This is a genomic window from Pseudomonas sp. 22515 (genome assembly GCF_052044625.1).
GTDB lineage: Bacteria > Pseudomonadota > Gammaproteobacteria > Pseudomonadales > Pseudomonadaceae > Aquipseudomonas > Aquipseudomonas alloputida.
In genome coordinates this window covers 79,756-122,012 of the sequence record NZ_JBQENN010000006.1, presented here as the reverse complement: position 1 = coordinate 122,012, position 42,257 = coordinate 79,756, and the positions used below count along the sequence as shown (strand labels likewise).

Here is a 42,257-nt window from a genome sequence, read left to right as displayed (position 1 = left end):
CCCGCGAAGGGCTGCGCAGCAGCCCCGGCAATTCTGAAGGGAGCTGGATATGAGCGCCAACGTAGACCTCAACGACCGCCCGGATTACGACCGGGTGCTACAAACCCTGGCCGATTACGCCCTCGGCTACCGGGTCGAATCCCGCGAGGCCCTGGACACCGCGCGCAACTGCCTGATGGACACCCTCGGTTGCGGCCTTCTCGCCTTGCGCTTCCCTGAGTGCACCAAGCTCCTTGGCCCCCAGGTGGAAGGCACGCTGGTCCCGAATGGTGCTCGCGTCCCCGGTACCTCCTATCGCCTCGACCCGGTCAAGGCCGCCTGGGACATTGGCTGCACGGTGCGCTGGCTGGACTACAACGACACCTGGCTGGCCGCCGAATGGGCTCATCCCTCGGACAACCTTGGCGGCATCCTTGCAGTGGCTGACCACCTGTCACAGAAACGGGTTGCCGCGGGTGAAGAGCCACTGCTGATGCGTGATGTGCTGGAGGCCATGGTCATGGCGCATGAGATCCAGGGCGTGCTGGCGCTGGAAAACGCCTTCAACCGTGTCGGCCTCGATCACGTGATTCTGGTGAAGGTCGCCTCGACCGCCGTGTGCGCCAGGCTGATGGGGGCCAATCGTGAGCAGATGCTCTCGGCCTTGTCCCACGCCTTCGTCGACGGCCAGGCCCTTCGCACCTATCGCCATGCGCCCAACGCCGGTTCGCGCAAGTCCTGGGCTGCGGGTGACGCCTCCAGCCGAGGTGTGCGCCTGGCCGACATCGCCTTGCGTGGGGAAATGGGCGTGCCGGGCGTGCTCACGGCGTCGCAGTGGGGGTTCTACGATGTTTCGTTCAGCCATACCAACAAAGACCTGGCGCTCAAGCCCGCCGGGCAGTACGAACTGCGCCTGCCCCAGGCGTTGGGCAGCTATGTGATGGAAAATGTGCTGTTCAAGGTCAGTTTCCCTGCCGAGTTCCACGCCCAGACCGCCTGTGAGGCAGCAGTGATTCTGCATCCACTTGTGCGTAACCGCCTGCATGAAGTCGACCGCATCGTCATCACCACCCAGGAGTCGGCGATCCGCATCATCTCCAAGAGCGGCCCGCTGGCCAATGCCGCCGACCGTGACCACTGTCTGCAGTACATGGTGGCCGTGCCGCTGATCTTTGGCCATTTGGTGGCCGAGCATTATGAGGACGCCTTCCATGCCAACCACCCCAGTATCGACCGCCTGCGCGAGAAGATGGAGGTGGTGGAAGACCCGCGCTTCAGTCGCGAGTACCTGGAGCCGGACAAGCGTTCGATCGCCAACGCGCTGCAGGTGTTCTTCAAGGATGGCAGCAGCACCGAGCAAGTGGTGGTGGAGTACCCGATCGGGCATCGTCGGCGGCGCGGGGAGGGGATACCGTTGCTGGAGGCCAAGTTCAGGGCCAACCTGGCAACCCGCTTTGCCCGGCAGCGGTGTCAGCAGGTTTTCGAACTGTGCAAGGACCAGCAGAAGCTGGAAGGCACGGCTGTGCACAGGTTTGTGGACTTGTTTGTGATATGAAGCGGCCGGCACAGGTCAAAACAACAAAGCCCCGGCATCGCTGCCGGGGCTTTGTTTACAGCGTGTAACTCAGCTTACGCCTGAACCACCGGGATCTTGGCGTTGGCTGCCGCTTCGCGGAACTCGGCGATCTGGTCGAAGCTCAGGTAGCGGTAAACGTCGGCAGCCATGCTGTCGATGTCTTTCGCGTACTGCATGTACTCTTCGACGGTCGGCAGTTTGCCGATGATCGAAGCGACAGCGGCCAGCTCGGCCGATGCCAGGTACACGTTGGTCGCGTCGCCCAGACGGTTTGGGAAGTTACGGGTCGAGGTGGAGACCACGGTCGAACCGGTCTGCACACGTGCCTGGTTGCCCATGCACAGCGAGCAGCCTGGCATTTCCATGCGTGCACCGGCCTTGCCGTAGATGCCGTAGTAGCCTTCTTCGGTCAGCTGGTGAGCGTCCATCTTGGTTGGCGGAGCCAGCCACAGACGGGTCGGAATGCCACCCTTGACCTTCTCCAGCAGCTTGCCGGCAGCGCGGAAGTGACCGATGTTGGTCATGCACGAACCGATGAACACTTCGTCGATCTTCTCGCCTTGTACCGAGGACAGCAGGCGGGCATCGTCCGGGTCGTTCGGCGCGCAGAGCACAGGCTCCTTGACGTCGGCCAGGTCGATTTCGATGATTTCGGCGTATTCGGCATCGGCGTCGGCCGACAGCAGCTCAGGCTTGGCCAGCCAGGCTTCCATGGCCTGGGCACGGCGCTCCAGGGTGCGGGCATCGCCGTAGCCTTCGCCGATCATCCAGCGCAGCAGGGTGATGTTGGACTGCAGGTACTCGGCGATGGCCTTTTCCGGCAGCTTGATGGTGCAACCGGCAGCGGAACGCTCGGCCGAGGCGTCGGACAGCTCGAAGGCTTGCTCGACGGTCAGTTCGTCCAGGCCTTCGATTTCCAGGATGCGGCCGGAGAAGGCGTTTTTCTTGCCTTTCTTCTCGACGGTCAGCAGGCCCTTCTGGATGGCGTAGTAAGGGATGGCATGAACCAGGTCACGCAGGGTGATGCCTGGCTGCAGTTTGCCCTTGAAGCGCACCAGGATCGATTCTGGCATGTCCAGCGGCATGACGCCGGTGGCGGCAGCGAAGGCCACCAGGCCGGAACCGGCCGGGAACGAGATGCCGATCGGGAAGCGGGTGTGCGAGTCGCCACCGGTACCTACGGTGTCAGGCATCAGCATGCGGTTCAGCCAGCTGTGGATGATGCCGTCGCCCGGGCGCAGCGACACGCCGCCACGGGTGCGGATGAAGTCTGGCAGGGTGTGGTGGGTGGTGACGTCGATCGGCTTCGGATAGGCCGCGGTGTGGCAGAACGACTGCATGACCAGGTCAGCAGAGAAGCCCAGGCATGCCAGGTCTTTCAGCTCGTCGCGCGTCATCGGGCCCGTGGTGTCCTGGGAGCCGACGGTGGTCATTTTTGGCTCGCAGTAGGCGCCTGGGCGCACGCCCTGGCCTTCTGGCAGGCCACAGGCACGGCCGACCATTTTCTGCGCCAGGGTGAAGCCCTTGCCGGAATCGGCAGGCTGCTCTGGTTTCTTGAACAGGTCGGAAGCACCCAGGCCCAGCTCGGCGCGGGCTTTTTCGGTCAGGCCACGGCCGACGATCAGCGGGATACGGCCGCCAGCGCGGACTTCATCCAGCAGCACTTCGGTTTTCAGCTCGAAGGTGGTGACCAGCTCGTCGCTGTCGTGACGGCGTACTTCACCTTTGTATGGGTAAACGTCGATGACGTCGCCCATGCCCAGGTTGGTGCAGTCGAATTCGATCGGCAGGGCGCCGGCGTCTTCCATGGTGTTGTAGAAGATCGGGGCGATCTTGGTGCCGAAGCAGAAGCCACCGGCACGCTTGTTCGGCACGTAAGGGATGTCGTCGCCGAAGAACCACAGTACCGAGTTGGTAGCGGATTTACGCGAGGAACCGGTACCGACCACGTCGCCGACATAGGCGACCGGGAAGCCCTTGGCCTTGACGGCTTCGATCTGGGCCAGCGGGCCGACCGAACCAGGCTGCTGCGGTTCGATGCCGTCGCGGGCCATTTTCAGCATGGCCAGGGCGTGCAGCGGAATGTCAGGGCGCGACCAGGCGTCCGGGGCAGGCGACAGGTCGTCGGTGTTGGTTTCGCCAGGCACCTTGAACACGGTCAGGGTGTACTTGTCGGCGATGGCCGGGCGCGAGGTGAACCACTCGCCGGCAGCCCAGGATTCCAGGACGGCCTTGGCGTGCGTGTTGCCGGCCTTGGCTTTTTCGGCCACGTCGTGGAAGGCATCGAACATCAGCAGGGTGTGCTTGAGCTGTTCGGCCGCGACGGCGCCCAGTTCGGCGTCATCCAGCAGTGCGACCAGCGTTTCGATGTTGTAGCCGCCCTGCATAGTGCCCAGCAGTTCGGTGGCGTGCTTGCGGTCGATCAGTGGCGACTTGGCTTCGCCCTTGGCGACGGCGGAGAGGAAAGCGGCCTTGACGTAGGCAGCTTCGTCGACCCCTGGCGGTACGCGGTTGGTGATCAGGTCTACGAGGAAGGCTTCTTCGCCGGCCGGCGGGTTTTTCAGCAGCTCGACCAGGCCTGCAGTTTGTTCGGCGTTCAGCGGCTGGGGAACGATACCCAGGGCGGCGCGCTCTTCGATGTGTTTGCGGTAGGCTTCAAGCACAGTTATTTCCCTCATCAGTGGTCCCTAAAGGGGGTCCGGGACGCTTATCCAGCATTCAGTGCACCCATGCGCTGCTGCGGCTTTGTGGGCCGCCCAACCAGGGTCGCAAGGAATCCTTACAGAAGCTGCTTTCAAAGTTTTACGCCTGCAGAACGGGACTGATGAGGGCTGGCGCGGGCATGCGAGGGATGCATGGCCCGGGCCAACGCCGTTCTACCGGATCAACTGTGCTCGTGACGCTTTGAAAACAGCTTCCAACGGACATTGTTGCCTTTGAAAAGGCCGGGTGATTCTACGGTAAAAAAAGCCTGAAGGTAAGGCGGTGTTCATGACTTTAACGAGTGACCCTGGTTAGACAAAGGGCTAACATGGGCCTGTGTTCCATCGCCAAGCTGTTGTTTTTCCATGTCCAACCAATCCATCAAAACCCCATGTGTCGGCCTTTGCTCCACGGTGTATGGAGACACGGTATGCCGTGGCTGCAAGCGTTTCCACCATGAAGTGATCCACTGGAATGGCTATGACGAGGCGCAGAAACGCGCCGTGTGGCTGCGTCTGGAGCAGCTTCTGGCGCAGGTGATGATGGCCAAGCTGGAAGTGTTCGACAAAGGCTTGCTGCGCCAGCAACTGCAGCAGCGTTCGATCCGTTTTGTCGAGCAGCAATCGGAATACTGCTGGGCGTATCAGCTGATTGCCCGCGGGGCGCGGATGATCCGCGACCTGGAGGCCTATGGGATGGCCTTGATGCCTGAATTCCGCGACTGGGATCTGCCGCAGTTGCGCGACGCCATCGACCGCGAATTCTTCCTGTTGTCCGAGGCGCATTACCAGCGCTACATAGCCCCTGCCTTCCTGCGTGCCGAACTGAGGTAAGCCTTCTTTCTGCTCCATGCTTTGAAAAGGCGCCATTGTGCTTTTTTATCGAGCGTATGGAGTACCGATGATGGCGGATCTGTATTTTGAACGGCTGCTGAGTTTTACCGCGACATGCCGCTGGCAATTGCTGGATGCACCGTTGCGTGCTGCCCAGTTTCACGATGATGAAATCACCCGGCCGTTCTGGGTCGAATTCGATGATTGGAACGGTGACGATGGTTGGCTGATGACCAGCCTGGACTACGGCGAAGTAATGTTGCAATCCTTCCTGATTGACTCGCTGTGGGCGGGCGAGGGTCGTCAGCGTGTGTTTTGTGACAGTTTCTGGTTTGGTGTCTATCGACTTGCAACAGGCTTCGTTTACGAGATCCGCCCTGCATATGAGGGCAATAACGTGAACCGCTGGCCTTCACTGGAATACTGGCTCGACGTCAGTCGCAACGGGTACCTGGGCTTTTACCCTGCGGGTTCGGATGCCGGTGTGCTCAAGGACGACTCGGCCAGTCTGGCGTTGCGCGACCCCTTCGGGGCATCCGTGGTGCTACCCGTCGACCCGCCTATCGATCTGGATACGGTACTGTACAAGCTGACCGCCGCGCGACGAACGCCACTGTGGCACATCCCTGGCCTGAATCCGCAGCGGTTGCAAGAAGGGCAATTGTTCTTGAACATGAAGCTTTATAGCCCGGACGGTCGGCAAGTGAGGCGAAGGGTCGAGCGGGTTGCATACCTTAACAACCGTCGAGGCGAGCGTGGCCAGTTCAGCCTGCAGGTGTTGAACCCTTGCGTGCCTCCTCACCCTCGCCCGCTCTTTGCCAATCCTTGACCCATGCTCGGTTGGCGCAGCGCCAATCAATCGCCGCTGTATTCGCAGCCGCTGGTGCAGGTTTCATGAATACGCACCTTCGACAGCTCCGGCATCAGCGGCTTGACCTGGTCCCAGATCCACTTGGCGATCACTTCGCTGGTGGGGTTCTCCAGGCCGGGGATGTCGTTCAGGTAATTGTGGTCCAGCTGATCATAGATCGGCTTGAAGATCGCCTTGACTTCGGCGAAGTCGCGGATCCAGCCCGTGTGCGGGTCGAGCGGGCCGGTCAGGTGCAGGCCGACCTTGAACGAGTGGCCATGCAAACGGCCGCATTTGTGCCCTTCAGGGACGTGGGGCAGGCGGTGGGCCGATTCGAATGTGAATTCCTTGAAAATTTCCACGCTGTCATAACTCTGTGTGAATCAATAATGCGCGCAGTCTACCAGCATGGCCGCTACAAGGCTTGCAGGCGTTCATGCAGCCGCCCGGTGGCGGTCAGTTCCAGCAGTTCATCACCCAGGCGCTGGCTTTCGGCAATGGCCTTGTACCAATAGCGCTTGCGCCCTGGCGCATCGCCCATGAAGCGCTTGAAGTCGTTGCGGTCGGGCAGTTTGCCGTAGGGCAGGGCGGCCAGGTATTGCGGCGAAGGCGTCATCAGCAGCACGTTTTGCAGGCGGGTGGCATCGCCCTTGCGCCAGGGCAGGGCCTTGTCGAACCAGCCGGGTACGACCTTGTCGGTGAAGTGCGGGTACAGCACCAGGTCGTCGCCGCGGTAGGGCAGGTCGAGGTGATAGTCGAGCAGGCCGCCGTCGCGGTAGGTGCCGGCGCCGGCACCGGGGATGTCTTTCACGCCCTGCATGACCATCGGTATCGACCCGGAAGCAAGCAGGGCGTGGCGCAGGTTGGTCAAGTCCAGCGGCAGGTAGCGTGAGGGGAAGTCGGTCAGCGTGTCGAGCGGCGGCGCGGCGCGCCCATCGTGCAGAATGATGCGCTCGAAGTGGCGGGCCAGGCGCGAACGGCCCAGGAGGTTACTGGCAACCACCGAGCCCAGGCCCAGGCCCAGGCGGCCGCGATGGTCGTGAGCGAGCTGGCCATGGCTTTTCACCACCAGAATGTTCAGGCGGTAGTGTGGGTTGGCCAGCAGCTGGCCGTCGCGGCCCTCCAGCAGGTCATCGAGCATGCGTTGGCAGCTGCGGCTGATTTCGGCCGGGGTGACGCCCTTGGCGAAATCCTGCTCGGTGTATAGCTCGCCCAGGCGACGGATGCCGGCGACCGGGTCGTCGAGGCAGGCGCTGGCAAAGCGCCAGGCACCGATCGAAGCACCGATCAGGGCACGCTGACGGGGTGCCGAGGGTAGCCACTCGCCGAACAGCGCCAGGTCAAGGCCCTGGATGCCCAGCGGCTTCGGCCCACCCGCCGCGCCCGGCAATACCCCGACATCGGCCGCCTGCAGGCCGCGCTCGCGGATGTGTCGCAAGGCACGCTGGCCGGCCTTGAAGGTGAGGGCGGGGTATTTGATGTGGATGGCGCTCATGGCGGGTCTCTTGGGCGAAAAGCAGCCGTTACAGATAACACACCTGTAGGTGCCTGTATTGGCCCTTTCGCAGCACAAGGCCGCACCTTGCACGGGGCCGAGTCGGGTTGGCGGCGTAACTGCGCTATCATGCCGCCAGCTGTTTTCAGGTTGAATTAAGGACCGCTGGTTAATCTTAACCCCGTAGACAACTTGCACAGTTCTCAGGAGAGAAGAACGATGAAAACCATGACTGCCCTGATCACCGCCGCTGCCCTCGCCCTGGGCGCCAATGCCGCCTTCGCCAAGGACGTTCAGCCTGACGAAGTGGTCAAACTGGTCAACGCCAAGACCATCAAGTCGCTGGACGAACTCAAGGCCGCTGCCGTGGCCAAGCACCCAGGCGCCACCGTCACTGACTCGGAACTTGAAGACGAGTACGGCCGCTACATCTACAAGGTCGAGCTGCGTGATACGCAGAACGTCGAATGGGACGTCGACATGGATGCCAAGACCGGTGAGGTGCTCAAGGACGAACGAGACAGCTGATGATCCATGTATCCCGGACGGCACGTTACCTGGCGCTCTCGCTGCTTGCCGTCTGCTCCCTGGCTGTTGCCCGCGACCTGGACCAGGATGAAGCCCTGCAGCTCCGTCAGAAGGGCATCATCCTGCCGCTCGAACAGCTGCTCGAGACCGCCCTGGGGCGTCACCCCGGGGCGCGTCTGCTGGAAGCCGAGCTGGAAGAAGACGATGATCGCTACGAATATGAAGTCGAGTTGCTGACGACTGAAGGTGTGGTGCGCGAGATCAAGCTCGATGCCAGCACCGGCGCCCTGCTCAAAGACGAGGAAGATGACTGAATGCGCCTGTTGCTTGTCGAGGACAACGTACCGTTGGCCGATGAACTGACCACCGGCCTGCAGCGCCAGGGCTATGCCGTGGACTGGCTGGCTGATGGCCGTGACGCGGTTTACCAGGGGCAAAGCGAGCCTTACGACCTGATCATCCTGGACCTCGGCCTGCCTGGCTTGCCCGGCCTGGACGTGCTGGCCCAGTGGCGCGCCGCCGGCCTGGCCACGCCGGTATTGATCCTCACCGCCCGCGGCTCCTGGGCCGAGCGCATCGAAGGGCTGAAGGCCGGGGCTGACGATTACCTGAGCAAGCCCTTCCACCCCGAAGAGCTGCAACTGCGCATTCAGGCGTTGCTGCGCCGCGCCCGTGGCCTGGCCAATCAGCCGAAGCTGGAAGCGGCCGGCCTGCACCTTGACGAAAGCCGTCAGTGCGTGAGCCGCGACGGGGTGGATGTGCAACTGACCGCCGCCGAGTTCCGCCTGCTGCGCTACTTCATGCTGCACCCGCAGCAGATCCTGTCCAAAAGCCACCTGGCCGAGCACCTCTACGACGGTGAAACCGAGCGCGACTCGAACGTGCTGGAGGTCCACGTCAACCATTTGCGCCGCAAGCTGGGCCGCAGTGTGATCGAAACCCGTCGCGGGCAAGGCTACATCTATGCGGGGAGCGGCGAGTGAAGTCGATCCAGGCACGCCTGAGCCTGGGCCTGGTGGCGGTATTGGTGGTGGTCGGCGTGGTACTGGCGCAACTGACCTTGTGGCTGTTCGAGGCCGGCCTGCAACGTTATCTGGAAAACGGCCTGCGCAACGAAAGCGAGAACCTTCTGGTGGCATTGGTGCGCGGGCCTTCGGGCCTGCAGCTGGATGAGCGGCGCATCTCGGCTGCCTATCAGCGGCCGTTTTCCGGTTACTACTTCCGCATCGATTTCGACCAGGGTACCTGGAGGTCTCGTTCGCTGTGGGACCTGGACATGCCCAAGCCCGCAGCGCCCGGGCTTTCCGATAGCCATGAACTCGGCCCCGAAGGCCAGCAACTGCTGGCCCTGCGTGCCGACTACCGGCGCCTGGGCCAGGACATTTCGATCAGTGTGGCTCAGGACTATTCGCCGGTGCGCGAAGGTTTTCGGCGCTTGCAGCAGATCGGCCTGGGCATGGGCCTGGTGGCGCTGATCCTGATTCTGGTGCTGCAGCGCATCACGGTTACCCGCTCGCTGCGGCCGCTGGAGCGGGCACGCCAGCAGATCGCCCAGCTGCAGCAGGGGCAGCGCTCGCAGCTGGATGCCGAGGTGCCCAGCGAGTTGGTACCGCTGGTGGGGCAGATCAACCATTTGCTTAGCCATACCGAAGACAGCCTGCGCCGTTCACGCAATGCCCTCGGTAACCTCGGCCATGCGCTGAAGACGCCGCTGGCGGTGCTGCTGAGCCTGGCCTCCAGTGAACGCTTGCAGGGTCTGCCGGAGGTACGGGCGCAAATGCGTGAGCAGTTGCAGCAGATTCAGGAACGCCTGGCGCGCGAGCTGAACCGTGCGCGCCTGGCAGGGGATGCGCTGCCTGGCGCGCAGTTCGATTGTGATGCCGAACTGCCGGGGTTGCTCGGCACCTTGGGCATGATTCATGGCGAGGGCCTGCTGCTGGCAAGTGATGTGTCGCCCGGGGTGTTGTTGCCCTGGGACCGCGAGGACGTTCTGGAACTGTTGGGTAATCTGCTGGACAACGCCTGCAAGTGGGCAGACAGCGAAGTGCGCCTGGGTATCGCGCCGAACGCCGAGGGCTACCGGCTGTGGGTTGATGACGATGGCCCGGGTATACCGCAAGACCAGCGGCAGCAGGTGCTGGAGCGTGGTTCGCGGCTGGACGAACAGGTGGCTGGGCATGGGCTGGGGTTGGGCATCGTGCGCGATATCGTTGACGCATGGGGCGGGCGCCTGGCCTTGCTGGAGAGCCCGCTGGGCGGGTTGCGGGTGAGCATCGACCTGCCGCGCAAGGCTCGTTAATGCCGGGGCCGCTGTGCGGCCCATCGCGACACAANCACAGGGGTACGCAATCCCCTGTGGGGCCTTGTGTCGCGAAAGGGCGCGCCGCGTCCTTTGGCCCTATCAGTACTGCAAAAAAATTGCAGTACAGCCGCAGTTTTTTGAATTAGCCCAAATTCCCCCCACCCGGCAAAATCCTCCCACGAAACCCTGCGGTTTCCATCTCTCCACGGACGGAGCCCCTTGTGCTATTGCATGCGCAATACGAGGCCCAGGCCAACTCGGCTGGGCTTTCTTTTTGAACAGAAAAATCAAAGATCCCGATTGCCCAAATGTCTGCCTCGCGTTCCGAAAGTCGTCTGCAGCGGCTGTTGCCGGCCCCTCTCAACATCCCCCCAAAAGAATGGTTGCGTGCCGGTGTCGGTGCGCTGCTTGGTCTGTTCCTCGCGGGCTGGCTGACCAGCATGGCCTATGGCCCCAGCATCGCCCTGCACTTGCTCGGCCCGCTGGCAGCCTCGGCGGTACTGGTGTTTGCGGTGCATTCCGGCCCCTTGGCCCAACCTTGGCCGGTGTTGGGCAGCTACGCCCTGGCGGGTGCAGTGGGGCTGGCCATGCGTGAAGGCTTCGGCGCCGAGCTGTGGGTGGCCGCTGCGGCGCTCGGCATCTCGATCCTGGTCATGTGCCTGTTGCGCTGCCTGCACCCCCCGGGTGGCGGTGTAGCAGTGAGCGCGGTGCTGGCCGACCCGGGGTTGACCGCCATGGGCGATCACCTGCTGGAGCCAGTGCTGCTCAATGCGCTGATCCTGGTGACAGTGGCAATCGCCTACAACCGTTTGACGGGTGTGCGCTACCCGAAAGGCACGGTGCCACGCAAAGACCTGCACCACACCCATGACCCGCTGCCCGGCGAGCGGGTCGGCATCCGCAGTGAAGACCTGGACCAGGCCCTGGAAGAGCTGGGCGAGTTCGTCGATGTCACCCGTGACGAGCTGGAGCGCATCATCCTCGCCACCGAGCAGCACGCCCTGCAGCGCAGCCTTGGCGGTATCACCGCGGCCTCGGTGATGTCCCGCGATGTGCAGTTCGTCACGCCTGATACCACGCTGGAGCAGGCCTGGAAAATGCTCGCCAGCCATCACCTGAAAACCCTGCCTGTCCTGCAGCACGGCGAGCTTGTAGGCATCGTCAGCCTCAGCGACCTGGTTGGCCCGGCGATGCAGCGTGGGCGTTTCAGCTGGCGCGGTCTGTTCGGCCGCCAGGCGGTGCGCATGGCGCAAGTGATGAGCAGGCGGGTTGTCAGTGTCAGCAGCCAGCACCCGTTGGAACGCCTGCTGCCCTTGTTGTGCGAACAAGGCCTGCACTGCTTGCCGGTGCTTGATGCCGACAAGCTGGTGGGGGTGATCACCCAGACCGACCTGATTGCCGGCCTCAAGCGTCAGTTGCTCAGCAAGACCGAGGCTTCAGATAACCGGGTCCCAGCGCTGTGACCAGTCGCTGGCGCCGGCAGCGACCAGCCGGCGCAGGATCGCGAAGGCCTGTTGCAGGGCTTCGCTGTCACGTTTTCGCGGGTACACCAGAAAGGTCGGGTAGGTGAACTCCGGAGCCTGAGGTACCCGCTCGAACACGCCGCTGTCCAGATAGGCCTGCACCACCCGCGTGCGGAAGTAGCCACTGCCACCTTGGTCGAGTATGAACTGCAGGGCCAACGGGCCAAGGTTGAAGCTAAGCGCCGGGCGCGCGCAGTCGGGCAGGGCCGCATCATGCTGGCGGCGGAAGGCCTCGCCCCAGTCGATGTAGATGTACGGCTCGGGCCGCTCGACCCGGCGCACGCGAATCAGCTTCTCTTCCATCAACTGTTCCACCTGCAGGCCTGGACCGTAGGTCGGCTGGTAGACCAGCGCGGCGTCCAGCAAGCCCATCTCGACCTTGCGCAGCAGCGACTCTCCATCGCTGACTTCGCTGCGGATGGCATGGCTGGGCAGTTCACGGTGCAGGGCACTTACCCAGTCGAGCATCATCGGGTTGCCCAGGCTCACCTCACCGCCCACATGCAGCACCTGGTGGCAACCTTCAGGCAACGGCAGGTCGCGGCGCGCAGCTTCCCAGGTTTGCACCAACTGGTTGGCATAACTGACGAACGCTTCGCCATCGCTGGTCAGGCTGGCGCCGCTGCGGCTACGCACGAACAGCTGGCAACCCAGTTGCTGTTCCAGGCGCTGCACGCGCGCGGTGATCGCGGTTTGTGACACGAACAGGCGTTCGGCCGCGGCGACCAGGCTGCCGCAACGCACTATTTCCAGGAAGGTACGGGCCTGATCGATGTCCATGGGCTGCTCGGTGGTTGAAGGGGTTGCCTATTCTAGAGGCTTTGCACCGTTATGGGGCGCTATTGCGTTGTCTGCAAATTTGCAGGTCGGTTGTGACTTTAGTCCCATGGCGGCGCGGGTATAGCGGTCCATACTCAAGTTTCGCCCTTCAATAACAACAAGTACCGGGTTTCTAACGACATGAGCTACCAGCACAGCTACGCCCATTCCATTTCCGACCCTGCCGCGTTCTGGGCGGAACAGGCCGCACACCTGGCCTGGCACCGCAAGCCTGCCTTGACCCTGCAAGACAATGCCGACGGTACCCACCGCTGGTTCGCTGATGGCCGCCTCAACAGCTGTTACCTGGCCCTCGATCACCAGATCGAGCAGGGCCGGGGCGAGCAGTTGGCGCTGATCTATGATTCGCCCGTAACCGGCGTGCAGCAGACCTACACCTACAACCAGTTGCGCGACGAGGTAGCACGCCTGGCCGGTTTGCTGCGCCAGCTGGGGGTGAACAAGGGCGATGGCGTGATCATCTACATGCCCATGGTGCCGCAAGCGGCCATGGCGATGCTGGCCTGCGCGCGGATCGGCGCGGTGCATTCGGTCGTGTTCGGTGGCTTTGCCGCCAACGAGTTGGCCCTGCGCATCGATGACGCCCGGCCCACCTTGTTGCTGACGGCATCGTGCGGGCTGGAGTTCGACCGGGTCATTGCATACAAACCACTGGTTGACCGTGCCCTGCAACTGGCCCGTCACCAGCCGCGCAATGTGCTGGTGCTGCAGCGGCCACAGGCGCACGCTGAACTGCTGCCAGGCCGCGACCTGGACTGGCAGGCGGCCTTGGCCGGCGCCGAGCCGGTGGCGCCCGTCGAGCTGGATGCCGGCGACCCGCTGTACATCATGTACACATCGGGCACCACCGGGAAACCCAAGGGTATCGTCCGGGAAAACGGCGGCAATGCCGTGGCGCTGTGTTACGCCATGCGCCATATCTATGGCATGCAGGCCGGCGATGTGTGGTGGGGCATTTCCGACGTCGGTTGGGTGGTCGGCCATTCACTGATCGTCTACGGGCCGTTGATGAGCGGCTGTACCACGGTGTTCTACGAAGGCAAGCCGATCCGCACCCCGGATGCTTCGGCCTATTGGCGGGTGGTGGAGCAGTACCAGGTCAACGCGCTGTTCTGTGCACCTACGGCCATGCGCGCCATCCGCAAGGAAGACCCGGAGGGCGACCTGATTCGCAAGCATGACCTCAGCTCGCTGCGTCAACTGTTCCTGGCGGGGGAAAAGCTGGATTCCAGCACCCATGAATGGCTGGAGCGGGTGAGTGGCAAGCCGGTGCACGACCATTGGTGGCAGACCGAGACCGGCTGGCCGGTGACCGCGCCTTGCGTCGGGCTGGAGGGCAGCGCGGCGAAGCCAGGGTCGAGCAACCGCGCAGTGCCGGGTTACAACGTTCGCGTACTGGATGACGAAGGCCACTTGCTCGGGGCCAACCATCAGGGTTCGATCGTGATTGCACTGCCACTGCCCCCCGGCTGCAGCCAGACGCTGTGGGGGGATCACGAGCGCTACCTGCAGGCCTACCTGCGCACGTACCCGGGGTATTACCACACGGGCGATGGCGGCTATCTGGACGATGATGGCTTCGTCTACATCATGGGGCGCACCGATGATGTGATCAACGTTTCTGGGCATCGTTTGTCCACCGGTGAAATGGAAGACCTGGTCGCCCGGCACCCGGCGGTAGCGGAGTGTGCTGTGATCGGCGTGCATGACGAGATCAAGGGCCAGGTACCGTTGGCGCTGGTAGTACTCAAGGATGGCGAGGGCATTGCCGAGGCGCAGTTGCTGGTGGAGCTGGTGGGTAGCGTGCGCGAGGAAATTGGCCCGCTGGCCTGTTTCAATCGGGTACGGCTGGTGAAGCGCCTGCCCAAGACCCGTTCCGGCAAGATACTGCGGGCGGTGCTGCGCAAGATTGCCGATGGGCAGGATTATGTGCCGCCTTCGACCCTGGATGACCCGGCAGTGCTGGGAGAGATCGAAGCGGTGCTGGCGGATTTGCCCAGGGCGGGTTGATGGTTTGACCTCGATGGCCCTTCGCGGGCGGGACGCGCATCGGTGGTTCGGCAGAGGCCGTCGTAGGCGCGGGTTCACCCGCGAAAGGGCCGGGCCTGCTGGCCAATCTCCACCCGCCGTTCAGCGTTGCGGCCGCTACCGTATTCGCGGGTAAACCCGCTCCTACACAGGACTGAGCTGCGCAGGTCGTTGTAGGAGCGGGTTCACCCGCGAAAGGGCCGGCTCAGGCACTGCAGGCTCAGGGGGCAATCTGGTGCAGTTGCCCCAACCGGCTGCGGGTACGCATCAGGTCGGCCAGCGGGCCGCCCAGGCTCTCTTCCAGCGGACGTTTACCTATGACAATCACCCGCCGATCCTGGTCATACAGCACATCCACCAGGTTGACGAAGCGCTGCTGAGCCGCCAGCGAACACGCCGAGAGGTCATCCAGCCCATCGATCACCCACTCGTCATACTCCCTGGCCAGCACCAGGTAGTCGATGACCGCAGTGGCCTTCTCGCACAGATTGTCAAAGCCCAGCACCACCCGCCGGCCATCGATGGCCAGCGCTCGCAGCGGGCGCTTGTTCACGTCCAGTATCACCGGTTGTTCGCTCGGCACGTTCAGCGCCTGGCGCTGCGCCGCATTACCCGGCCAGACATAATGACCCTGGGTAAAACGCTGATGCTCGCGGTTGGCCGGCAAGCTGCGAAAATCAGTGTCGCCACCGACTTCGAGCACGTGCATCGAGCTGTTGATCAGGCGAATGACCGGCAGAAAACGTTCGTGATACAGCGGGTTGGGCAACAGCCCTTCGGGCGCGTAGTTAGAGGTCACCAGCAGGTACACGCCACGGGCGAACAAGGCGTTGAACAGCCGGGTGAGCAGCATGGCATCGCCTATGTCATGCACGTGGAATTCGTCGAAGCACAGCACCCGGCAACCACCCACCAGCTCGTCCAGCGTTGCGCCCAGCGCGTCGTCCAGCGCCCGGTGGCGGTGCATGCCCTGGTGCAGGCGTGCAAAGAAATCATGAAAATGCAGGCGCAGCTTGTCGGCTATCGGCACGGCCTGGAAAAAGCCATCGAGCAACCAGCTTTTACCACGGCCGACCGAGCCGTACAGGTACAGACTGCGCGGTTGACCTTGTTCAAGCTGCGTCAGTTGTTCGGCCATGCAGTGGATTACCCGCCGCTGGCCGTCACTTAGCTGATAACCGCGGCTGTGCGCCTTGTCCTCGAACCAGCCGAGCAGCTCGCTCTGTTGATGGGTGGCGCCGCGCAAGCGTTGGCCAAGCTGGCGCAGCGGGGTAGGGATCCAGGCAGACAAAAGCGACGCTCCTTGGGCGATGGCGGGGGCAGCCTGCAGATTGCCCGAGAGCGGCCATTTTGACTAATAGAGAAAGTGCCGGGCAATCATCACTTGTTGCGATAGGTCTGGCCGTCTGTTTGCCCTCACGGGCTATGCCTTTCGTTCCAGTTGGCGCTCGATCAGGTACTTCACCGCCAGGCGACGCTCCTTGAGGTGGCGCAGGTCTTCGTCGACGAAGTTACCGGCCGATATCGATTCGGCAGCCAGCACCTGGTTGTCGATGTCCATGTATTCGTCCAGCAAGCGGTCCAGCGCCTTGTCCTGCTGGCGGCGCTGCTGGACGATTTCGCGCGGGTAGTGCAGGTCCTGGTAGAGGTCGTGAGAGACAGGCATGGGGTCCTCCTTGGTCAATGCGATGGGCTTACCTGATTGGAAGTGCGGAATGCGATTGTGTTGAAGCGAGGCGGGCGGAAACCGACGGACGGTCGCTGCGTCAGCGCCGAAATGACTAACTCGCTGTTTTTTGGCAATTTTTTTTATCAGGGGGGTTCACAGACCGAAAGTTTGTTGTTAAAGTGCCGCGCATTCCAAGACAACAACCCAGTTGTCACTCAGTTGGAATTGTCAGAGCAGCAAACGCTGCATCCGATACAGGGGCGTCGCCAAGCGGTAAGGCAGCAGGTTTTGATCCTGCCATGCGTTGGTTCGAATCCAGCCGCCCCTGCCATTTTTAAGAGTCAAACGTATTTAACCCGGTGCCAGGAAAGATGAGCACTGGGTTTTCGCGTTTTCGCGGTTTGTGATTTTGCGCGCCTCCGCGCCTCCTGAGCGCGGGTCGTGCCGTACCGGGTTACCCGGAAATCCCCAGCATTTCGTTCAGCGCCCTGGCCAGTTCATCAGCCTGCACCGGCTTCTGGATCACCAGGCTGCCCGGCAGTTCCAGCCCCTGCAACTCCGCATAACCGGTCAGGAACACCACCGGCACGCGGGGGTACCGTTCGCGGGCAGCCAGCGCCAGTTGTGCACCATTGAACTCGGGCATGGCGAAATCAGTCAGCAGCAGGTCAATATCGTCATCCAGCAATGCCAATGCCTGCTCGCCGCTGTGCGCCTGGCGCACCTGGTAGCCGTATTGGCGTAACACATCGCCAAGCATGTCGCGCACCAGGTGGTCGTCGTCCACCAGCAGCACCGTGCGGTTATGGCCGCTTTCGCTGATTGACTGACTGAGCACTGCTGCTACGGGTTCGTTCACCATCTCCTCTTTTACCGCCGGCAGGTATACCGCCACCTCGGTACCGCGACCGAGTGTGGTGTCGATGCGCACGCCGCCACCGGACTGCTTGGCAAAGCCGAACACCTGGGCCAGGCCCAGGCCCGAACCTTTGCCAATGTCCTTGGTGGTAAAGAAAGGCTCGAATACCTTGGCCAGCACGTCTTCGCTCATGCCGCAACCGGTATCGCGGATGCTCAGCATCACGTACTCGCCCGGGTCTGGGTCTTCCGGACGTTGCGGGCGCTGGTCGATGTGGGTGTTGCGCGTTGTCAGGGTCAGCTGACCGCCGTCGGGCATGGCATCGCGGGCATTGATCGCCAGGTTGAGGATGATCATCTCGGTCTGGGTGGGGTCGGTCAGTGCCTGCCACAGGGCCAGGTCCAGGTCCAGGCGTACCGAAACGTTGCCACCCAGCGTGCGGCGCAGCAGCTCTTCCAGGCCGGCCAGGGTACGGTTGAGGTTCAGCGGCACCGGCTCCAGACGCTGGCGGCGGGAGAAGGCCAGCAACTGCGAGGTCAGCTTGGCACCACGCTCGCCCGCTTCGCGGATATGGGTGAGGCGAGTGCGGGCCTTGTCCAGGTCGGCCTTGGCCAGGTCGCGCTCCAGAAAGCTGGCACCGGTGAGTATCACCGTCAGCAGGTTATTGAAGTCATGCGCCACGCCAGCCGTCAGTTGCCCAACCGCCTCCAGCCGCTGCATCTGCTGCAGAGCGGCCTCGATGCGCTCGCGCTCGTTGATCTGTTCGCGCAGCCGGGCGTTGGCATCTGCCAGGCCCAGGGCGGCTTCGCGCTCGCTGGTGATGTCGCGTGCCACCACGTACAGCAGGGTGTCCTCCGGCACCACCACCCACGACAGCCAGCGCTGTTGGCCGCCGGCATGCAGGATGCGGCCGACAAAGCGTGCGCTGGTGCGGCCGTGGGAGAGGGCGGCCAGTTCGGTGAGTAACTGTTCCTGGTCGTGCTCAGGCAGCAGGTGCAGCAAGGAGGACTGGCTCAGGCGTTCGCGTGAGAAGCCCAGGCTGGCTTCCCAGGCGGGGTTCAGTGCGACCGGGGTCAGGTCTTTGTTCAGCACGGCCAGCAAATCTTGCGACAGCTCCCAGGCACGATCGCGTTCGCGGGTACGGCGCTCAACCCGCTCGCCGAGCATCTCGTTCAGCTGACGCAGCGCCTGGGTGGCCTGGCGTTGCGTGTGGATGTCCTGCAGTACGCCTGAGAAGCGAACGCACTGATCATCGACGAACTGGCTCTGGCCGCTGCTCAGCAACCAGCGAGGCTCCAGGCCATTGGGTTGCGCGATCCGAAACTCCACGCGGTAATGACCGCCGCTTTCCGGGCGCATGGCATGTTCCACTGCCTCGCGCACCAGTGGCAGGTCATCGGGGTAGATGCCGGCGTAGAACACTTCAAGGCTCATTTCGGTGCTGGTGGGCACGCCGAACAAGGTCTTGCAGCGGTCATCCCACAGCAACAGGCCCTCTTGCGGGCGCAGGTCCCAGGTGCCCATGCCGGCGGCGTCGATGGCAATGCGAGCACGTGCTTCGACGTCCGCCAGGGCCTCTTCGGCGCGGCGACGGCGTTGGCGTTCCTGCACTTCGCTCAGGGCTCGGCGCACGGCTTTGGGCAGCAGTGGCAGGTTCTTCTTCAGCACATAGTCGGTCGCGCCCAGGCGGATCATTTCCACCGCGTGCTCTTCGCCATAAATGCCGGACAGGAATATGAACGGGATGTCGGGTGCCAGGCGTTGGGCGATGGTCAGCACTTCGGTGCCGGATGAGCCTGGTAGCACGCAGTCACACAAGATCAGGTCGTAGCGGGCCTGGCGCAGGGCATGTTCGACACCTGCATGGTCGAACACCAGCTGTGACTGAACATGCAGCCCGCTGCGCTCCAGGCGCATCAGGGTCAGCTCGGCGTCCATCGAGCTGTCTTCGACCATCAGTATTTTCAACGGCGTTTGCTGCATCGTCGCGGCGGCCTCAGTTGCTACCGCGACGGTTCAGTCGCAGTGAGCCGGGTGGCGGTTCGTTTAGCACTGCCCAGAATACCCCGAGGTCGGAGATGGCGGTGACGAATTCCTTGAACTCCACGGGTTTGACCACATAAGCGTTTACCCCCAGCTCGTAGGCGCGCAGCAGGTCGGGCTCTTCGCGCGAAGAGGTCAGCATCACGGTGGGGATGCTGCGCAGTTCGGCAGTGGCGCGCACTTCCTTGAGCACTTCCAGGCCGTCGACCTTAGGCAGTTTCAGGTCGAGTAACAGCACGGCAGGGTTGCCGTCATCGCGCTCGGCATAGGCGTTGCGGCGCAGCAAATAGTCGAGCGCATCGGCGCCGTCACGCAGCACGATGACCTCGTTGGCCAACTGGCTGCGCTCCAGGGCCAGCAGGGTCAGCTCCAGGTCTCGGGGATTGTCTTCGACCAGCAGAATGGGCTTGAGCATGATGGTAGCGGTGCCTCAGGTAGCAGTGTTTCGGGGTAGGGTGAAGTGAAAGCTGGCGCCCTGGTCGATCTGGCCAGTGGCCCAGACTCGACCGTCATGGCGCTCAATGATGCGGCGTACGCTCGCCAGGCCAATGCCGGTGCCTTCGAAATCTTCCATGCGGTGCAAGCGCTGGAAGACGCCGAACAGCTTGTTGGCGTAGGCCATGTCGAAGCCCACGCCATTGTCGCGGATGCAGACCTCGGTTTCGTCAGGGTGCTGTACGGCACTGATTTCGATGCGAGCAGGCGTACGGCTGCGAGTGTACTTGATGGCATTGGCTATCAGGTTGTGCAAGGCCATGTTGATGAATGCCGGGTCGCCGATCACCTTGGGCAGCGGGGCGATGTCCCAAACGATTGCGCGGCCTTCGTAATCGGGGGCCAGCTCGCTGCGAATGGCCTCGACCAGGGCGTTGAGGTCGACGTCGGACAGGCGCAAGGCCGAGCGGCCCATCTGCGAGAAGTTGAGCAGGTTGTCGACCAGGCTCCCGGCAAAGTGCGCCGCTTCACCGATATGCTGCAGGAAGCGCTTGCCGCGTTCGCTCAGGCCCTGGCCTTCGATTTCGCCAAGCAGTTCGGTATAGCCGGCGATGTGCCGCAGCGGGGCGCGCAGGTCGTGGGAAACACTGTAGGAAAACGCTTCGAGCTCCTTGTTGGAGCGGCGCAATTCGCCAGCCAGTTGTGCCAGCTCTTCGGCCTTGCGCAGGACAATGCCCAGTACCGCGGTGCGCAGCTCCATCACGCCCTCGATCACCAGTGGGTCCCACGCCTGACAATAGCCGCGCAGTTCTTCCTGCCAGCGTTCAAAACTGTGCCGCGGGTCGAGGTTGCCCTGTGGCCCGACCTGCTTGGTCGGCTGGCCGGCCCAGTTGACCGTGCGTATCTGCTCGGGGCGGAACCACAGCAGGTAGTGCGAGTGGATCTGCGAGATGGCCACTGCCAGCACCCCGCCAGCATGGTTTGCCAGCTCGGGTAGCTCAGTGATGTCGCGGCGCAGGTTGTCGCTATGGAACACGCTGTCTTCGTCACGTTGGCCTAGCCAGTGCACCAGCGCCGTCACCTGGGCCTCAGGCGGGGTCTGGCCGATCAGGTCACAGCGCTCGGCCGAGATCACTGCTGCGCCCTGGGCGTCGGCGAAGGCCAGCAGCACGTGAGGCAGGTCGCGCAAGCCGTCACTGACGCTGTCGTGGTCGGCCATGGACGAGATCATGCGTACGATGTGTTGGCGCAGCGCCAGCAGCTTGCGCGTGCTGGCATGGGACTCGCGGGACTCTATCTGCAACGACAGTACGCTGGCCAACAGCTCGCAGGCCGTGCGGGTGCGCAGGTCCACCGGGCGTGGCTGCTGATGGTGGCAGGAAATCAGCCCCCACAGCTCGCCGTCGACCACGATCGACAGCGACATCGAGGCCAGCGTGCCCATGTTGCGCATGTACTGCAGGTGCACGGGTGACACGCTGCGCAGTACAGCGAAACTCATGTCCAGTGCCTTGCCAGTGCGCGGGTTGGTTGCGGGCAGCAGTGGCGAGGGCTGATAGTTGGCATCCTCGATCACGCGGATACGGTTGACCCGGTACAGCTCGCGCGCTTGGCGCGGGATGTCTGCAGCCGGGAAGCACAGGCCCGCGTAGCTGGGGTAGCCTGGGTCGGCCACTTCGGCCAGCACCTGGCCGTTGCCTTCGGCATCGAAACGGTAGGCCTTGACCCGCCCAAAGCCGGTGATGCGCTTGAACTGCAACACCGTTTGCTGCAGCAGGTCTTCAATACTGCTGGCCACTTGCAGACTGGCGACAAAGCTGCGCACCAACGGGTAATAGTCGCCTTGCCCGACCAGGTCTGCTGGCAGGCGGGGCGGTTCGAATTCGGCAATCAGTACCTGATCGTGGCAATGGACCAGCATGTGCAGCTGGGCACTGATGGGTGCGCCCTGGCGCAAGCGCACGTCGCCAATGTGGAAGGGGAAGACTTCGTCTTCGGGAAGCCGTGTGAGGTGCGCGTGCAGGTCAAAGCCCTCGTGAACCAGGTCGGCGAAGCGGCAACCGATCAGTTCACGGGCTGGCAAGCCCAACCAGTGCTCGACATTTTCACTGGCCTGCAGCACGCACAGGTCGGTGGCATCCAGCACCAGCAGAAAGCCGTGAGGCTGGATGCTGCCCGGAACCTGGATCGGCTCCTGGGCACAGCGCTCCATGGCGTCTGCCAGTGAGTTGTCTGCAGTCATGATTGAAAAAGCTCCTGTCATGTCCGTCCGTGTACGGCACAGGTGTCTGGCGCGGGACGAATACAATTCACCCTAACAGAATCCCGGCGAATTTACCGGCTCCTGGCCATTGGAGGCACGGGGTGGCCACGGGTTCTGTGCGGTACAGGCTTTTTTTGATGCCACCGTATCGCTTTATCGCTAATACAAAAAAATGGCGTTATGCCACATCGGCTGCGCCGCCTCACTGCTACGCTCAGTTCAGGACGTTTCGATAAGGATAACAAGGTGACGGAGCGCATGCTGGCCGCGCTGTTCGGCCTGTTGTTCAGCGGCAGTACCGTGGCGGCGGATTTTCTCGTGGAAGTGCGGGTACTGGTGCAGCGTGGCTGCATGCTGGTGAACCAGACCCGCGATGCGGGAGCTCAGGCCCTGGGACGTATCGACCTGGGGGTGACGGCGCGCCTGGATGGCCCTGGCGCGCCCTTGAGCGGTGTGCTGCTAAGCCAGCGCCCGCCGCGCCTGGAGTGCAACCCGGATACGCCCTATCAGGTGCGCGTCGACGGTGGCCAGCATGGTGGCGTCGGCGAACTGCGCTACCTGGCCAGCGACGATCGCCAGGCGCGGCCCATTCCTTACCGCTTGTACCGTGACGCTGCCTGGCGTGAGCCTCTGGCGGTGGGGGTAGCCCAGTCGGCGCGTGTGCCGGGCAGCGGTTCGGTTGAATTGCCGTTGTACGCACGTATCGACAAATTGGCCTGGGTGCCGGATGCAGGGGTTTATGCCGACCTGCTGAAAGTCACCGTCACCTGGTAGGGACGCCATTATGCACAAGGACGCCATGCCATGAGCCGCACTTCGATCCTGTTGCTCACCCTCGGCCCGCTGCTGGTCCCCGGCGGTGCGGTGCATGGCAGCACCACCGGTTTCATCCAGGCGCGGCTGGTGATCAGCGCGTCTTGCCAGATCAGCAGCAACGAGACGCAACCGGCTGTGCTGGGTGACCCAGGCGTACTGGACTTTGGCGAGCGCGGTCCGAACTGGGATCAGCCGTTGCGCAGCCAGGTGGACGAAGTGGGCGGTCAGGGTAGCCTGCAGATCAGTTGCACGCCTGAGGTTCGGGCCTTCAACGTGCGTATCAATGGTGGCCTCAATGGCGACGATGGCATTCGCCGCCTGAGCAACGGCCGTGAACTGATTCCTTATCAGCTGGCGGTCGACCCAGGCGGTAACAGCCGCTACGGCGTCGGCCAGGCGCGGGCCTTCACCATTCGCAGCAGCCAGCAAGTACCGATTCCCATCTACGGTGTGGTAGTGGCGCAACCGCGTGCGCTGCCGGCCGGGCTTTACCGCGACACCCTCAGAGTGACCCTGGACTGGTAACCACGCAAGGAGACTCCGATGCGAACGAACCTTTCATATTGCGTCCTCGCAGGCCTGGGCCTGGCGTTGGCTTCCCAGGCCCAGGCGGCCACGGTGACGGGCAGTATCAGCTCGACCCTGACGCTGACTGCGGCGTGCCAGGTCAATGGCACGTCGGGCACGTCGGGGCTTAACTTCGGTGCCTTGAACTTCGGTACCCAGGATGCCTTGTTCGTCACCGCCAATGCCCAGGTGCTGGGAGGCGGGGGGGGCGCCATGAGCATCCTGTGCTCGGCAGGTACGGTGCCCGTGATCAAAGTGCGTGCCGGCCTGCATGACGGCCAGTCGAGCGGCGGCACCCGTGCGCTCGCTGATGGATCTGGCAACTTTGTACCGTACGACCTCTATACCGACGCTGGGCGTACGGCGTTGCTGGCTGTCGACGACACCATCACCCTGCCGACCAGTACCGGCGCCGCCCAGACCGTCAACCTTTACGGCAAGGCCGTCGGCAAGGCGGGCCTGCCCGCAGGGGTCTACAGCGACACGATCTCGGTCGAGCTGTCGTTCTGACCCATGCGCGGCTGGCTGGCAGGTAGCCTGACTGGCGTCAGCATGTTGTTGGCCGCCCCACTGGGGGCAGTGACCACCAGTACCTTCACGGTGACGGCGCAGGTTGTCGCCGGGTGCCTGGTGGTGGGGGGTGTCACCAGCTACGGCACGCTCGATTATGGCTCGCAGTCGGCGCTGTCCACGGGGCTGCTCAGCACATCGCTGGGTGGTTCTACCGTGACGTTCCAGTGCACGCCGGGCGTGGCCATGAGCATGAGCCTGGACGGCGGGCAAAACAGTGCCAGTGGCACACGCAACCTGAAGCGCACCAGTGGCACGCAAGTGCTGGCCTACCAGTTGTACCGGGACGCCGCCTATAGCCAGGCCTTGGGAATCGGCCAGAGCGTGGCGGTGAGCTATTCCGACCCGGCGGCGATCAAGCTTCCGGTGTACGGGCGGGTCCAGCTGACCGGCACGCTGCCGGCAGGGACCTATACCGATGTGGTGCAAGTGACGGTGACCTGGTAACGGCCAGCGCCACCCCTGACAAGTGTCTAAGGAGAGCTGCATGCGGGCAGGCGCGAAGTGGACGCGTGGATTGACTGGATTGTTGTCACTGGCAAGCCTGCCGGCCTGGGCGGCCACTTCGGTGCTGATCTGGCCGATCGACCCGGTGCTGGAGGCCGACCAGAAGGCAGGTGCGTTGTGGCTGGAAAACCGTGGCACTGCGCCGGCAAACCTGCAGGTGCGGGTATTCGCCTGGCGCCAGGGTGATTACCAGGAGCAGTTCCAGGCGCAGCGCGAGATTATCGGCAGCCCGCCGGTCGCCAACATTGCACCCGGGCAGAAGCAGCTGATCCGCCTGACCCGTACCGGCCCTTCACCCGCCGGCCAGGAGCAGGCCTACCGCATCATCATCGACGAGATTCCGCCCGCCATCCCGGTCGACAAGGCCGAGCCCGGCGCGACGGCGGCCATTCGTTTGCAGATGCGCTATTCGGTGCCGCTGTTCGTCTACGGCGAAGGGCTGTGGGGCAAGGCCGACCCTGACGGCAGACGCAATGCCGAGGGCGTGGGCAAGCCGCAGCTCAGTTGGCGCCCGGTGACGGTGCAGGGCAAGCCCTACATTGAACTGCGTAACACGGGCCCGGTCCATGCGCGGTTGACCGATGTGGTCGTGCAGCAAGGCAGCCAGAGCAAGCCACTGGCTGAAGGCCTGCTGGGCTATGTGCTGCCGGGGGCAAGCATGCGCTGGCCGGCTCCCATCGCATCCGGCAACGGCAGCGTGCTCATGGGCAGGGTCAATGGTCAGCGCTCGGCGGACGCCATCCGCCAAGGCCAATGAGCCAACGGCTGAATGAAGTGCAGGGGCCAAGGAGGACCCGGCAATGGTTGGAAACCGTGTGTGAAGTGGCTCCCGGCGACGACGTGCCGCTGGTGCCTGGGGCTGGTCATGGTCAGCCCCGCGCTGGTGCTGGCCGACGACTTGCCCCCACCGCCCACGGAGATGTCCGCCATCGCCGAGGCCACCCTTTACCTCGATCTGGTGGTGAACCAGATGCCCAGGGTTGAACTGATACCGGTGCAGCAGCGGGCCGGGCGGTTGTACCTGGACAGCGAACTATTGCGTGCAGCCGGCGTTTCGCTGCCGGGCAACCCCCAGGGGGAGGTGGCCCTGGACAGCATTGCGGGGCTGCATACCGATTACGACAGTCAGAACCAGCGCCTGCTGCTGCAGGTGCCGCCGGCCTGGTTGCCTGACCAGCAGGTGGGTGATCGCAACCTTTACCCGGCCAGTGATGCGCGCAGCAGTTTTGGTGCCTTGTTCAACTACGACCTGTATCTCAACGACACCGATGAAGGCGGCACCTACCTGGCTGCCTGGAACGAGCTGCGGCTGTTCGACAGCTGGGGTACCTTTTCCAGCACCGGGCAGTGGCGTCAGTCTTTCAATGGCGCACAGGCGGACGATACGCGCCGAGGTTTCATGCGTTACGACACCACCTGGCGCTTTACCGACGAGCAGCGCCTGCTGACCTACGAAGCCGGTGACTTCGTGACGGGTGCGTTGCCCTGGAGCAGTTCGGTGCGCGTGGGCGGGGTGCAGCTGTCACGCGACTTCGCGGTGCGTCCGGATCTTGTCACTTACCCGTTGCCTGCGTTCGCCGGTGAAGCGGCGGTGCCCACGTCGCTCGACCTGTTCATCAACGGTTTCAAGTCCAGTACCACCGAACTGCAGCCAGGCCCATACACCCTGACCAACGTGCCGTTCATCAACGGGGCCGGGGAGGCGGTGGTGGTCACCACGGATGCCCTTGGCCGGCAGGTGTCGACCACCTTGCCGTTCTATGTCACCAGCAGCCTGCTGCAGAAGGGCCTGTCGGACTACTCGGTAGCCGCCGGCAGCCTGCGCCGTGATTACGGTGTACGCGATTTCAGCTATGGGCCGGGTATCGTCTCGGGCAGCCTGCGCTATGGGCTCAGTGACATCTTCACCCTGGAAACCCACGCCGAAACGGCTGAGTCGCTGATGCTGGGTGGGCTGGGCGGCAACATGCGCGTGGGCAACTTCGGCGTGATCAACGCTGCCTTGGCGCAAAGCCGGTTCGATGGCGACAAGGGCCACCAGGTCGCCCTTGGCTACCAATACAACAGCCAGCGCATCGGCTTCGGTTACCAGCGCCTGCAACGCCACGGCGACTATGCCGACCTGAGCCGGGTGGACTCCCCGGACATGCAACTGAGCAAAAGCAGCGAACAGGTTACCCTCAGTGTCAACCTGAACGCGTACGGCAGCATTGGCGCTGGTTACTTCGACGTGCGCGCCGGTGACGGTACGCGTACCCGGTTGATCAACCTGAGCTACAGCAAGCCGCTGTGGGGCAGCAGCAGTGTGTACCTGTCGGCCAACCGTGAAGTGGGGGACAGCCAGTGGGCGGTGCAGGCGCAGCTGGTGATCCCGTTCGACCTGCACGGCACCCTGGCGCTGAGCATGGAACGCAGCAATGAAGGCGAGACCCTGCAACGGGTCAACTACAGCCGTGCGGTGCCAGCGGGTGTCGGCGTCGGTTACAACCTTGGGTATGCCGCAGGCAGCGACCGTGATGCCTATCGCCAGGCCGACGTTACCTGGCGCCTGCAATCGGTGCAATTGCAGGCCGGTGTGTATGGCAGCAGCGGCGAGATGACCCGCTGGGCCGACGCCAGTGGTTCTCTGGTGTGGATGGATGCCGGCGTGTTCGCCGCCAACCGTATCGATGATGCCTTCGTGGTGGTCAGTACCGCAGGTTACGCGGATGTGCCGGTGCGTTATGAAAACCAGGAAATCGGCCGTACCGATGCCAAGGGGCACTTGCTGGTGCCTTACAGCAGCGGTTACTACCGGGGTAAGTACGAGATCGATCCCATGAACCTACCACCGGATGTCCTCGCGCCGGACGTTGAGCAGCGTGTGGCGGTACGACGGGGCAGCGGTTACTTGCTGGAGTTCCCCCTCAAGCGCGTCATGGCGGCCAGTGTCGAATTGGTGGATGGCAACCAGCAGGTGCTCAAACTGGGTAGCCGTGTCACCCACGCAGAGAGTGGCACCCAGGCGGTGGTGGGGTGGGACGGGTTGGTGTACCTGGAGAACCTGTCGTTGCATAACCGCCTTCAGGTGGCGCTTGAAGGGGGTGGGCATTGCGAAGTGGCGTTCGACCTGCCTGACGCGCAAGGCTCGGTCCCTTTGATTGGTCCGTTGGTGTGCCGATGAATGCCTGGCGGCGGGGCCTGGTGGCGAGCGTGCTGCTGTTGCCGAGCAGTACGGCCTGGGCGCTTTGTTCGTCGGTGGCCACCTTGCCGGCAGCGTTTGGCAGCCTTAATTCTACGCAGGTTCGCAACACGGTACAGACGGCTTCCAGCCTCAACTCCGGGTTGCAGTGCACCGGTTCGCTGCTGACCTTGCTCAGCAGTGGTGATCATTTCTACGCCACGATCACGCCCGCCTCCGGTGGGCTGGTCGGCCCGACAGGCGATGTCATTCCCTACACGCTGTATGCCGATAACACCACCCGCTACCCGATTACCCGGGGTGTGGCCTACGACTTCGCCCGCAACGGCATCCTCGACTTGCTGGGGTTGCTCGGCGGTTCCACGCCCAAGGCGGTGCCGATCTACATGCGCACCCAGATTGGCAGCAATGTCGCGGCCGGGTTGTATCAAGAGGCCCTGACCGTGGCCTGGAGCTGGGATTATTGCTCGGGTATTGGCGCGTTGGGGATATGCCTTGGGCGTGACATCGGCTCGGGTAGCCAGGTCTTGAACGTGAGCCTGACGGTGACCAACGATTGCCAGATCACCACCCCCGACATCAGCTTCGCCAGTGCGCCGGTGGTGGCGGGGTTCGGCACGGTGAGCCAGGGCATAAACGTGTCATGCACCAAGGGCAGCAGCTACACGGTAGGGCTGGGTGACGGGCAGAACGTGTCCGGTGGGCGGCGGCGGATGAAGTCTTCGGCCAACAACTACCTGGCCTATGACATTTTCAAAAGTGCCGGCACCGTGCGCTGGGGGGCGTCAGGGGCTGCCAGGCGTTCCAGTACGGATGCCGACATCAACCCCGGCGCAGGTACCGGCACGGGTAGCCAGGTGTTTAACTACAACGCCAAGGTCTATACCGATCAGGCGACACCGCCGGCTGCGACCTATACCGACAGTGTGATACTGGATGTGCAGTTCTGAACGGCGGTCAATACCCCCGAAGGAGCCGCCGCCTATCGCGACGGGCTGCTCCTGCAGGGGCTGCGCAAGGCGAGGTTCAGCGCAAATCGCCAACCATGCTGGCCAAGGTCTCCAGCACCGCCCCGGCCAGTGCCTTCGAGCGCGCCCCCGACCACCCGGTGACTGCATCGGGCGCGTCGTCATGGTCCTTGAACGGCATCTCCAGCGTCAGTGACAGGCAGTCATGGGCCATGCCCACCGCATTGCAGGCCAGCGTCGTGTTCGCCTGTCCGGGTTCGTCACGGGTATAGCCATGCACCGTCTGGAAGTCGCGGGTCAGGCTGCACAAGGTGCTACGGAACTGCTCTTCGAGTTTGGCCAGCCGAGGGGTGTAACCCGGGTTGCCCTCGCATGCAGCCGTGAACACGTGGGGGATTTCTTCGTCACCGTGCACGTCGATGAAGGCATCTACACCGTACTGCTTCATCTGCGCCTGTGCAAAGAACACTTCCGGGCTGAATTCGACGCTGGCGTCCTGCCAGGCGCGGTTGAGGTCCTTGCCCTTGAAGTTGGTGCGCAGGTGGCCGAGGAAGGCGCCGTCGGGGTTCATGTTGGGGATCAGATAAAGGTCGGCCTTGGCCAGCAATTGCTGGACCACCGCGTCGTTGGCCTGCAGGCGGTCGATCACGCCTTCCATGAACCATTCGGCCATGTGTTCGCCCGGGTGCTGCTGGGCAATCAACCACAGCTTGCGCTTGCCTTCGGCACCGTCGCCTGCCCGCAGCAGGGGGATATCGCGGCCCTGGATACTGCGGCCGCTGGCCAGCAACTCGACCCCCGGGAGTTGGCGGGCGCGTTCGATCAGTTGGTTGTGGCGGGCACGCGGGTAGGGCTCGAAATAGGCGAACCAGATCTGGTCCTGTTCAGCCTTGACCTCGAACGATAGCGCCGTACCGTCGAACTGGCTGGGCACGCGGAACCAGCGCTGCTGGTCGTAGCTGGCCACAGCGTTGTAGCCGCTCCACGCGTTCTTGTACGAGGAGCCAGAAGCGTTGTCCAGGCTGAAGCGATGGACCTGCCCCGGTGTGAGCCCGCTGACCTTGAAGTGGAACCACTGGTAGTGGCCGCTGTGGGTGTCCGGGCGAATGGCCAGGTGTACCTGGGCCGGGTTGCTGGCATCCAGTACCTGTATGTTGCCGGAGTCGAAATCGCAGTCGATCTGCAGGGGGGACAGCGTCACGGTCATGTGCCGGGCTCCTTTGCGGGCATTGTTGTAGGGGTACTGTATACGGCTTGGCGGGGATGCTGTGCAAGAACAGGCAGGGCGAGCCGTCAGCGGACAGCCCGTATGCGGCGGGCCAGTGCCGGCAAATGCGTGGACTTCAGGTTATCTGAAGAACTGACTGGGCGTGGTACCGAACTGGCGTTTGAACATGCTGGCGAAGGCACTTGGGCTGTCATAGCCCAAGGCCCCCGCCACATCGATGATTCGCTCGCCCAGGGCAATTCGCTCCAGTGCCTGCATCAGCCGCGCCTGCTGGCGCCACTGGCCAAAGGTCATGCCGGTTTCCTTGCGGAACAACCGCTGGATGGTCTTTTCGTCCACCCCCAGTCGCACGCCCCAGTCGGCAACGGTGGCGTTATCGTCGGGCCGTTCATGCAATGCCGTGCAGATCACCCGCAGGCGCTGGTCTCTGGGTTGCGACAGCTTCAGCGGCAAGGTCGGCAGTACGCAGATTTCGTCGAGGATCAGGCGCATGACCCGGGCTTCGCGCGAGTCCTCGGCAAACGGTGCGGTGAACCCCACCGAGGCCTTGATCAGTTCGCTGAGCAAGGGCGAGATGCTGATGGCCTTGCTCTGCAGGGGCAGGCCGGTTGCCGCGTCGATGCGCACGAACACACTGCGCATCTTCACGTCGCCGACACAGCGAATGGCGTGCACCTGGCCGCAAGGCATCCACACACCGCGGCTGGGTGGCACCGTCCAGCATTCGTTCCCGGACTCGACGATCATCAGGCCTTTGATGGCATAGATCAGTTGATGCTTGGTATGGCTATGGGGCTCGATGAACCAGTCGCTTGGGTAGTCTGTCGCACGGCTACCCACTTCCCAGGTCCACTCATCGACCTCCACCAGCAATTCACGCTGCGGCTTTACCATCGTGACCTCGTATCGAAGCAGCCTGGCAGCGCCACTTTAGCAGCAACGGCCAGGGCGGGCCCGCGAGCGGGTGGCCGGTAGCAAGGCGGTGGCCAACCCGAGCAGCGGCAGGAACGCGATGGCTTGGTACACCCATTCGATGCCATGCCGGTCGGCCAGTGTGCCCAGGCCGGCTGCACCCACGCCGCTGATGCCGAACATCAGCCCGAACATCACCCCCGAAACCATGCCGACCCGGCCTGGCACCGCCTCCTGGGCATACACCACCAGGGCAGCGAATGCCGAGGACATCACCAGGCCGATGGCTACCGCCAGTACGGCTGTCCAGGCGAGGTTGGCATGGGGCAGGGCCAGGGCGAAGGGCGCCACGCCGAGGAACGAGACCCAGATCACGGCCTTGCGCCCGATGCGATCACCCACCGGGCCACCGGCAAAGGTGCCCAGCGCAACGGCTGCGAGGAACACGAACAGGTACAGCTGGCTGTGCTGCACACTCAGGCCGAAATGCTCGATCAGGTAGAAGGTGAAGAAGTTGGTGAACGAAGCGATGTAGACGAACTTGGCGAACATCAGCACGGCGATCACCACCACAGCGCGCCACATGGCACCCCGCGACAGGCCGGGGGCCTGTTGGCCCGCGAAGCGCTTGAGCCGGGCCTGGCCGTGGCGCACGCTCCAGCCCGTCACCCGCAGCAGCACCAGAACGGCCAGCGCAGCGGCCAGCATGAACCAGGCAATGGCCGGTTGGCCGTGCGGAATGATGATGGCGGCGGTGAGCAGTGGGCCGAGGGCCGAGCCGGTATTACCGCCGACCTGGAAGGTTGATTGCGCGGTCCCGAAGCGCCCGCCGGAAGCCATCCTGGCGACCCGCGAGGCCTCTGGGTGAAAGGTGGCCGAACCCACGCCGACCACGGCGGCGGCCACCAGCAGCATTTCATAGCTGCCGGCAAAGGCGAGCAGGGCGATGCCCACCAGCGTCACCACCATGCCGGCAGGCAGCAGGTAGGGTTGTGGGTGCTTGTCGGTGAACATGCCGACCCAAGGTTGCAGCAGGGAAGCGGTCACCTGATACACCAAGGCGATCCAGCCGATCTGGGCAAAGCTCAGCGCGAAATCGCTTTTCAGCATAGGGTAGATCGACGGCAGTACGGCTTGAATCAGGTCGTTGAGCAGGTGGGCGAATGCAGCAGCACCGACGATGCGCACGACAAAGCCCTGAGGCTGGTCGGCAGGCGTGGCGGCGGCTACGGAGGCGGCGGAAGTTGTCATGGGCAATGTTCTTCTATGGCAAGGGAGCAAGGCGTTGCCGCAGCAGGTTATCCAGTGCCGAGGTTGCCTGTCTCACGCCGAACAGGCAGCCAATGTCGCGTTTCGGGCATCCGTGCCCACAGCCTGACAGGAGAACGGAGGCGCTCCTGCAGATGATTGCCTTCAGGCCATATCGGCTGCGGTCTTGCCGGCGACCTTGTGGCGCCCGCCCAGCCATACCAGCAACAGCCCCGCAGCTGCCAGCACACCTCCGGCCATCGGCACGGCGGCGTAGCCCAGGTTCAGGCTGATAACCGCACCACCCAGCGCCGCGCCCACGGCGTTACCCAGGTTGAACGCACCCACGTTGATCGACGACGCCAGGCCTGGTGCCTCGATGGCGGCAGTCATTACACGCATTTGCAGCGGTGGTACCACGGCGAAGGTGAACATGCCCCAGACCAGCAGGGCGATGGCTGCGCCAAGGTGGCTACCCAGTACCAGGGGCATCGCCAGCATGATCAGCGCCAGCACGGCGAGGAAGATTTTCGCCGCGCCATCCAGTGACCAGTCGGCCAGGCGGCCACCCAGGCTGTTGCCAAGGGTGAAGCCAACCCCGATCAGTACCAGTCCCAAGGTTACGAAGCCGTCCGAGGCACCGGTCAGTTCGGCCAGCACCGGCGCCACGTAGGTGTACAAGGTGAACATGGCACCGGCACCGAGCACGGTGGTGGCCATTGCCAGCAGCACGCTGGGGCGGGCAATGACCGCCAGTTCCTGGCGCACATGCGGCACGCTGCCGCGTTCACCCTTGGGCAGGGCGTACCACAGCGCGGCCATGGCCAGCAGGCCAAGTACGGCGGTACCGGCAAATGCCATGCGCCAGCCGATCTGCTGGCCAATCCAGGTGGCGGCCGGCACGCCGCCGATGTTGGCGATGGTCAGGCCCATGAACATGGTGGCCACGGCGCTGGCCTGTTTCTCCTTGGGCACCACGCTGGCTGCCACCACGGCTCCCAGGCCGAAGAACGCACCATGGTTGAGGCTGGTGACCAGTCGCGAAGCGAGCAGGGTGTAGTAGTCCGGCGACAGTGACGACAGCAGGTTACCAAGGGTGAAGATGGCCATCAGCGCCATCAGCGCAGCGCGCTTCCCAAAGCGGCTGAACAGCAAGGTCATGATCGGCGCGCCGACCATCACGCCAATGGCATAGGCGGTGATCAGCATACCGGCGCTGGGGATGCTCACCTCCACGCCCTGGGCGATGACTGGCAGTAGCCCCATCGGGGTGAACTCGGTAGTGCCGATGCCAAAGGCGCCAATGGCCAACGCGAAGAGCACGCGGCCGGGTCTCATTGTTTGAGCAGTCATCAGTGTCAGTCCCAGGTTGGCGCCAGGCCGTCAGGGCTGACCTCGCGGCCATTGCGCTCCAGCTTAGCGATGCGTGCCATGTCGTCGCTGTCCAGCGTCAGGCCACGGGCAAGCAGGTTGCTGGCCAGGTTTTCACGCTTGGTCGACGACGGGATCACGGCATAGCCCAATTGCAAGGCCCAGGCCAGGGCAACCTGGGCGACGGTAGCCTTGTGCTTGGCGGCGATCTGGGCCAGCACCGGGTCTTTCAGCACTTTGCCGTAGGCCAGGGTCATGTACGAGGTCACGGTGATCCCTTGTTCCTTGAGGAACGCGGTCAGCGTGCTGTTCTGCAGGTAGGGGCTGAGCTCGATCTGGTTGGTGGCGATTTCCCCTTTGCCGACCACGGCAATGGCTTGCCTGGTCAGCTCGATGTTGAAGTTGGAAACGCCGATCTGGCGAGCCAGGCCTTGCTGCTTGGCGTCGGCCAGGGCCTTCATGTACTCGGGCAGTTCTACGCCATTGCCCGGCGCTGGCCAGTGGATCAGCAGCAGGTCGACGTAGTCGGTGCGCAGCTTCTGCAAGCTGTCACGCAGGCTGGGGATCAGCTTGTCGGCGGCGTAGTTGTCGACCCAGATCTTGGTGGTGATGAACAGCTCGCTGCGCGGCACGCCGCTTTCGGCGATGGCCTGGCCCACTTCGGCTTCGTTCTTGTAGATCTGGGCGGTATCGATGACGCGGTAGCCGACTGCCAGGGCAGACTTGACCGAGTCGATGACGGTTTGGCCGGAGAGGCGGAAGGTGCCGAGGCCGAAGGAAGGAACGCTCATGGGGTTGCTCCTGAATAGGGGGAGGATCATGTGATGGCCAGTGTGCAGGTTTGAACGGCAGCGAATAAGCCGCCATGGCGCCAAAGTCCTTTGACCTGTAGTCACAAATACATTTTCAAGCTGTGCACTCACTACATAAATAGGGCCCGAGGGGACTGGAACCTTGTTCAGCTAGCGCTTTTTTATCAAGCGTTGAGGCTGCCCATGACCCCTTCAGTAATACCTGCCGACTCCATCGATGCGCTGATTGCCCGTCAGCTGCCAGGCTGGCTCAAGCGCGCATCTGCCCAAGAGCTGACAGGCCTGCGCGCCGCTGCTTTGCGCCAACAGCGGGCGCAGGACCACGTCGACGCCTGGTTAGGGGCTATAACCCCTTTGGATGAGTTCGCCGAGTCGTTGCTCAAACGTGCACCCGAGGCCCATTCGATCAGGCAGGTAGACCTGCGCCAGGCTCAGCTCAGGCTGGTGACCCTGCAGCCAAAACCGTCGATATCACCTGCTTTACCAAGCACGTCAACACGCATCGTCAGCACCCAGACGCTTCTCTCGGCGGCACTGCATAACTTCCACGAAAAGGAAATGCAGCCTGGCTGGTTCGCGGCCGGGTCGCAGTTGGTCACTGCCAGCGGGCACCTGCTGCCGCTAAGTGCGCAAGCTTTTGTCCGCCTTTGCAGAGACATCGATATTGGCAGGCGTTATCAAAGCCATTTGCAATCGAAGCTGGAAGGCGAGGGGGTGGCCGTCGAGAGTGCCCTGGAGGAGGCGATGAGCGCCAACCTGGCGCTTGCTGCAATCGCCGCAAGAATCAAAGGTGAAATCGATGAGCAGACCTGTCAGTGGATCAACCAGGTGGTGGGCACAGGGTCTTTCCTGCCAGCCGACAACACCGTATTGAAGTGTCACACCCTGCGGCTGTTGGGCAAGGAGGTCATTGGCGCACTGGTGATCGAAGTGCGTCAGAACGCCCGCCTGCTTGGTGTTATCGCGTGGTTCCCTGAGGACCCGTATGCTCCGGTGAGTTGGCACACCAGCTGGGAGCTGCTGTACATGACCCTTGGCATACGTTTGCGTAATGAAGCGTATCGGCGCTACTTCCAGCGCTTCGTCGCAGAGCGTGATCGCGTCGCCTTCTGCGCGGCGCTGAACGCGCTGCTCAGCCACGGTAATACCGTTCTCCCGCTTGAGCTGGATGGCCGCTGTTTTGCGATCGAGGGCGACGTGTTTGTCGCGCTGCGCCAAGCCCGGATCGACAAAATGCTGGATGACGCACGGGTATTGGCGGTATCGACAGAGGATGAGGATGTCGCCGACCGTCGCGCACGTTTGCAGGGCTATCTGGATTTGGGGTTGAGCGTAGCAGGCCTGGCAGCGCTGTTTGTGCCTGTGTTGGGGCAGGCCCTGCTGGGGCTTACGGTGGTGCAGCTGGCAGGTGAGGTGTACGAAAGCTACCAGGATTGGCAGTTGGGTGATCGCGACGCCGCATTGGGCCACTTGTTCAACGTGGCCGACACGGTTGTGATGACGGCGGTGACGACGGCCGGGGCGACGGCACTTGGCAAGCTGGCCCAGCGAGTGGCGCAGGTGGATGCCTTGGTGCCGGTAAGCCTGGGCGATGGCCAGTTGCGGCTGTGTGACCCGTCCTTGTCGGGCTATCAGCGTGAGGGCGTCGATCTGATGGTAGGACAGGCCGTGAATGAAACTGGCCGTTCGCTGAGGCGCCTGCACGATGCTGTCTATGAGGTGAGTGAAGGGGACGATGGCGCATGGCGTATTCATCATCCATCAAGGCCACAGGCCTACGTACCGGCACTTGAGCACAATGGTGCCGGGGGATGGGTGCATGAGTTCGAACAACCGCAGCGCTGGCATGACGCCGCCTACATGGTGCGCCGCCTTGCCAGTCGTACGGCGCAGGTGCCCGATGAGGCGGTGTCTGTGGCGTTGCAGGCCACGGGTTTCGAGGCTGACAGCCTGCGCCGTTTGTTACTGGAAAATGCGCCCCCGCCGGCACGCCTGCTCGATGCCATCGAGCGCCAGCAATTGCACCGTGATTTCCCGGCGTTGCGAGGTGAGGCTTTCGAGGAGGTCTTCAACGAGCGACAGATCAGCCCGCAAGCAGCAGACCGGGTCTTGATGCGGGACTTCCCAGGCCTTTCCCACCGCTGCGCACGGGAAATCGTCGAGGGGGCCAGCAGTGTCGAGATGGAGAGCCTGACGGGCGCAGGCCGGGTGCCCTTGGCCTTGGCGGAACGTGCACGCTGGGCAATACGCGACAGTCGGCTAGACCGTGCCTGCGCAGGGTTGCGCCAGGCCGCGGCAGAAAATGACGATACCGGTAAGCTCGCGCTGGGCCTGCTCGATGCCATCGCCCCCTGGTCGGCTGGGGTCAACGTTGAGCTGCCTGCCGCGGGCAGGGGTGGGTTGCTGCAGACGTTGAGACGGCAACTGGACAGCCGCCAGCGACAGTTGCTCGGTATTAGCCAGATGACGGATGACGCACTGGGTGAGCGGCTTGCGCGTGAGGCGCTCGCTGACCGTGAAGCGGCGGCCCGAATGATTGGGCTGGCCCGTGTGGGGCAGGGGATTCGCCCTCCTGTGCGGTTGTTCGATGGGCGTTTGGGCTACCCGCTCAGTGGCCACCTGACAGGCACCCGCCAGGCACTGCGGCGCACGTTGAACCACGTGTTCCCGGTGATGAGCAGTGAGCAGCTGGAGGGCTACCTGCAAAACCTGGCACAGCGGGGGGTGGACCCGTGGGACCATGTCAGCCAACTGTTACAGGCCAAGGTCAGCCTCAAGCAGGCATTGCAAGCCTGGCGAAATGACGCAGGGCTGAACATTGTTCGCCGCCTGCGTCGTATCAAGGTTGCCAGGCGCATTACGGCAAGCTGGCAGCGCTTTACCCCTGGAGAGGTGGCGGGTGACTACCACCTGACCCTCGTGGGTGAGCGGGTGGGTGACCTGCCGGCTTTGCCTGAAAATGTGAGTTTTGACCACATCACGCACCTGACCCTGCGCGATATGCAGGTGACGAGCCTTGATGCAGGCTTTCTTGGTCGCTTCAGCAAGGTGCGCAACCTGGACTTGCGGAACAACCGGCTGACACGCCTTCCTGCAGGTATCGAGCAACTGACCGAATTGAAAAACCTGCGCCTTGGCGGCAACCAGATCGTGCTTTCCAGTGAGGATAACCTGCGTTTGAGCCAGCTTGTGGAACTGCGCCGCCTGGAGCTCAACGGCAACCCGGTCGGTTTGCTGCCACCCTTGGCGTCTTTCCCCCTGCTGCGCCGGCTGTCCTTGCGCAACACCGGGCTGGGCGAACTGCCCGCTGATCTGGCCAGGCACGGTAATCTGGAGTTGCTGGACATGCGTGACAACCAGATCCAGACGCTGCCTGAAGCGTTGTCTTTAGTGCCGCTTCGCCTGTGGCGGGGCCTGGAGCTGCACGACAATCCACTCTCGGACGAAACCCTGCAGCGCTTGCAGTTGGCCTGGGCGTCGGCCGGGGCCGCTGAGCGTCGACGTGTAGCTCATGCCACTGCGATCCCGAATGCTGCAGCCCCTTGGTTGTCAGGATTCACGCCGGCCCAGCGCGAGGTGCGATTGGCGAGCTGGAACCGCTTGAACCAGGAAGCCGGGGCGCAGGATCTGTTCCGCTTTTTCTCTGATTTACGCGACCTGCGTGAATACGACGCACAACCGCGCGACCTTCAGGCGCGGGTGTGGCATATCCTCGAAGCCTGCGAACAGCACGCTGAAGTACGCGCGAGCCTGTTCGAGCAAGTTGCCCGGCCGCGCAGTTGCAGCGACGAGTTGCTGCTGACGCTCAGCGAGCTGGAGGTTGGCGCGCTGGTCGCCAAGGCCGGAACAGCCGGTACCGGGTTGCAGAAAGAGCGGGCGCTGGTCAGGCTGGGGCGTTCGTTGTTCCGCCTGGACAAAGTCAACGCAATTGCCGCGCGGCATATTGCGGATTACTTTTCGAACGATCCCGTAGAGGTTTACCTGACCTATCGCGTCAGGCTGGCGGATAGCCTCGACCTTCCCGTGCAGCCCAGCCATCTTTCGTATGAGAGTTTCAGCGGGGTTGGCCGCGAAGACCTGGACGCCGCGCGCAGCGAGGTGCTGCGGCAGGAAACGCCACAAGCGTTGGCGCAGGCGCTGGCAGATCGATCCTTCTGGCAGGACTACCTGCACGAGCAGCAGGCGGCGCGCTTCAGCCGCCTGGACGAGCCTTTTCAGCAGCGCCTGGATGTGTTGCTGGAACAATCGAAAACGCTGAGCGATGGCGACTATTTTGCCCAGGTCGAGCATATCTGCGCAGCGCGTGAGGTCGCGAAACGGCAGCTTTTGCTTGAATTGAGCCGAGAGGCAATTCAACGCCACGGCCTATGAACGAAACAGCCCGCCGAGAGGCGGGCTGTTCGCTGGGGCGGGACGATCAGCGGCGGCGGAACAGCGGCAGCGGTTCGTCGGTGGCGGCCTGGTAGGTCACCGAGAAGTCCTTCAGGCTTTGCAGCGCATCTTCCGGGTCCTTGTCGGCACGGATGGCGAAGGCGTCGAAGCCGCAGCGGGCCATGAAGAACAGCTGGTCGCGCAGCACATCGCCGATGGCGCGCAGTTCGCCTTTGAACTTGTAGCGGTCACGCAGCAGGCGCGCATTGGAGTAGCTGCGGCCGTCGGTGAATGCCGGGAAGTTCAGGGCGATGACCTGGAAGTGGTGCACGTCTTCACCGATTTCCTCTGCTTCCTGGTCGCTGTCCAGCCATACACCCAGGCCGCCATCGCGAGCCTTGAGCACATGGGCATGGTCGCGCCACATTTGCAGCGGCACGATGTAGTCGTCGCAGTTGGTCAGCTCGTCGAACGAGGTTTCCTTGGGCAGCAGGTGCCAGGTTTCGTCGACGATCTGGTTGTTCTTAATGATTCGCTGCATAGACGCGTTCCTTGAAGGGGTCGATGCCGATACGCTGGTAGGTGTCGATGAAACGCTCTTCCTCGGTACGTTGCTCGACGTACACGGCGATCAGCTTCTCGATCACATCGGCCATGTCATCCTGCGCGAAGGACGGGCCAAGGATCTTGCCCAGGCTTGCGCCGCGTGCGGCGTTGCCGCCCAGCGACACCTGGTAGAACTCCTCACCCTTCTTGTCCACGCCGAGGATGCCGATGTGGCCCACGTGGTGGTGGCCGCAGGCGTTCATGCAGCCGGAGATGTTCAGGTCGATTTCGCCGATGTCGAACAGGTAGTCCAGGTCGTCGAAGCGGCGCTGGATGGACTCGGCAATCGGGATCGACTTGGCGTTGGCCAGCGAGCAGTAGTCGCCACCCGGGCAGCAGATGATGTCGGTCAGCAGGCCGATGTTCGGGGTAGCGAAGCCGCCTTCGCGCAGTTCAAGCCACAGCGCGTGCAGCTGGCGCTGCTCGACGTCGGCGAGGATGATGTTCTGCTCGTGCGAGGTGCGCAGGAAGCCGAAGCTGTAGCGTTCTGCCAGGTCGGCCACGGCGTCCAGCTGCTTGTCGGTCACGTCGCCAGGGGCAACACCGGTAGGCTTGAGTGACAGGGTAACAGCCACGTAGCCCGGGCGTTTGTGGGCGCGGGTGTTGCGCGAGCGCCAGCGGGCGAAACCTGGATGCTCGGCATCCAGGGCGGTGTAGTCGACGTTGTCGAGTGCGAGGTACTCGGGGTCGACGAAGTGGCGCGATACGCGTTGCACTTCGGCTTCGGTCAGGGTGGTGGTGCCGCCACGCAGGTGGACCATTTCGGCCTCGACCTTTTCGGCGAACACTTCCGGGGTAAGGGCCTTGACCAGAATCTTGATCCGCGCCTTGTACTTGTTGTCACGGCGACCGTAACGGTTGTACACGCGCAGGATGGCATCGAGGTAGCTGATCAGGTCCTGCCACGGCAGGAACTCGTTGATGAACGAGCCCACCACCGGGGTACGGCCCAGGCCGCCACCGACCAGCACACGGAAGCCCAGTTCGCCGGCCGCGTTGCGCACGGGCTCAAGGCCAATGTCGTGCACTTCGATGGCGGCGCGGTCTTCCTGCGAACCGTTGATGGCGATCTTGAACTTGCGTGGCAGGTAGGCGAATTCCGGGTGGAAGGTGGTCCACTGACGGACGATTTCACACCATGGGCGCGGGTCGACGATCTCGTCTGCGGCCACACCGGCGAACTGGTCGGTGGTGGTGTTGCGCAGGCAGTTGCCGCTGGTCTGGATCGCGTGCATCTGCACGGTGGCCAGCTCGGCGAGGATGTCGGGGATGTCTTCCAGCGCCGGCCAGTTGAACTGCACGTTCTGGCGGGTGGAAATGTGGGCATAGCCCTTGTCATAGTCGCGAGCGATCTTGGCCAGGGTGCGGACCTGGTTGGCGTTCAGCTGGCCGTACGGCACCGCGACACGCAGCATCGGCGCGAAACGTTGGATGTATAGGCCGTTCTGCAGGCGCAGAGGGCGGAATTCTTCTTCGCTCAGCTCACCGGCCAGGTAGCGGCGGGTCTGATCACGGAACTGCTTGACGCGGTCCTCGATGATCCGCTGATCGTACTCGTCGTATACGTACATAAAAGTCCTGTCTCAGGCATGCAGCTATTCGCGCGCACGGCCGCGCACTCCGGTACGGAGCCGGGGAACGATAGCAGGTTGCGGTTATGCGCTAAAGTGATGTTTTTGCATATGAAAAGAACCAAATGGACTATGTGAGATTGACTGCCATTTGTGCGCGGAGCATCGCCAGGCGTTTATAATCCGGCGTTTGCTTCGCAGAGATGTGACCCCATGCTCAAGGCCCTGTGCCAAAGCTTGTGCCTTGCCTTGCCACTGGTGGCAAATGCGCAACCGGCTTCGGTGGTGTTCCTCAACCCGGGGCTGTCCACCGAGACATTCTGGACCAGCTATACCCGCTTCATGCAGGCCGCTGCGGACGAGCTGGGCATGACCCTGCAGGTGCAATACAGCGAGCGCAGAGCCGACCTGGCACTGACCCAGGCCCGGGCGATCCTGAGCGCGCCGCAGCGGCCGGATTACCTGGTGCTGGTCAACGAGCAGTATGTGGCACCGGAAATCCTGCGGCTGTCGCGTGGCACCGGGGTGAAGCTGCTGCTCGTCAACAATGGCCTGACCGCCAGCCAGCGCCTCAGCATCGAGGCCCAGCCCGACAAGTATGCCGAGCCACTGGGTACCTTGATGAGCAACGACGAGCAGGCAGGCTTCCAGATGTTGCACCTGATGCTCGCGCAGCTGCCTCGCGACGCAGGGCCGGTGGATCTGGTGGCTTTTGCCGGGGTCAAGACCACCCCCGCCTCGCAGTTGCGCGTTGAGGGCATGCGCCGCGCCTTGGCCGATTTCCCTCAGGTGCGCTTGCGGCAAGTGGTATACGGCGGCTGGAACCGCCAGCGCGCCTACGAGCAAGCGAAGCAGTTGCTTGAGCGTTACCCGGCCACCCGGCTGGTGTGGTCGGCCAATGACCAGATGGCTTTTGGTGCCATGCAGGCGTTCGAGGAGGCCGGGTACATGGCGGGTCGTGACGTGCTGTTCGCTGCCGTCAACAGCTCGCCCGAAGCGTTGCGAGCACGTATCGATGGGCGCTTGAGCGTGCTGATGGGTGGGCATTTCACCCTTGGCGGTTGGGCCATGGTGATGCTGCACGATGACGCCCACGGGCTGGCGTTGAACCGCGACGGCCTGCGCGAGCGCCGTGTTCCGGTATTGCAGGAAATCGATCAGGCCAAGGCCAGGCGTTGGCTGAAGCTGTTGGAAAGGGATGACTACGGCGTCGATTTTCGGCGTTACAGTGCTGAAGGGCGCCCGCCCGGTTACCGTTACCCGTTTCTGGCGTCACCGGTCGAATATTGAATGACCCTGCTTGAGGGAAGGGCATTGCTCGTCTTAACTGCTGGTGGTGAAGTGCATTCCCATAACCACTACAAGAGGCAATGCAATGGGAAACTCAACCAAGGTCCGCAAAGCTGACAGCAGCGTCGATGCCTGGGCGATCCTCTGCCTTATCGTTCTGGTGGTGGTCACTGCCGTGTATTGGGTCAGCCACCAGTGACTTGAAACTCAAGACCGTGATGTAGCAGGGCGCCTGTGGGAGGGAATCTCGCAGGCGCTTTAGTATTGCCTGTGCCCGTCTCTTTGCGGTGAACATCTGCCTTGAGAATGGCGC

34 protein-coding genes and 1 tRNA gene are annotated in these 42,257 nt (G+C 63.1%); 19 read left to right on the top strand and 16 right to left on the bottom strand.

Annotated elements, in window-relative coordinates; all coding sequences use genetic code 11:
- Window positions 1–49 precede the first annotated feature (49 nt).
- Entirely contained in the window at window positions 50–1,534 is a 1,485-nt protein-coding gene (gene prpD, locus ACTJJN_RS08225; protein ID WP_014753825.1) for a 2-methylcitrate dehydratase, read from the top strand.
- 74 nt (window positions 1,535–1,608) lie between these two features.
- On the opposite strand, the gene acnB is transcribed toward prpD, so the two are convergent.
- Window positions 1,609–4,218: a bifunctional aconitate hydratase 2/2-methylisocitrate dehydratase gene (acnB, locus tag ACTJJN_RS08220; RefSeq protein WP_012053050.1), complete on the bottom strand. Its 2,610-nt coding sequence runs from the start codon at window positions 4,216–4,218 to the stop codon at window positions 1,609–1,611.
- A gap of 405 nt (window positions 4,219–4,623) precedes the next feature.
- Between acnB and ACTJJN_RS08215 the strand changes: the two genes are divergently transcribed.
- Together ACTJJN_RS08215 and ACTJJN_RS08210 are read left to right on the top strand one after the other, a co-directional pair.
- On the top strand, window positions 4,624–5,091 hold the full coding sequence (locus ACTJJN_RS08215; RefSeq protein ID WP_161773445.1) for a DUF1289 domain-containing protein: 468 nt from the start codon (window positions 4,624–4,626) through the stop codon (window positions 5,089–5,091).
- Between the two features lie 67 nt (window positions 5,092–5,158).
- Window positions 5,159–5,920, top strand: a complete 762-nt coding sequence (locus ACTJJN_RS08210; protein WP_014753823.1) for a hypothetical protein — start codon at window positions 5,159–5,161, stop codon at window positions 5,918–5,920.
- A 26-nt stretch (window positions 5,921–5,946) separates the two neighbouring features.
- Here the strand turns inward: ACTJJN_RS08210 and queD are convergent, their stop codons facing one another.
- Both queD and ACTJJN_RS08200 read right to left on the bottom strand, forming a co-directional pair.
- Window positions 5,947–6,303: a 6-carboxytetrahydropterin synthase QueD gene (gene queD, locus ACTJJN_RS08205; RefSeq protein ID WP_012053047.1), complete on the bottom strand. Its 357-nt coding sequence runs from the start codon at window positions 6,301–6,303 to the stop codon at window positions 5,947–5,949.
- 53 nt (window positions 6,304–6,356) lie between these two features.
- On the bottom strand, window positions 6,357–7,436 hold the full coding sequence (locus ACTJJN_RS08200; protein WP_004573881.1) for a patatin-like phospholipase family protein: 1,080 nt from the start codon (window positions 7,434–7,436) through the stop codon (window positions 6,357–6,359).
- 219 nt (window positions 7,437–7,655) lie between these two features.
- Between ACTJJN_RS08200 and ACTJJN_RS08195 the strand changes: the two genes are divergently transcribed.
- From ACTJJN_RS08195 to ACTJJN_RS08175, 5 genes are all read left to right on the top strand, one after another.
- The gene (locus tag ACTJJN_RS08195; RefSeq protein ID WP_010953306.1) at window positions 7,656–7,964 is read left to right on the top strand and encodes a PepSY domain-containing protein; all 309 of its coding nucleotides are present in this window, start codon (window positions 7,656–7,658) and stop codon (window positions 7,962–7,964) included.
- Window positions 7,964–8,278 (top strand): PepSY domain-containing protein, encoded by a 315-nt coding sequence (locus tag ACTJJN_RS08190; protein WP_014753821.1) that lies wholly within the window; start codon window positions 7,964–7,966, stop codon window positions 8,276–8,278. Before ACTJJN_RS08195 ends, ACTJJN_RS08190 begins: the two co-directional genes overlap by 1 nt.
- Window positions 8,279–8,947 carry a response regulator transcription factor gene (locus tag ACTJJN_RS08185; RefSeq protein ID WP_014591651.1) on the top strand — a complete coding sequence of 223 codons (669 nt, stop codon included), beginning with the start codon at window positions 8,279–8,281 and terminating at the stop codon, window positions 8,945–8,947.
- Complete coding sequence (locus tag ACTJJN_RS08180; RefSeq protein ID WP_012052970.1) at window positions 8,944–10,263, top strand: ATP-binding protein; 1,320 nt, start codon at window positions 8,944–8,946, stop codon at window positions 10,261–10,263. Before ACTJJN_RS08185 ends, ACTJJN_RS08180 begins: the two co-directional genes overlap by 4 nt.
- A gap of 311 nt (window positions 10,264–10,574) precedes the next feature.
- Window positions 10,575–11,729, top strand: coding sequence for an HPP family protein (locus tag ACTJJN_RS08175; protein ID WP_440781193.1), 1,155 nt, complete (start codon window positions 10,575–10,577; stop codon window positions 11,727–11,729).
- Here ACTJJN_RS08175 and ACTJJN_RS08170 read toward each other — a convergent pair.
- A complete protein-coding gene (locus ACTJJN_RS08170) occupies window positions 11,703–12,569 on the bottom strand; it encodes a LysR family transcriptional regulator (RefSeq protein WP_440781192.1) in 867 nt (288 codons plus the stop codon). The two genes, ACTJJN_RS08175 and ACTJJN_RS08170, sit on opposite strands and share 27 nt — an antisense overlap.
- Before the next feature lie 180 nt (window positions 12,570–12,749).
- Here ACTJJN_RS08170 and ACTJJN_RS08165 point away from each other — a divergent pair, with 180 nt between their 5' ends.
- Window positions 12,750–14,639, top strand: coding sequence for a propionyl-CoA synthetase (locus ACTJJN_RS08165; protein WP_221100239.1), 1,890 nt, complete (start codon window positions 12,750–12,752; stop codon window positions 14,637–14,639).
- Window positions 14,640–14,877: 238 nt separating this feature from the next.
- On the opposite strand, the gene zapE is transcribed toward ACTJJN_RS08165, so the two are convergent.
- Both zapE and ACTJJN_RS08155 read right to left on the bottom strand, forming a co-directional pair.
- Entirely contained in the window at window positions 14,878–15,948 is a 1,071-nt protein-coding gene (gene zapE / locus ACTJJN_RS08160) for a cell division protein ZapE (RefSeq protein WP_440781191.1), read from the bottom strand.
- A 132-nt stretch (window positions 15,949–16,080) separates the two neighbouring features.
- Window positions 16,081–16,323 (bottom strand): hypothetical protein, encoded by a 243-nt coding sequence (locus ACTJJN_RS08155; protein WP_012052965.1) that lies wholly within the window; start codon window positions 16,321–16,323, stop codon window positions 16,081–16,083.
- Between the two features lie 259 nt (window positions 16,324–16,582).
- Here ACTJJN_RS08155 and ACTJJN_RS08150 point away from each other — a divergent pair.
- Window positions 16,583–16,657 (top strand) — tRNA-Gln (locus ACTJJN_RS08150).
- A gap of 123 nt (window positions 16,658–16,780) precedes the next feature.
- On the opposite strand, the gene ACTJJN_RS08145 is transcribed toward ACTJJN_RS08150, so the two are convergent.
- Genes ACTJJN_RS08145 through ACTJJN_RS08135 form a run of 3 tightly spaced genes read right to left on the bottom strand, consistent with a single transcriptional unit; the run spans window position 16,781 to window position 21,905 of the window.
- The gene (locus ACTJJN_RS08145; protein ID WP_440781190.1) at window positions 16,781–19,168 is read right to left on the bottom strand and encodes a response regulator; all 2,388 of its coding nucleotides are present in this window, start codon (window positions 19,166–19,168) and stop codon (window positions 16,781–16,783) included.
- 13 nt (window positions 19,169–19,181) lie between these two features.
- Window positions 19,182–19,643, bottom strand: a complete 462-nt coding sequence (locus tag ACTJJN_RS08140; protein WP_003250360.1) for a response regulator — start codon at window positions 19,641–19,643, stop codon at window positions 19,182–19,184.
- 15 nt (window positions 19,644–19,658) lie between these two features.
- Window positions 19,659–21,905: an ATP-binding protein gene (locus tag ACTJJN_RS08135; RefSeq protein ID WP_221100238.1), complete on the bottom strand. Its 2,247-nt coding sequence runs from the start codon at window positions 21,903–21,905 to the stop codon at window positions 19,659–19,661.
- Window positions 21,906–22,172: 267 nt separating this feature from the next.
- Here ACTJJN_RS08135 and ACTJJN_RS08130 point away from each other — a divergent pair, with 267 nt between their 5' ends.
- From ACTJJN_RS08130 to ACTJJN_RS08100, 7 genes are all read left to right on the top strand, one after another.
- A complete protein-coding gene (locus ACTJJN_RS08130; protein WP_221100237.1) occupies window positions 22,173–22,700 on the top strand; it encodes a Csu type fimbrial protein in 528 nt (175 codons plus the stop codon).
- A gap of 30 nt (window positions 22,701–22,730) precedes the next feature.
- Complete coding sequence (locus tag ACTJJN_RS08125) at window positions 22,731–23,267, top strand: Csu type fimbrial protein (protein ID WP_012052961.1); 537 nt, start codon at window positions 22,731–22,733, stop codon at window positions 23,265–23,267.
- A gap of 18 nt (window positions 23,268–23,285) precedes the next feature.
- Window positions 23,286–23,819, top strand: coding sequence for a Csu type fimbrial protein (locus ACTJJN_RS08120; RefSeq protein ID WP_003250368.1), 534 nt, complete (start codon window positions 23,286–23,288; stop codon window positions 23,817–23,819).
- Between the two features lie 3 nt (window positions 23,820–23,822).
- Entirely contained in the window at window positions 23,823–24,326 is a 504-nt protein-coding gene (locus ACTJJN_RS08115; protein WP_392494530.1) for a Csu type fimbrial protein, read from the top strand.
- A 40-nt stretch (window positions 24,327–24,366) separates the two neighbouring features.
- Window positions 24,367–25,143 carry a fimbrial biogenesis chaperone gene (locus ACTJJN_RS08110; protein WP_012052958.1) on the top strand — a complete coding sequence of 259 codons (777 nt, stop codon included), beginning with the start codon at window positions 24,367–24,369 and terminating at the stop codon, window positions 25,141–25,143.
- 108 nt (window positions 25,144–25,251) lie between these two features.
- Window positions 25,252–27,549 carry a fimbria/pilus outer membrane usher protein gene (locus ACTJJN_RS08105; RefSeq protein WP_440781200.1) on the top strand — a complete coding sequence of 766 codons (2,298 nt, stop codon included), beginning with the start codon at window positions 25,252–25,254 and terminating at the stop codon, window positions 27,547–27,549.
- Window positions 27,546–28,517: a Csu type fimbrial protein gene (locus ACTJJN_RS08100; protein WP_221100236.1), complete on the top strand. Its 972-nt coding sequence runs from the start codon at window positions 27,546–27,548 to the stop codon at window positions 28,515–28,517. Before ACTJJN_RS08105 ends, ACTJJN_RS08100 begins: the two co-directional genes overlap by 4 nt.
- A 76-nt stretch (window positions 28,518–28,593) precedes the next feature.
- Here the strand turns inward: ACTJJN_RS08100 and ACTJJN_RS08095 are convergent, their stop codons facing one another.
- The 5 genes from ACTJJN_RS08095 to dkgB form a co-directional block, all read right to left on the bottom strand.
- Window positions 28,594–29,742: a M14 family metallopeptidase gene (locus tag ACTJJN_RS08095; RefSeq protein WP_221100235.1), complete on the bottom strand. Its 1,149-nt coding sequence runs from the start codon at window positions 29,740–29,742 to the stop codon at window positions 28,594–28,596.
- Window positions 29,743–29,883: 141 nt separating this feature from the next.
- Window positions 29,884–30,657, bottom strand: a complete 774-nt coding sequence (locus tag ACTJJN_RS08090) for an AraC family transcriptional regulator (RefSeq protein ID WP_012052954.1) — start codon at window positions 30,655–30,657, stop codon at window positions 29,884–29,886.
- Window positions 30,658–30,693: 36 nt separating this feature from the next.
- Window positions 30,694–31,926, bottom strand: a complete 1,233-nt coding sequence (locus ACTJJN_RS08085) for an MFS transporter (RefSeq protein ID WP_012052953.1) — start codon at window positions 31,924–31,926, stop codon at window positions 30,694–30,696.
- 162 nt (window positions 31,927–32,088) lie between these two features.
- Window positions 32,089–33,261: an MFS transporter gene (locus ACTJJN_RS08080; protein WP_041168482.1), complete on the bottom strand. Its 1,173-nt coding sequence runs from the start codon at window positions 33,259–33,261 to the stop codon at window positions 32,089–32,091.
- 20 nt (window positions 33,262–33,281) lie between these two features.
- Complete coding sequence (gene dkgB, locus ACTJJN_RS08075; protein ID WP_440781189.1) at window positions 33,282–34,085, bottom strand: 2,5-didehydrogluconate reductase DkgB; 804 nt, start codon at window positions 34,083–34,085, stop codon at window positions 33,282–33,284.
- Window positions 34,086–34,289: 204 nt separating this feature from the next.
- Here dkgB and ACTJJN_RS08070 point away from each other — a divergent pair, with 204 nt between their 5' ends.
- Entirely contained in the window at window positions 34,290–38,477 is a 4,188-nt protein-coding gene (locus tag ACTJJN_RS08070; protein ID WP_440781188.1) for an NEL-type E3 ubiquitin ligase domain-containing protein, read from the top strand.
- 46 nt (window positions 38,478–38,523) lie between these two features.
- Here ACTJJN_RS08070 and ACTJJN_RS08065 read toward each other — a convergent pair whose 3' ends face one another.
- The gene (locus tag ACTJJN_RS08065) at window positions 38,524–39,018 is read right to left on the bottom strand and encodes a DUF934 domain-containing protein (RefSeq protein WP_003250391.1); all 495 of its coding nucleotides are present in this window, start codon (window positions 39,016–39,018) and stop codon (window positions 38,524–38,526) included.
- The gene (locus tag ACTJJN_RS08060) at window positions 39,002–40,654 is read right to left on the bottom strand and encodes a nitrite/sulfite reductase (protein WP_012052949.1); all 1,653 of its coding nucleotides are present in this window, start codon (window positions 40,652–40,654) and stop codon (window positions 39,002–39,004) included. The genes ACTJJN_RS08065 and ACTJJN_RS08060 overlap by 17 nt, the downstream gene beginning before the upstream one ends.
- A 213-nt stretch (window positions 40,655–40,867) precedes the next feature.
- On the opposite strand from ACTJJN_RS08060, the gene ACTJJN_RS08055 reads away from it, so the two are divergent.
- The gene (locus tag ACTJJN_RS08055; protein WP_440781187.1) at window positions 40,868–41,944 is read left to right on the top strand and encodes an ABC transporter substrate-binding protein; all 1,077 of its coding nucleotides are present in this window, start codon (window positions 40,868–40,870) and stop codon (window positions 41,942–41,944) included.
- The last annotated feature ends 313 nt before the right edge of the window (window positions 41,945–42,257 follow it).

Excerpts from the sequence above, each read along its gene's own strand:
- ACTJJN_RS08085 (WP_012052953.1), bottom strand. The coding sequence starts at position 31,926 with ATGACAACTTCCGCCGCCTCCGTAGCCGCCGCCACGCCTGCCGACCAG.
- dkgB (WP_440781189.1), bottom strand. The coding sequence starts at position 34,085 with ATGAGCGTTCCTTCCTTCGGCCTCGGCACCTTCCGCCTCTCCGGCCAA.
- ACTJJN_RS08070 (WP_440781188.1), top strand. The coding sequence starts at position 34,290 with ATGACCCCTTCAGTAATACCTGCCGACTCCATCGATGCGCTGATTGCC.
- ACTJJN_RS08120 (WP_003250368.1), top strand. The coding sequence starts at position 23,286 with ATGCGAACGAACCTTTCATATTGCGTCCTCGCAGGCCTGGGCCTGGCG.
- ACTJJN_RS08100 (WP_221100236.1), top strand. The coding sequence starts at position 27,546 with ATGAATGCCTGGCGGCGGGGCCTGGTGGCGAGCGTGCTGCTGTTGCCG.
- ACTJJN_RS08195 (WP_010953306.1), top strand. The coding sequence starts at position 7,656 with ATGAAAACCATGACTGCCCTGATCACCGCCGCTGCCCTCGCCCTGGGC.
- ACTJJN_RS08145 (WP_440781190.1), bottom strand. The coding sequence starts at position 19,168 with ATGCAGCAAACGCCGTTGAAAATACTGATGGTCGAAGACAGCTCGATG.
- prpD (WP_014753825.1), top strand. The coding sequence starts at position 50 with ATGAGCGCCAACGTAGACCTCAACGACCGCCCGGATTACGACCGGGTG.
- ACTJJN_RS08055 (WP_440781187.1), top strand. The coding sequence starts at position 40,868 with ATGCTCAAGGCCCTGTGCCAAAGCTTGTGCCTTGCCTTGCCACTGGTG.
- ACTJJN_RS08060 (WP_012052949.1), bottom strand. The coding sequence starts at position 40,654 with ATGTACGTATACGACGAGTACGATCAGCGGATCATCGAGGACCGCGTC.
- ACTJJN_RS08065 (WP_003250391.1), bottom strand. The coding sequence starts at position 39,018 with ATGCAGCGAATCATTAAGAACAACCAGATCGTCGACGAAACCTGGCAC.
- ACTJJN_RS08080 (WP_041168482.1), bottom strand. The coding sequence starts at position 33,261 with ATGAGACCCGGCCGCGTGCTCTTCGCGTTGGCCATTGGCGCCTTTGGC.
- ACTJJN_RS08185 (WP_014591651.1), top strand. The coding sequence starts at position 8,279 with ATGCGCCTGTTGCTTGTCGAGGACAACGTACCGTTGGCCGATGAACTG.
- ACTJJN_RS08090 (WP_012052954.1), bottom strand. The coding sequence starts at position 30,657 with ATGGTAAAGCCGCAGCGTGAATTGCTGGTGGAGGTCGATGAGTGGACC.
- ACTJJN_RS08165 (WP_221100239.1), top strand. The coding sequence starts at position 12,750 with ATGAGCTACCAGCACAGCTACGCCCATTCCATTTCCGACCCTGCCGCG.
- ACTJJN_RS08110 (WP_012052958.1), top strand. The coding sequence starts at position 24,367 with ATGCGGGCAGGCGCGAAGTGGACGCGTGGATTGACTGGATTGTTGTCA.
- ACTJJN_RS08115 (WP_392494530.1), top strand. The coding sequence starts at position 23,823 with ATGCGCGGCTGGCTGGCAGGTAGCCTGACTGGCGTCAGCATGTTGTTG.
- ACTJJN_RS08140 (WP_003250360.1), bottom strand. The coding sequence starts at position 19,643 with ATGCTCAAGCCCATTCTGCTGGTCGAAGACAATCCCCGAGACCTGGAG.
- ACTJJN_RS08155 (WP_012052965.1), bottom strand. The coding sequence starts at position 16,323 with ATGCCTGTCTCTCACGACCTCTACCAGGACCTGCACTACCCGCGCGAA.
- ACTJJN_RS08095 (WP_221100235.1), bottom strand. The coding sequence starts at position 29,742 with ATGACCGTGACGCTGTCCCCCCTGCAGATCGACTGCGATTTCGACTCC.
- ACTJJN_RS08200 (WP_004573881.1), bottom strand. The coding sequence starts at position 7,436 with ATGAGCGCCATCCACATCAAATACCCCGCCCTCACCTTCAAGGCCGGC.
- ACTJJN_RS08210 (WP_014753823.1), top strand. The coding sequence starts at position 5,159 with ATGATGGCGGATCTGTATTTTGAACGGCTGCTGAGTTTTACCGCGACA.
- ACTJJN_RS08105 (WP_440781200.1), top strand. The coding sequence starts at position 25,252 with ATGGTCAGCCCCGCGCTGGTGCTGGCCGACGACTTGCCCCCACCGCCC.
- ACTJJN_RS08215 (WP_161773445.1), top strand. The coding sequence starts at position 4,624 with ATGTCCAACCAATCCATCAAAACCCCATGTGTCGGCCTTTGCTCCACG.
- ACTJJN_RS08170 (WP_440781192.1), bottom strand. The coding sequence starts at position 12,569 with ATGGACATCGATCAGGCCCGTACCTTCCTGGAAATAGTGCGTTGCGGC.
- ACTJJN_RS08190 (WP_014753821.1), top strand. The coding sequence starts at position 7,964 with ATGATCCATGTATCCCGGACGGCACGTTACCTGGCGCTCTCGCTGCTT.
- ACTJJN_RS08135 (WP_221100238.1), bottom strand. The coding sequence starts at position 21,905 with ATGACTGCAGACAACTCACTGGCAGACGCCATGGAGCGCTGTGCCCAG.
- ACTJJN_RS08125 (WP_012052961.1), top strand. The coding sequence starts at position 22,731 with ATGAGCCGCACTTCGATCCTGTTGCTCACCCTCGGCCCGCTGCTGGTC.
- ACTJJN_RS08175 (WP_440781193.1), top strand. The coding sequence starts at position 10,575 with ATGTCTGCCTCGCGTTCCGAAAGTCGTCTGCAGCGGCTGTTGCCGGCC.